The sequence below is a fragment of the Pseudooceanicola sp. DL12 genome, assembly GCF_056270665.1.
The window spans coordinates 1269877-1325781 of sequence record NZ_CM149884.1 but is presented as its reverse complement, the minus strand read 5'-3'; the positions used below and the strand labels follow the sequence as shown (position 1 = coordinate 1325781).

52 protein-coding genes and 1 tRNA gene (2 of these 53 cut by a window edge) are annotated in these 55905 nt (G+C 64.7%); 25 read left to right on the top strand and 28 right to left on the bottom strand.

Going from position 1 to position 55905, the window contains the following annotated elements; genetic code table 11:
• From AC0WR5_RS06160 to AC0WR5_RS06145, 4 genes are all read right to left on the bottom strand, one after another.
• Positions 1–2608, bottom strand: partial view of an ATP-binding protein gene (locus AC0WR5_RS06160; RefSeq protein WP_475867674.1) — the 5' portion only. Its footprint begins 86 nt before the window's first position; 2608 of the gene's 2694 nt are visible here — the first part of the coding sequence; its start codon is at positions 2606–2608; its stop codon lies beyond the left edge, outside the window.
• The gene (locus tag AC0WR5_RS06155) at positions 2608–2979 is read right to left on the bottom strand and encodes a hypothetical protein (RefSeq protein WP_475867673.1); all 372 of its coding nucleotides are present in this window, start codon (positions 2977–2979) and stop codon (positions 2608–2610) included. Before AC0WR5_RS06155 ends, AC0WR5_RS06160 begins: the two co-directional genes overlap by 1 nt.
• Positions 2976–3344 (bottom strand): response regulator transcription factor, encoded by a 369-nt coding sequence (locus AC0WR5_RS06150; protein WP_475867672.1) that lies wholly within the window; start codon positions 3342–3344, stop codon positions 2976–2978. Before AC0WR5_RS06150 ends, AC0WR5_RS06155 begins: the two co-directional genes overlap by 4 nt.
• Positions 3345–3530: 186 nt before the next feature.
• Positions 3531–4859 carry a short-chain fatty acyl-CoA regulator family protein gene (locus tag AC0WR5_RS06145; protein ID WP_475867671.1) on the bottom strand — a complete coding sequence of 443 codons (1329 nt, stop codon included), beginning with the start codon at positions 4857–4859 and terminating at the stop codon, positions 3531–3533.
• A gap of 223 nt (positions 4860–5082) precedes the next feature.
• On the opposite strand from AC0WR5_RS06145, the gene AC0WR5_RS06140 reads away from it, so the two are divergent.
• The 10 genes from AC0WR5_RS06140 to aat all read left to right on the top strand — a co-directional run bounded on the left by AC0WR5_RS06140 (position 5083) and on the right by aat (position 16158).
• Positions 5083–6468, top strand: coding sequence for a substrate-binding protein (locus tag AC0WR5_RS06140; RefSeq protein ID WP_475867670.1), 1386 nt, complete (start codon positions 5083–5085; stop codon positions 6466–6468).
• 131 nt (positions 6469–6599) lie between these two features.
• Positions 6600–7631 (top strand): branched-chain amino acid ABC transporter permease, encoded by a 1032-nt coding sequence (locus AC0WR5_RS06135; protein WP_475867669.1) that lies wholly within the window; start codon positions 6600–6602, stop codon positions 7629–7631.
• A 3-nt stretch (positions 7632–7634) separates the two neighbouring features.
• The gene (locus AC0WR5_RS06130; RefSeq protein ID WP_475867668.1) at positions 7635–8843 is read left to right on the top strand and encodes a branched-chain amino acid ABC transporter permease; all 1209 of its coding nucleotides are present in this window, start codon (positions 7635–7637) and stop codon (positions 8841–8843) included.
• A 12-nt stretch (positions 8844–8855) separates the two neighbouring features.
• Complete coding sequence (locus AC0WR5_RS06125) at positions 8856–9617, top strand: ABC transporter ATP-binding protein (RefSeq protein ID WP_475867667.1); 762 nt, start codon at positions 8856–8858, stop codon at positions 9615–9617.
• A 12-nt stretch (positions 9618–9629) separates the two neighbouring features.
• Positions 9630–10385: an ABC transporter ATP-binding protein gene (locus AC0WR5_RS06120; protein ID WP_475867666.1), complete on the top strand. Its 756-nt coding sequence runs from the start codon at positions 9630–9632 to the stop codon at positions 10383–10385.
• A gap of 116 nt (positions 10386–10501) precedes the next feature.
• Positions 10502–12478, top strand: coding sequence for an acetate--CoA ligase (acs, locus tag AC0WR5_RS06115; RefSeq protein ID WP_475868910.1), 1977 nt, complete (start codon positions 10502–10504; stop codon positions 12476–12478).
• Between the two features lie 198 nt (positions 12479–12676).
• The gene (locus AC0WR5_RS06110) at positions 12677–13357 is read left to right on the top strand and encodes a PRC-barrel domain-containing protein (RefSeq protein WP_475867665.1); all 681 of its coding nucleotides are present in this window, start codon (positions 12677–12679) and stop codon (positions 13355–13357) included.
• Positions 13358–13567: 210 nt separating this feature from the next.
• Positions 13568–14062, top strand: coding sequence for an acetyl-CoA carboxylase biotin carboxyl carrier protein (accB, locus tag AC0WR5_RS06105; protein ID WP_475867664.1), 495 nt, complete (start codon positions 13568–13570; stop codon positions 14060–14062).
• An 8-nt stretch (positions 14063–14070) separates the two neighbouring features.
• Positions 14071–15423, top strand: a complete 1353-nt coding sequence (gene accC, locus AC0WR5_RS06100; RefSeq protein ID WP_475867663.1) for an acetyl-CoA carboxylase biotin carboxylase subunit — start codon at positions 14071–14073, stop codon at positions 15421–15423.
• Positions 15424–15495: 72 nt separating this feature from the next.
• Entirely contained in the window at positions 15496–16158 is a 663-nt protein-coding gene (gene aat, locus AC0WR5_RS06095) for a leucyl/phenylalanyl-tRNA--protein transferase (protein WP_475867662.1), read from the top strand.
• Positions 16159–16182: 24 nt separating this feature from the next.
• Here aat and AC0WR5_RS06090 read toward each other — a convergent pair whose 3' ends face one another.
• From AC0WR5_RS06090 to AC0WR5_RS06070, 5 genes are all read right to left on the bottom strand, one after another.
• Positions 16183–16647, bottom strand: coding sequence for a DUF2155 domain-containing protein (locus AC0WR5_RS06090; protein ID WP_475867661.1), 465 nt, complete (start codon positions 16645–16647; stop codon positions 16183–16185).
• 1 nt (position 16648) lies between these two features.
• Positions 16649–17101, bottom strand: coding sequence for an outer membrane lipid asymmetry maintenance protein MlaD (gene mlaD, locus AC0WR5_RS06085; RefSeq protein ID WP_475867660.1), 453 nt, complete (start codon positions 17099–17101; stop codon positions 16649–16651).
• A 48-nt stretch (positions 17102–17149) separates the two neighbouring features.
• On the bottom strand, positions 17150–17533 hold the full coding sequence (locus tag AC0WR5_RS06080; protein ID WP_475867659.1) for an NADH:ubiquinone oxidoreductase subunit NDUFA12: 384 nt from the start codon (positions 17531–17533) through the stop codon (positions 17150–17152).
• A gap of 212 nt (positions 17534–17745) precedes the next feature.
• Positions 17746–19011, bottom strand: coding sequence for an ATP-dependent Clp protease ATP-binding subunit ClpX (clpX, locus tag AC0WR5_RS06075; RefSeq protein WP_475867658.1), 1266 nt, complete (start codon positions 19009–19011; stop codon positions 17746–17748).
• A 157-nt stretch (positions 19012–19168) separates the two neighbouring features.
• Positions 19169–19801 carry an ATP-dependent Clp protease proteolytic subunit gene (locus AC0WR5_RS06070; RefSeq protein ID WP_475867657.1) on the bottom strand — a complete coding sequence of 211 codons (633 nt, stop codon included), beginning with the start codon at positions 19799–19801 and terminating at the stop codon, positions 19169–19171.
• Between the two features lie 330 nt (positions 19802–20131).
• Here AC0WR5_RS06070 and AC0WR5_RS06065 point away from each other — a divergent pair, with 330 nt between their 5' ends.
• Positions 20132–20830 (top strand): DUF1045 domain-containing protein, encoded by a 699-nt coding sequence (locus tag AC0WR5_RS06065; protein ID WP_475867656.1) that lies wholly within the window; start codon positions 20132–20134, stop codon positions 20828–20830.
• Between the two features lie 113 nt (positions 20831–20943).
• On the opposite strand, the gene AC0WR5_RS06060 is transcribed toward AC0WR5_RS06065, so the two are convergent.
• The 4 genes from AC0WR5_RS06060 to AC0WR5_RS06045 all read right to left on the bottom strand — a co-directional run bounded on the left by AC0WR5_RS06060 (position 20944) and on the right by AC0WR5_RS06045 (position 25690).
• On the bottom strand, positions 20944–21825 hold the full coding sequence (locus tag AC0WR5_RS06060) for an acyl-CoA thioesterase (RefSeq protein WP_475867655.1): 882 nt from the start codon (positions 21823–21825) through the stop codon (positions 20944–20946).
• Positions 21826–21995: 170 nt separating this feature from the next.
• Complete coding sequence (locus tag AC0WR5_RS06055; protein WP_475867654.1) at positions 21996–23186, bottom strand: MFS transporter; 1191 nt, start codon at positions 23184–23186, stop codon at positions 21996–21998.
• Positions 23187–23685: 499 nt separating this feature from the next.
• Positions 23686–23772 (bottom strand) — tRNA-Leu (locus AC0WR5_RS06050).
• Positions 23773–24022: 250 nt separating this feature from the next.
• Positions 24023–25690 carry a peptidoglycan-binding domain-containing protein gene (locus tag AC0WR5_RS06045; RefSeq protein ID WP_475867653.1) on the bottom strand — a complete coding sequence of 556 codons (1668 nt, stop codon included), beginning with the start codon at positions 25688–25690 and terminating at the stop codon, positions 24023–24025.
• Between the two features lie 169 nt (positions 25691–25859).
• On the opposite strand from AC0WR5_RS06045, the gene lipB reads away from it, so the two are divergent.
• Positions 25860–26555: a lipoyl(octanoyl) transferase LipB gene (lipB, locus tag AC0WR5_RS06040; protein WP_475867652.1), complete on the top strand. Its 696-nt coding sequence runs from the start codon at positions 25860–25862 to the stop codon at positions 26553–26555.
• Here lipB and AC0WR5_RS06035 read toward each other — a convergent pair.
• A complete protein-coding gene (locus AC0WR5_RS06035) occupies positions 26477–27130 on the bottom strand; it encodes a TetR/AcrR family transcriptional regulator (RefSeq protein WP_475867651.1) in 654 nt (217 codons plus the stop codon). The genes lipB and AC0WR5_RS06035 overlap by 79 nt on opposite strands.
• A 381-nt stretch (positions 27131–27511) precedes the next feature.
• Between AC0WR5_RS06035 and AC0WR5_RS06030 the strand changes: the two genes are divergently transcribed.
• The 3 genes from AC0WR5_RS06030 to AC0WR5_RS06020 all read left to right on the top strand — a co-directional run bounded on the left by AC0WR5_RS06030 (position 27512) and on the right by AC0WR5_RS06020 (position 30605).
• Positions 27512–27994: a c-type cytochrome gene (locus AC0WR5_RS06030; protein WP_475867650.1), complete on the top strand. Its 483-nt coding sequence runs from the start codon at positions 27512–27514 to the stop codon at positions 27992–27994.
• Between the two features lie 369 nt (positions 27995–28363).
• Positions 28364–30034: a cytochrome c oxidase subunit I gene (gene ctaD, locus AC0WR5_RS06025; protein WP_475867649.1), complete on the top strand. Its 1671-nt coding sequence runs from the start codon at positions 28364–28366 to the stop codon at positions 30032–30034.
• Between the two features lie 91 nt (positions 30035–30125).
• Positions 30126–30605: a DUF2244 domain-containing protein gene (locus tag AC0WR5_RS06020; protein ID WP_475867648.1), complete on the top strand. Its 480-nt coding sequence runs from the start codon at positions 30126–30128 to the stop codon at positions 30603–30605.
• Between the two features lie 51 nt (positions 30606–30656).
• On the opposite strand, the gene AC0WR5_RS06015 is transcribed toward AC0WR5_RS06020, so the two are convergent.
• Positions 30657–30842 carry a DUF3008 family protein gene (locus AC0WR5_RS06015; RefSeq protein ID WP_475867647.1) on the bottom strand — a complete coding sequence of 62 codons (186 nt, stop codon included), beginning with the start codon at positions 30840–30842 and terminating at the stop codon, positions 30657–30659.
• A 371-nt stretch (positions 30843–31213) separates the two neighbouring features.
• On the opposite strand from AC0WR5_RS06015, the gene AC0WR5_RS06010 reads away from it, so the two are divergent.
• Positions 31214–31642, top strand: a complete 429-nt coding sequence (locus AC0WR5_RS06010; protein WP_475867646.1) for a DUF4174 domain-containing protein — start codon at positions 31214–31216, stop codon at positions 31640–31642.
• A 163-nt stretch (positions 31643–31805) separates the two neighbouring features.
• On the opposite strand, the gene AC0WR5_RS06005 is transcribed toward AC0WR5_RS06010, so the two are convergent.
• On the bottom strand, positions 31806–32267 hold the full coding sequence (locus tag AC0WR5_RS06005) for a GatB/YqeY domain-containing protein (RefSeq protein ID WP_475867645.1): 462 nt from the start codon (positions 32265–32267) through the stop codon (positions 31806–31808).
• Positions 32268–32590: 323 nt separating this feature from the next.
• Between AC0WR5_RS06005 and carA the strand changes: the two genes are divergently transcribed.
• Together carA and AC0WR5_RS05995 are read left to right on the top strand one after the other, a co-directional pair.
• The gene (carA, locus tag AC0WR5_RS06000) at positions 32591–33757 is read left to right on the top strand and encodes a glutamine-hydrolyzing carbamoyl-phosphate synthase small subunit (RefSeq protein ID WP_475867644.1); all 1167 of its coding nucleotides are present in this window, start codon (positions 32591–32593) and stop codon (positions 33755–33757) included.
• Positions 33758–34005: 248 nt separating this feature from the next.
• Positions 34006–35898 carry a glycosyltransferase family 2 protein gene (locus AC0WR5_RS05995; protein WP_475867643.1) on the top strand — a complete coding sequence of 631 codons (1893 nt, stop codon included), beginning with the start codon at positions 34006–34008 and terminating at the stop codon, positions 35896–35898.
• Here AC0WR5_RS05995 and AC0WR5_RS05990 read toward each other — a convergent pair.
• Complete coding sequence (locus AC0WR5_RS05990) at positions 35895–36545, bottom strand: GntR family transcriptional regulator (protein WP_475867642.1); 651 nt, start codon at positions 36543–36545, stop codon at positions 35895–35897. The genes AC0WR5_RS05995 and AC0WR5_RS05990 overlap by 4 nt on opposite strands.
• A gap of 113 nt (positions 36546–36658) precedes the next feature.
• On the opposite strand from AC0WR5_RS05990, the gene AC0WR5_RS05985 reads away from it, so the two are divergent.
• The 3 genes from AC0WR5_RS05985 to AC0WR5_RS05975 all read left to right on the top strand — a co-directional run bounded on the left by AC0WR5_RS05985 (position 36659) and on the right by AC0WR5_RS05975 (position 38908).
• Positions 36659–37303: a pyrimidine 5'-nucleotidase gene (locus tag AC0WR5_RS05985; protein ID WP_475867641.1), complete on the top strand. Its 645-nt coding sequence runs from the start codon at positions 36659–36661 to the stop codon at positions 37301–37303.
• An 86-nt stretch (positions 37304–37389) separates the two neighbouring features.
• Positions 37390–37629, top strand: coding sequence for a hypothetical protein (locus AC0WR5_RS05980; RefSeq protein WP_475867640.1), 240 nt, complete (start codon positions 37390–37392; stop codon positions 37627–37629).
• A gap of 79 nt (positions 37630–37708) precedes the next feature.
• Positions 37709–38908 carry a UbiH/UbiF family hydroxylase gene (locus AC0WR5_RS05975; protein WP_475867639.1) on the top strand — a complete coding sequence of 400 codons (1200 nt, stop codon included), beginning with the start codon at positions 37709–37711 and terminating at the stop codon, positions 38906–38908.
• A 6-nt stretch (positions 38909–38914) separates the two neighbouring features.
• Here AC0WR5_RS05975 and AC0WR5_RS05970 read toward each other — a convergent pair whose 3' ends face one another.
• Positions 38915–39385, bottom strand: coding sequence for an Lrp/AsnC family transcriptional regulator (locus AC0WR5_RS05970; RefSeq protein ID WP_475867638.1), 471 nt, complete (start codon positions 39383–39385; stop codon positions 38915–38917).
• Positions 39382–39837, bottom strand: a complete 456-nt coding sequence (locus AC0WR5_RS05965; protein WP_475867637.1) for an Lrp/AsnC family transcriptional regulator — start codon at positions 39835–39837, stop codon at positions 39382–39384. Before AC0WR5_RS05965 ends, AC0WR5_RS05970 begins: the two co-directional genes overlap by 4 nt.
• 125 nt (positions 39838–39962) lie before the next feature.
• Between AC0WR5_RS05965 and ilvC the strand changes: the two genes are divergently transcribed.
• Positions 39963–40985, top strand: coding sequence for a ketol-acid reductoisomerase (gene ilvC / locus AC0WR5_RS05960; protein WP_475867636.1), 1023 nt, complete (start codon positions 39963–39965; stop codon positions 40983–40985).
• A gap of 307 nt (positions 40986–41292) precedes the next feature.
• On the opposite strand, the gene AC0WR5_RS05955 is transcribed toward ilvC, so the two are convergent.
• Complete coding sequence (locus AC0WR5_RS05955; RefSeq protein ID WP_475867635.1) at positions 41293–42120, bottom strand: MipA/OmpV family protein; 828 nt, start codon at positions 42118–42120, stop codon at positions 41293–41295.
• A 322-nt stretch (positions 42121–42442) separates the two neighbouring features.
• Here AC0WR5_RS05955 and AC0WR5_RS05950 point away from each other — a divergent pair, with 322 nt between their 5' ends.
• Positions 42443–43705, top strand: coding sequence for an Hsp70 family protein (locus tag AC0WR5_RS05950; protein ID WP_475867634.1), 1263 nt, complete (start codon positions 42443–42445; stop codon positions 43703–43705).
• Positions 43706–43747: 42 nt separating this feature from the next.
• On the opposite strand, the gene AC0WR5_RS05945 is transcribed toward AC0WR5_RS05950, so the two are convergent.
• The 7 genes from AC0WR5_RS05945 to AC0WR5_RS05915 form a co-directional block, all read right to left on the bottom strand.
• Positions 43748–45355, bottom strand: a complete 1608-nt coding sequence (locus tag AC0WR5_RS05945; protein WP_475867633.1) for an OpgD/OpgG family glucan biosynthesis protein — start codon at positions 45353–45355, stop codon at positions 43748–43750.
• A gap of 159 nt (positions 45356–45514) precedes the next feature.
• Positions 45515–46522 carry a dihydropteroate synthase gene (folP, locus tag AC0WR5_RS05940; protein WP_475867632.1) on the bottom strand — a complete coding sequence of 336 codons (1008 nt, stop codon included), beginning with the start codon at positions 46520–46522 and terminating at the stop codon, positions 45515–45517.
• Positions 46519–47484, bottom strand: a complete 966-nt coding sequence (locus AC0WR5_RS05935) for a dihydroneopterin aldolase (protein ID WP_475867631.1) — start codon at positions 47482–47484, stop codon at positions 46519–46521. The genes folP and AC0WR5_RS05935 overlap by 4 nt, the downstream gene beginning before the upstream one ends.
• A 162-nt stretch (positions 47485–47646) precedes the next feature.
• Positions 47647–48282 carry a cell wall hydrolase gene (locus AC0WR5_RS05930; protein WP_475867630.1) on the bottom strand — a complete coding sequence of 212 codons (636 nt, stop codon included), beginning with the start codon at positions 48280–48282 and terminating at the stop codon, positions 47647–47649.
• 167 nt (positions 48283–48449) lie between these two features.
• A complete protein-coding gene (locus AC0WR5_RS05925; RefSeq protein ID WP_475867629.1) occupies positions 48450–51014 on the bottom strand; it encodes a putative PEP-binding protein in 2565 nt (854 codons plus the stop codon).
• A 254-nt stretch (positions 51015–51268) separates the two neighbouring features.
• Positions 51269–53335 (bottom strand): glycine--tRNA ligase subunit beta, encoded by a 2067-nt coding sequence (glyS, locus tag AC0WR5_RS05920; protein WP_475867628.1) that lies wholly within the window; start codon positions 53333–53335, stop codon positions 51269–51271.
• 1 nt (position 53336) lies between these two features.
• The gene (locus tag AC0WR5_RS05915) at positions 53337–53867 is read right to left on the bottom strand and encodes a DUF6446 family protein (protein WP_475867627.1); all 531 of its coding nucleotides are present in this window, start codon (positions 53865–53867) and stop codon (positions 53337–53339) included.
• Positions 53868–53940: 73 nt separating this feature from the next.
• Here AC0WR5_RS05915 and AC0WR5_RS05910 point away from each other — a divergent pair, with 73 nt between their 5' ends.
• Positions 53941–54573, top strand: coding sequence for a MarC family protein (locus AC0WR5_RS05910; protein ID WP_475867626.1), 633 nt, complete (start codon positions 53941–53943; stop codon positions 54571–54573).
• 5 nt (positions 54574–54578) lie between these two features.
• Here the strand turns inward: AC0WR5_RS05910 and AC0WR5_RS05905 are convergent, their stop codons facing one another.
• A complete protein-coding gene (locus AC0WR5_RS05905) occupies positions 54579–55511 on the bottom strand; it encodes a glycine--tRNA ligase subunit alpha (RefSeq protein ID WP_475867625.1) in 933 nt (310 codons plus the stop codon).
• 184 nt (positions 55512–55695) lie between these two features.
• Between AC0WR5_RS05905 and AC0WR5_RS05900 the strand changes: the two genes are divergently transcribed.
• A protein-coding gene (locus AC0WR5_RS05900; protein WP_475867624.1) for a serine protease crosses the window boundary here: on the top strand, positions 55696–55905 show its start. 1575 nt of this gene lie beyond the right edge of the window; the window shows 210 of its 1785 coding nt (coding positions 1–210); it begins with the start codon at positions 55696–55698; its stop codon lies off the right edge, out of view.

Genomic DNA, 55905 nt, shown 5'->3' with positions numbered 1-55905 from the left:
CGAGACGCACCATGATTTCCCTGCAAATCGCCAGCCCGAGGCCCGCCCCGCCAGCTTTCTGTTCTCCTATCCGAGAGAATTTCTCAAATATCATAGACTGTTGCGAGGTCTCAATACCTTCTCCATTGTCTATGAAATCAACCTGTAGGTGTGCGCCGACCTGACGTGCCACGATCCTGAGTTCGGGGGTATCGGCAACGCAGTATTTTCGGGCATTCGCGATCAGGTTGATGAAGACCTGCGACAGACGATCGGTGTCCGTCTGCACCCAATGCGATTCGCCGATCCGATCCCGCCGGAGACGCAGCCCTTTACCGTCCAACCCCGTCGCGGCGACGGCATGATCGATGATGTCGCCGAGGCGCGCACGTGTGATGTTCAAACTGACCTGCCCGTTCTCCAGAACCGAGAGATCCAGCAGGTCATCGAGCAATCGCGTCAGGCGCACGGCCTCATTGTGGATGATACGGGCATACTTGACCTTTTGCTCTTCCGGCAGCTCCGCAGAATCCCGGAGGATTTCCGAAAAACTCCGGATGGAGGTCATCGGGGTCCGCAATTCGTGACTGATCTGGCTGAGGAATGCGTCTTTCTGCAGGGAGAGCTGGGTCAGTTTCTCGTTTGCCACACGCAGCTGACGGGCGGTTCGGGTCAGTTCCGCCGACTTGGCCTCGAGCTGACTTGAATACTCCATGATCTGCGCCGTTTCATCGGCCACAGCCATGAGATCTTCCACCGACACGGCGGCACGCCCGACGATCTGCCCGACCATCGCATGTGCGGTGGCTGCTCCGACGGAGCCGGAGAGCTCCCGCTCCAGTTTCTGCAGGAACTCTGCCGTTGGTTCCGGCAGATAGCCCTGCACCCCCTGCCGCGCCGCTTCCGCCTGGAACAGGCTCTGAGCCTCCCGGGCGCCCAGCAGGCGCTGCGACATGATCATCAGGTCCTCGCTCTGGGCCGTGCCGCCGGCCCACCCCCGCGGCCCCTCCGAATACTGGAAAATATTGACGAACTGGGCTCCCTGCAGCCGCTCCATCGGCGATGGAAAGGAGAGCAGCGAAACCAGCGTGAACACGATGGAATTGATCAGGATCGACCAGAGAACGCCATGCACCAGCGGATCGAGCCCCTCGATCCCGAAAAGCGCATAGGGGCGCAGCCATCCGATCCCCCAGGGCCCCTTGGCAAAGACACTGGCCGGCAGCACGACGCCATCGCCGAACGAAGGCAGGAACAGGCACCAGAGCCATATCACAAAGCCCGCCACCAGTCCGGCGAGCGCACCATTCCGCGCGGCGCCGCGCCAGAAGATGCCGCCGATCATCGCGGGCAGGAACTGGGCGACACCAGAGAAGGAGACAAGACCGATAGCCGCGAGTGCGGAACCGCCCCCCGTCACGCGGTAATAGAGGTAGCCGAGAAAAAGCACTCCGATGATCGACAGACGCCTGGATGTTATCACCACGTTGCGCACATCACCCGAAACCATGGCGCCCCCTGCGCCTCCCTGCGAGGCAAGCCAGATCGGCATGACCACGTGGTTCGACACCATTGTCGATAGGGCGATCGCCGCCACGATCACCATGGATGTCGCCGAGGAGAAGCCGCCGATGAACGAAAAGACGGCCAAACCGGTGTGCCCTTCGGACAAAGGAAGGGTGAGCACGAACATGTCGGGGTTTGATCCCGCCGGCAGTTGCGCCAGCCCCGCGACGGCGATCGGCATCACGAAAAGGCTCATCGCGATCATGTAGGCGGGAAACGCCCAGGATGCCGTGCGCAGATGCCGTTCATCCTCGTTTTCGACTACCAGGACCTGGAACATGCGGGGCAGCGTCAGCAAGGCCGCTCCGGACAGAAAGATGAGACCGGACCAGCGTCCGTTCGCCATGTGCCAATGACCCAGTCGGGCAGAGGCGTCGATACGGGTCAATGTCTCCGACACCCCGCCACCGATCCCCCAGACCACGAATATTCCCACGGCAAGCAGAGCGCAGAGCTTGACCACAGCCTCCACAGCGATGGCCATGACCACACCGTGGTGGCGTTCGTTGGCATCAAGGTTGCGTGTCCCGAACAGCACCGTGAAAGCCGCCAGCCCCGCTGCGATCCAGAGGGCCGTCGCCCGGTTGCCCTTCGGTTCGGGGATGGTCGGATCAGCCCCGGCGAAAACGGCAAAACTCTGGGTAACAGACTGAAGTTGAAGGGCGATATAGGGTGTCGTGCCTATCACCGCGATCAATGTAACCAGCACAGCGAGCAGGTTCGACTTGCCGTACCGCGAAGAGATCATGTCGGCGACCGAGGTGATCCGCTGGCTTCGCCCGATCCGCACGATCTTGCGAAGCGCCCAGAACCAGCCGATCATCACCAGTGACGGTCCGATGTAGATCGTAAGGTACTCCAGCCCGGATCGCGCCGCATAGCCGACCGCGCCATAGAACGTCCAGGCCGTGCAGTAGATGGACAGTGACAATGTGTAAACCGCAGGGGAGCGCAACCATCCTGACTGGCCTCTCTTCGCGGCCCGCTCTGCTCCGAATGCCACCAGAAAGAGAAAGGCGGCATAAACCAGGCAAACGCCGATCAGGAGATTGAGCGACGCCATCAGGGGTCTGCCGGATCGTCGCGACCCGCGCTGCCATCCTCCGGCGGCACAAGCTGCTGGAGAAGGACCTTTTGCGGCGTCAATGGCGCTTGCGATATCGCAGGCAGGCCGGCATCGAAGCCTTCGACGGCCTGATCCGTCAGTTTTCGCACAATGATCGACGTGGCCACCGTCAGCCCGGCCCAGGTTCCGAAAATGTAGATGATCGCCCGTGACGCCGGCACGCCCCCTTCGGCCTCCTGCGACCACAACATGGGCACCGCGAGCAGGATGAGCCCAAGCAGGGGCAGCAACCTCAGCGCATCGATCAGGCGCCGCTGCCGATAGCCACGGCGTTCAAGGAAGACGGGCCCGGGTGGTCGCGCGCTCATGACCGGATCAGATCGTTGACGGCCTCCAGCACCTCGGCGTTGGAGAAGGGTTTCGTCATGAAGCGGCTGGCCCCGATTTCCTCGGCCATCACCCGATCCCGCGTCTGCCCGCGTGCCGTCAGCATAAGGATCGGCAGATCTCCAGTTTCCGCACCCGCGCGCAGATCGCGAAGAATGTCGTAGCCGGACCGCCCAGGCAGCATCACGTCCAGAATGACGAGGTCCGGCCGGCGCGCCTGCACTGCCTGCACCGCATCAACCCCATTCGAATGGGTCGCCACGTGCCAACCATCCCGGGACAGGATGAAGCTTATGGCCTCGCTTATGTTGGGTTCATCCTCGATCACGAGAACAGATTTGCCCATTGGGTCCTCCCTCCCTGCAGAGCAATCACGGTTCAGTTAGCAGCCTTCTCCCCTGACAGGGAAGTGTCACATATGCCGAAGCTGGAATTTTGCCTTTGCCTGTGTCACTCGCGGGGTGCCGTCGGAAACCTGCGTCGGTGGACTAATCGGCATTCAGGCGCAAATTGCAACCTTTGCGTGTCTTCCTCATGGCGTTTCTGCCATAATTGATGGCTCTCGACGTCCCCTGCACTCCGGTTTCGGACATATCCTGCAGGTCACGCCGATGCGCGGCATGTCTTCCCTGACCACCGCCGGGGCGACCGGCTGAATCAGCATATGCGCCTCGAACATCGGATCCCGGTTCGGCAATTGCGGGCCGGCGGGCTGGGCAATGGCATGGGTGACAAAGAGACCTTCTGTACGGCCAGCGAGGCGAACCACCTGCCGCATGGGCATCATGGGCCGACTGAGTGCCTGAAAGAGCGGCCAAAGCGGACAGGCTGCACCGAAACGGGGCAACGGAAACCGCTCCAGCGGCTTGCGAAAGATCAGCGTGCCAGAGGCATCACAGGCCACCAGCCCGAGCGGCGCCTGCCCCCGCCCCTCCACCATCTCGACCGGCAGGGTCGCGAGGCGCCGCATCATCCGCCCGGTATCAACCCCGAAACGCCCGGCCAGCATTGCCGGATCCAATGGACCATCCTGCGGGATTGCAGCCGCCACCTCCCCTGGCGGCAGGCCTACCGCGTCGCGGGCATAGGCTTCCAATGCACGTCGTGCCATCAGGCGGGCCGAGGCCGAGGTAAGCTGTGCCGCGCCCGCCTCCAGGATGGCATCCACCGCCCCCGGCGCCGCGCCGCCTTCCAGTGATGCAAAATGATAATCCCGTGACGCCAGAAATGTCGCCACCTCGTCCTGAGGCGCCGAAAGGGCCGCCTCCCGCGTGTTCCCCGCATCGAGTTCCGCGATCAGCCGGCGCGCGCCTTCGGCCAGTCGTGCGCTGTCCTCGGCGATGTTGCGGTGAAAGCGATCCCGCCATTCCGGTTCGAGGGCCTTTTCCGCCACCAGGATTTCCGCCGAGGCATGGATCGCCGTCACGGTCGACAGGACCTCGTGCATCGATGCCGCCAGGTGCGGGTCGTGCGTCAGACGGTCCGTCAAGGCCTCGACCGCCTGCTCCAGGGCGCCCAACCTGCGTCTCTGCGCCACGGTCAGACGTGCCCACCCCGGAAAGCGGCCAACGTATTCTTCCACGCGGTCCAGTTCCGCTTCGGTTTCGGGCCGGTCGGCAGCCGCCTGCCGGAGCGAAGCGAGCATGGCGGCTTCGGCACCTTCAGACAGAGCCGAGGGCTCAACCTCAAGGGCAGCGGCAATCGCCAGTAGAAGCTTGCCGCCGATTCTGCGGCGATTGTGCTCGATCAGGTTCAGATAGCTCGCGGAAATACCCGCCTCACGCGCCAGTTCCGCCTGCCGCATGCCGCGCATCATCCGACGTTCCCGGATCCGCGTACCGGTCAATGTACTCCTTGGCATCGCGCCCCCGCGGTTTTCCCTGCCAAATCAATGTTTTTCTGCAGCGCAATAGAATTTGTTTACACCAACAGATACTCCATTGTGTATTTGTTTACAAAAAAATCAAGCAATCAAAAGCATTTGTTGCCTGCTTTTCGACTATGGTGCGATCATTCATTTGCACGACATGTGTAAGCGGAGCGCGGAGGAGGCGTTGCCGCACCCATTTGAAGGGAGGAACTCAATGTCCAATAAACTGACACGCCGCGGAGTGATAAAGACCGGCGTCATGGGAGGAGCCGGGCTGGCCCTGCCGACGATATTCACCTCGGCAGCCAGGGCCTTTACCAACCAGCCGTCGGGCAGCAGCGTGACCCTCGGGTTCAACGTTCCGCAATCCGGCCCCTATGCCGACGAAGGCGCCGATGAACTGCGCGCCTATCAGCTTGCGGTTGAGCACCTGAACGGCGAAGGCGACGGAGGCATGCTCAATACCTTCAGCTCGAAGGCGCTGGAAGGCACCGGCATTCTCGGCATGAAGGTGGGTTTCGTCACCGGCGACACCCAGACCAAGTCCGATGCCGCCCGCGCCTCGGCGAAATCGATGATCGAGAAGGACGGCGCGATCATGATCACCGGCGGCTCGTCCTCCGGCGTCGCCGTGGCCGTGCAGGGCCTCTGCCAAGAGGCCGGGGTGATCTTCATGGCGGGCCTGACCCACTCCAACGACACCACCGGCAAGGACAAGAAGGCGAACGGCTTCCGCCACTTCTTCAACGCCTACATGTCAGGCGCGGCGCTGGCGCCGGTGCTGGCCAAGCAATACGGATCCGATCGCAAGGCCTATCACCTGACGGCCGACTATACATGGGGCTGGACCCAGGAGGAGTCGATCAAGGCCGCAACCGAGGCTCTTGGCTGGACCACGGTGAACACCGTCCGCACGCCGCTCGCCGCAACGGACTTCAGCTCCTACATCACGCCGATCCTGCAGACGGACGCCGACGTGCTGATCCTGAACCACTACGGCGGCAACATGGTGAACTCGCTGACCAACGCCGTTCAGTTCGGCCTGCGCGACAAGGTCGTGAACGGCAAGAACTTCGAAATCGTCGTGCCGCTCTACTCGCGTCTGATGGCCCGAGGCGCCGGCGAGAACGTCAAGGGGATCTACGGCTCCACCAACTGGCACTGGTCGCTGCAGGACGAGGGGTCCAAGGCCTTCGTGAAGAGCTTCGGCACCAAGTACGGCTTCCCGCCGAGCCAGGCCGCCCATACCTGCTACGTACAAACCCTGCTCTATGCGGATGCCGTACAGCGCGCCGGCTCCTTCGATCCCTGCGCCGTGGGTGAGGCCCTTGTCGGTGGCGACAGCTCGCTTCCCGGCATAGACAGTCCGGCGAACAAGGGCTTCCTCTTCGACGGTCTCGGCAACGGCCAGGTGCTTTACCGCGGTGACGACCACCAGTGCTTCAAGGACGTGCTCGTGGTGCGCGGCAAAGAAAACCCGACCTCCGAGTTCGACCTGCTCGAAGTGGTCGAGCAGACCCCGGTTCAGCAGGTCTGGTACGAGCCGGACAACCCGATGTTCGCGGGCGGCAACCTCGGCACCTGCAACCCGGGCGCCTGATCGTCTGAAACCCAAGGGGTCGTGCGGCAGCGCTGCACGGCCCGCCCCTGCCCCGGTCACGCATGGCGCGATCGGATCGCTGGGGGCATGCCCGACGCACCCCTGTAAAACGCACAACCCAGGTGGGGAACATGGACGCAATCATCCTGCAAATCCTCAACGGCCTCGACAAGGGCAGCGCCTATGCGCTCATCGCCCTTGGCCTGACGCTGATCTTCGGCACACTCGGCGTGGTGAACTTCGCCCATGGCGCGCTCTTCATGATCGGCGCCTTCTGCGCAGTCTCGCTCAACCAGCTGCTGCATGTCTCCTTCGAGACGATCGACCCCTCGCGCACCGACTTCCTCGGCAATCCGATGGTGGTCAAGACCCCCTATGTCGAGGCCTGGTTCGGCCCCGAATTCGGGCATTTCCTGATCGATTGGTCTGTGCCATTGGCGATCCTCTTCTCGATCCCCGTGATGCTCATCGTGGGCGTCATCATGGAGCGCGGGCTGATCAAGCATTTCTACCGTCGCCCCCACGCTGACCAGATCCTCGTCACCTTCGGCCTGGCGATCGTTCTGCAGGAGCTGATCAAGCACTACTACGGCGCCAACCAGATCGCGACACCCGCGCCTGACGCTTTCCGTGGCTCCTTCGATTTCGGCGCGCTGCTCGGCATGGATCCGAACGTCATCATCTATCCCTACTGGCGCCTGGTCTACTTTGCCTTCGCCGCGCTGGTCATCGGTGCCGTCTTCGCCTTCCTTCAATTCACCACCTTCGGCATGGTCGTCCGTGCCGGCATGGCCGACCGCGAGACCGTGGGCCTGCTCGGAATCAACATCGACCGCCGCTTCACCATCATGTTCGGCCTGGCCGCCGCCGTCGCCGGGATGGCAGGCGTCATGTACGCGCCGATCAACTCGCCAAACTACCACATGGGCATGGATTTCCTTGTGCTCAGCTTCGTGGTCGTCGTGGTGGGCGGCATGGGCAGTCTCCCCGGCGCGGTGCTGGCCGGCTTCCTGCTCGGCATCCTCGAGAGCTTCGCCTCGATGAACGCGATCAAGTCGATCCTGCCGGGCATCGACCAGATCATCATCTACGTCGCCGCAATCATCATTCTGCTTGCGCGTCCCCGTGGCCTGATGGGTCGCAAGGGCGTGATGGAGGACTAATCCATGCTGGGTATCAACAAGAAAGACCTTATCCTTCTGGGTGTCGTCGCCATTCTCGCCTTCGGCGCGCCCTTCATCCTCAACCCCTTCCCGACCGACAGCGCCATGGCGCAGTTCAACGCCGGCTACCCCGACCTGATGCAGCGCTTCGCGATCTTCGGGATCTTCGCCATCGGCTTCAACATCCTCTTCGGGCTCACCGGCTATCTCTCTTTCGGCCACGCGGCCTTCCTCGGAGTGGGCAGCTACTCGGCGGTCTGGATGTTCAAGCTGCTCAGCATGAACGTGATCCCCGCGATCATCCTCGCCATCATCTTCGCCGGGCTCTTCTCGCTTCTGATCGGATATGTCAGCCTGCGGCGTTCCGGGATCTACTTCTCGATCCTCACCCTCGCCTTCGCACAGATGTCCTTCAACCTAGCCTATTCCGTGCTGACGCCGATCACCAACGGCGAAACCGGGCTGCAACTGTCGCTCGAGGATCCCCGCATCCTCGGCGAGAGCGTCACCGCCTCCGGCGGCATTCCCGCCACCAGCCTCTTCGGCCTCGAGATGCGCGATACCTTCAGCCTCGCGATCGGCCCATGGGATTTCAGCTTCAACGTCGGCTACTACCTCTGCGCCGTCATGCTGATGCTGGCCTTCTACGTCTCGATCCGCATCTTCCGTTCGCCCTTCGGCCTGATGCTCCGCGCCGTGAAATCAAACCAAACCCGCCTGAACTACACCGGCCTGAACACCCGCCCCTACACCCTCGCGGCCTTCGTGATCTCCGGCATGTACGCGGGCCTGGCCGGCGGCCTGCTCGCCTCGATGGACCCGCTCGCCGGCGCGGAGCGGATGCAGTGGACCGCTTCAGGCGAGGTCGTTCTGATGACGATCCTCGGCGGCGCAGGCACCCTGATCGGCCCTGTCCTGGGCGCGGGCTTCATCAAGTACTTCGAGAACATCTTCTCCAAGATCAACGAGCATGTGCTGCATGGCTGGTTCGACGCTTTCCCCGATCCGGTCGAGAACTCGGTTGTCTGGACCCTGGAACATTTCGTCGGCTCGGGCTGGCACCTGACCCTCGGCCTTCTCTTCATGCTGGTTGTGACTTTCCTGCCCGGTGGCCTTGTCGAAGGTGGCCAGCGCATCGGTCGGCTGGTCCGCGGCAAATCCAGGAAGTCTGCCGAGAAGTCCACGCAATCCACCTCCACCCCCGCCGAATGACAGGAGACCACCATGGGAATTCTTGAAGTCAAGAACGTCGGCAAGCGCTTCGGTGGCCTGCAGGCCCTGAGCGAGGTCAATCTCTCGGTTCGCGAAAACACGGTGCACGCCATCATCGGACCGAACGGCGCAGGCAAGTCCACCCTGCTCAACTGCCTGGTGGGCAAGCTGATCCCGGATACCGGATCGGTCATGTTCGACGGGCAGTCGGTGCTGGGCCGCACCCCCTACGAGATCAACCAGCTGGGCATCAGCCGGGTCTTTCAGACGCCAGAGATCTTTACCGATCTGACGGTGATGGAAAACATGATGATCCCCTGCTTCGCCAAGCGGGATGGCGCCTTCAAGCTGAATGGCCTGCAGAGTGTCGCAGGCCAGGGCGAGATCCGCGACTGGGCCGAGAAGATGCTGACCGACATGAACATGATCGAGAAACGCGACATGCATTCCGGCGCCCTGTCCCGTGGCGACAAGCGGCGTCTCGAAATCGGGATGTGCCTGGCGCAGCAGCCTCGGCTGCTCCTGCTCGACGAACCCACCGCGGGCATGGCGCGGGCCGACACCAACAACACGATCGACCTGCTCAAGGAGATCAAGGAGACCCGCGACATCACCATCGCCATCATCGAACACGACATGCACGTTGTCTTCTCGCTGGCGGACCGGATCACCGTTCTGGCCCAGGGCACGCCCCTGGTCGAGGACGCGCCCGAAAACATCAAGGGCAACCCGAAGGTACGCGAAGCCTACCTCGGCGAAACCGCTGCGGCATAAGGGGGATATCAGATGAACGTCAAACCGGACTTTTCAAAGGGCAAGAACTACGCCGAAACGGCTCCGGCCTTTCTCTCGGCCTGGAACATCGAGGCCTATTACGGCGAAAGCTACATCGTCCAGAACATCAGCTTCAACGTCCACGAGGGCGAAATCCTGGCCCTGCTGGGCCGTAACGGCGCCGGCAAGACATCGACGCTCCGGACCCTCGCCCGGATGCGAGAGCCGATGTTGACCAAGGGCGAGATCTGGCTCGACCACCAGCCACTGCACAACATGTCCGATTTCCAGGCCGCGCAGGCCGGCATCGCCCTGGTGCCCGAGGACCGCTCGATCATTCCCGGCCTGACGGTCGAAGAGAACATCCAGCTGGCGCAGATCGCACCGCCGATCGGCTGGTCCCTCGACCGCCTCTACAATCTCTTCCCGCGCCTCGGCGAACGTCGCAAACAGGAGGGCGTGACCCTGTCCGGGGGCGAACAGCAGATGCTCGCCATTGCCCGCGCGCTCGCCCGCGACATCAAGGTGCTGCTGCTCGACGAGCCCTACGAAGGGCTCGCCCCCGTCATCGTGGACGAGATCGAGAAGACCCTCCGCGTCATCAAGGAACAGGGCATCACTACCATTCTGGTTGAACAGAACGCCGTGCGCGCGCTGGAACTTGCCGACCGTGCGGTGATCCTGGACACCGGCTCGGTGGTCTTCGACGGATCTGCCCAGGAGGTGCTGACGAACGAAGAGTTGCGCGCGGAATACCTGGCCATCTGATACCGCTGCTTTCCGCGACACGGGCAAGTGCGGCCAAAGCATCGGTTGCACCTGACCGGTTCCGGGACTTAAGTAAAAGATGAAGATCACGCGATGAGGAGCCCGTGATGTCTGACATGACAATCGATCCGAAAACCGACCAGCCCGCCGCAAGGACCTATCCGCCGAGCGCGGACTTCGTGGCCAATGCCCATGTCGATGCCGCCCGCTACGAGGAAATGTACGCCGCATCGGTCAATGATCCCGAGTCCTTCTGGGGCGAGGAGGCCCGCAAGCGCCTGGACTGGATCGAACCCTTCACCAAGGTCAAGAACACCAGTTTCAAGCTCGGCGAAGTCTCGATCAAATGGTTCGAAGACGGAATTCTGAACGTCTCCCACAATTGCATCGACCGCCACCTGGCCACCCGCGGCGACCAGACGGCGATCATCTTCGAACCCGATGATCCCGACACGCCCGCGCAGCACATCACCTATGCCCAGCTGCATGAAAAGGTCTGCCGTTTCGCCAACGTCCTGCTCGCGCAGGGTGTCATGCGCGGCGACCGGGTGGTGATCTACCTGCCGATGATCCCCGAGGCCGCCTATGCCATGCTGGCCTGCGCCCGCATCGGCGCGATCCATTCGATCGTCTTTGCCGGGTTCTCGCCCGATGCGCTGGCCAACCGGATCAACGACTGCGGCGCAAAGGTGGTGATCACCGCCGATACCGCCCCCCGTGGCGGCCGCCGCACTCCGCTGAAATCCAACACCGACGCCGCCCTGCTGCACTGCTCCGACAAGGTGCGCTGCCTGGTGGTGAAGCACACCGGCGATCAGACGACCTGGATCCAGGACCGTGACGTTGACGTCAAGGCGATGATGGAACAGGTTGCGCCCGATTGCCCGATCCGCCCGATGGGCGCCGAGGATCCGCTGTTCATCCTCTACACCTCCGGCTCGACCGGCAAGCCAAAGGGAGTGGTACACAGCACGGGAGGTTACCTGCTCTATGCGGCGATGACGCAGAAGCTCACCTTCGACTACCACGACGGCGATATTTTCTGGTGCGGCGCGGACGTGGGCTGGGTGACCGGCCATACCTATATCGTCTACGGCCCACTCGCCAATGGCGCCACGACGGTGATGTTCGAAGGTGTCCCCACCTACCCCGATGCCAGCCGCTTCTGGCAGGTGATCGAGAAACACAAGGTGAACCAGTTCTACACCGCCCCCACCGCCATCCGTGCCCTGATGGGCCAGGGACTGTCCTATGTCGAGGGCAACGATCTTTCCTCGCTCAAGGTTCTGGGCACCGTGGGTGAGCCGATCAACCCCGAGGCCTGGAACTGGTACAACGACCACATCGGAAAGGGCAAACTGCCCATCGTCGACACCTGGTGGCAGACCGAGACCGGCGGCCACATGATCACCCCCCTGCCGGGGGCCGTGGCGCTCAAGCCCGGTTCGGCGACCAAGCCCTTCTTCGGCGTGCAGCCGGTGGTGCTAGAGCCGACCTCCGGCGAGGAACTGCACGAAACCGCGACAGAGGGCGTGCTGGCCATCAAGGACAGCTGGCCGGGTCAGATGCGCACCGTCTGGGGGGATCACGAGCGCTTCGAGAAAACCTACTTCTCCGACTACAAGGGCTATTACTTCGCCGGCGACGGCTGCCGTCGCGATGCCGACGGCTATTACTGGATCACCGGGCGGGTCGATGACGTGATCAACGTCTCCGGCCACCGTATGGGCACCGCCGAGGTGGAAAGCGCCCTTGTGGCACATGCCAAGGTCGCCGAAGCGGCCGTGGTCGGCTATCCGCATCAACTCAAGGGCCAGGGCATCTATGCCTACGTGACCCTGATGAACGACGAGGAGCCCTCCGACGCGCTGCGCAAGGAACTCGAGGCCTGGGTGCGCACCGAGATCGGCCCTATTGCCAAGCCGGACCTGATCCAATGGGCCCCCGGCCTGCCAAAGACGCGCTCCGGCAAGATCATGCGCAGGATCCTGCGTAAGATCGCGGAAAACGACTATGGCGCGCTTGGCGACACCTCGACGCTCGCCGACCCTTCCGTTGTCGACGAGTTGATCGAGAACCGCATGAACCGCTGACAGGCGCAGAAAGAAAGACCACGAGAGGCCCCGGCAGGCGACTGCGCGGGGCCTCTTTCCGTCTCGGCTTCCGCCGCGCCACCCAACCATTTCCGACTGACTTTCCCGCAATCCGGGAAAATTGAATGGAACCCCGTGGCCTTGCCCCGTGTTGATTGCCCAGACGACGGTAAAAGCCGACGGAAAAGGAGATACGACATGAAACCGATCAACACTCTGCTCTCTGGTGTGGCCGCAATTGCCCTGCTCGCAACGCCCGCCATGGCACAGTCCACGGATGCCGATCTGTCCGCCGACACGGAAACCACAATCACCGCAGGCGACAACGACGTGACCGCCAACACCGAGGTCGAAGCGGGCACCAACGACGCCGGCGAAGAGATCTCGGAAGCTGCTGACGCCACCGGCGATGCCATCGTTGATGGAGCCAAGGCCACCGCTGATGCGGCCGGCAACGCGGTCGACGCGGCCTCGGAGAAAACCGAGGAGTGGGCCGATGACGCCGGCGAGGCGATGGAACAGACCACCGACGAAGTGGCCTCTGACATGGAAAGCCTCGGCGATGCCGTTGCCCCCTCGACCCTGACCGCCGGCGCACTGGTGGGGACCGAGGTGATGTCCGACCAGGGTGAAACCATCGGCGAAGTCGACAATGTCGTTCTGGTTCAGGGCAAGGAAATGGCCGTTGTCGGAATCGGCGGCTTCCTGGGCCTCGGCGAACATGACGTCGCCCTGCCGCTCGAGGAACTGACCTCGGATGGCGAGCAGCTGCACGCCACCGGCTACACAAAGGCCGAACTGGAATCGATGGCCGAGTTCGATCCCGAGACGGCCACCGAGGTGAACGACGACGAACCCGTCATGCTGGGCAAGTCGTAACATCGCCATTGCGGTTATATGAACCATCACCAATTCGGGCCGCTCCCCTGGGGCGGCCCGAACCTTTTTTCCAAAGGTTTCCGCGCCATGCTCCGCCGGAAACCGGCCTTGGTCATCCACGGCTTTTCACTGGGAACCGCTTTCTCTATAAGGCAGGACAACTAGTGTGAGCGCTGACGATGGCGCTCGGGATATCCGATCGAGGGTGCAATGACCGACAAGACGCATGAAGCAGACGTGGCCTTCATCAAGGCGCTGGCAGAACTGCTGCGCGAAAACGAGCTGACCGAGCTCGAAGTCAAACGCGAATATGGCAAGGACGACGGGCTGAATGTCCGGGTCAGCCGCAAGGGTGAAGTGGTAACGCACTTCGCGGCCCCTGCCCCGGCCCCCGTTGCGGCACCGGCGCCTGCGGCCCCCGTCGCCGCGCCTGCGGCGGCCCCTGCGGCTTCCGATGACCCCGCCGATCATCCCGGCGCCGTCACCTCGCCCATGGTCGGCACCGTCTACCTCCAGCCCGAGCCCACCGCTCCGGCCTTTGTCAAGGTTGGCGACACCGTCTCCGAGGGCGACACGCTTCTGATCGTCGAAGCGATGAAGACGATGAACCATATCCCCGCGCCCAGGTCCGGCACGGTCAAACGGATCCTGGTCGAGGACAAGGCCGCCGTCGAATATGGCTCGCCCCTGATGATCATCGAGTGAGGGTCGACATGTTCGAGAAGATCCTCATCGCCAACCGTGGCGAAATCGCCCTGCGCGTGATCCGCGCGGCACAGGAGATGGGCATCAAATCGGTTGCCGTCCACTCCACCGCCGACAGCGACGCAATGCATGTGCGCATGGCCGACGAGAGCGTCTGCATCGGCCCGCCTTCCGGCACCGAGAGCTACCTCTCGATCCCGGCGATCATTGCCGCGGCCGAGGTGACCGGCGCCCAGGCGATCCACCCCGGCTACGGCTTCCTGTCGGAAAATGCGGCTTTCGTGCAGATCGTCGAAGATCACGGCATCACCTTCATCGGCCCCCGTGCGGAACATATCCGCATCATGGGTGACAAGATCACCGCCAAGGACACGATGAAGAAGCTTGGCGTGCCCTGCGTGCCCGGCTCCGAAGGAGGCGTTCCCACCCTCGACGAGGCAAAGAAGCTCGGCGCGGAAATGGGCTATCCCGTCATCATCAAGGCCACGGCCGGTGGCGGCGGTCGCGGCATGCAGGTCGCCCATAACGCCTCCGAGATGGAGCGCGCCTTCCAGACCGCCCGTTCCGAGGCCAAGGCCGCCTTTGGCAACGATGAAGTCTACATCGAGAAATACCTAACCACGCCGCGCCACATCGAGATCCAGGTCTTCGGCGACGGCAAGGGCAATGCCGTGCACCTCGGCGAACGCGACTGCTCGCTGCAGCGCCGCCACCAGAAGGTGCTGGAGGAGGCCCCCGGCCCCTGCATCACCGCCGAGGAACGCGCCCGTATCGGCAAGGTCTGCGCTGATGCCGTGGCCGAGATCGGCTATTCTGGTGCCGGCACGATCGAATTCCTCTACGAGAACGGCGAGTTCTATTTCATCGAGATGAACACCCGCCTGCAGGTGGAGCATCCGGTGACCGAGGCGATCTTCGGCGTCGACCTAGTGCGGGAGCAGATCCGCGTGGCAGAGGGCATGCCCCTCTCCTTCAGCCAGGACGACCTGCAGATCAACGGTCACGCCATCGAGGTGCGCATCAATGCCGAGACGGTTCCCGGCTTTGCCCCCCGCCCCGGCACCATCACCGCCTACCACGCTCCTGGCGGGCTCGGTGTGCGGATGGATAGTGCCCTCTACGACGGCTACAAGATCCCACCCTACTACGACAGCCTGATCGGCAAGCTGATCGTGCACGGCCGCGACCGTCGCGAGGCGCTCGCACGGCTGCACCGGGCTCTCGGCGAACTGATCGTCGACGGGGTCGAGAACACCGTCCCGCTCTTCGAGATGCTGCTGCGCGAAGATGACATCCAGGCGGGCAACTACAACATCCATTGGCTGGAACACTGGCTGGAACAAACCTTCCCGAAGGCATAATGCCCTCGCAATAGGTGACATTCAGCGGCGGGACCATTGCGGTCCCGCCGTTTTTCGTGATGATGAGACGTCATGAAAGACGGCGACGCCACGATCACTCCAGAGCTGCTGCTTCAGGCCTACATGTCCGGGATCTTCCCCATGGCCGAGAGCCGCGACGACCCCGAGCTCTTCTGGGTCGACCCGAGGCGGCGCGGCATCTTCCCCCTTGACGGTTTCCACATCTCCCGTTCCCTCGCCCGCACACTGAAGCGCGGCGATTATGGGGTGACATTTAACGAGGACTTTACCGGTGTCCTTGAGGGCTGTGCGGACCGGGCGGAAACCTGGATCAGCGAGGAAATCGCAAGCCTCTACGAAGACCTCTTCGACAGGGGCTATGCCCACTCGCTCGAGGTCTGGTCGGCCGAAGGAGCGCTGATCGGCGGTGTCTATGGCGTCACCCTGGGCACGGCGTTTTTCGGAGAGAGCATGTTTTCAAGACGGACAGATGCCTCGAAGATTGCCCTTGCCTGGATGATCGACCGGCTGAACCTGGCGGGCTTCACCCTTTTCGACACGCAGTTCCTTACCACCCACCTGGCCTCTCTGGGCGCCATCGAGATCAGCCGCGCGGATTACCACGCGCGGCTGTCAGAGGCGCTCGCCGGATCGGCAGATCTGGCGCGTGAGGACATCGCCCAGACGCCCGAAGGCATCCTGGAACGCTACAGGGCCCGGCAGCACGCCGCCTGACAGCCCCGCACACAGCCCGCCTACTCAGTCGAAAGTCTCTTCGTCCGCCGGCGCCTCGGGTTCCGTACCCAGGTCCACCTGCGGCACGATGGGCGCAACCGTGCCCTCGGGCACCTCGCAGCCCAGCACCCACAGATCATAACGGATGTGATCCATCGCATTCAGTGCCGGTGAGGAGGCCACCATCCAGCCCTGGAACAACGGCTCGTTGCTGGGCTTGAGCATGTCCTCGACCGTCAGATAGGCAAAGCCGTCGCCCGTGGGGTTGCCAACCGGATAACGACATTCCTTCAACGTGATCTGCAGGCTGCCGTAGCGGATAGTCTGACCGTTTTCCAGGGTCAGGTCCGTCGTCTCGGCGTTCATCTTGTCCAGCGCGCGCAGGGTCGCGCCGGTGCCCTCGCTGACCTCTTCCTGAGCCACCGAAGACGAAGCCACAAGGCCCCCGGCCATCAGGCCGGCGACAGCAATAATACTCAGAAAACGCATGTTACTCTCCAGATCCGCCGCCGCCGACGAACTTCAGCAGCAGAGAGATCAGGCTGACCGAGCTCTGGGTGTCCAGAACCTCGTCACCAGCTTCGTAGTTGAAGGGCGAGCCGCCCGGCATGATTTCCAGGAAACTGCCGCCAAGCAGCCCCTCAGAGGAGATTGCCAGCGCGCTGTCGTCCGGCACCTCGACCCCGTTCTTGACGGTAAAGTCCGTGCGCGCCCGATAGGTGGTAGGGTCCAGCACCACGTCTGTCACGGTGCCCACCTTGACACCTGCCAGGCGTACATCCGTGCCCGCGCTGATCCCCTCGACAGAGCGGAAGGTCGCGTAGAGCGGATAGCCGCTGGAGGATCCGCCGACGCCGGCAACCTGCCCGGCGTAGAACAGAAACGCGGCCGCAACGGCCAGTACGCCGGCGCCCACAATGACTTCGGTGGTGTTTTCGGACATCGATGCCCCCTGTTGCCTCACCTGCTCCGTCCCGGACGGAGCCGGACCTTATTCCGGGCTCCAGGCCTCGTAATCCCGACGCTCGACCGGCTGACCCCGGACAATAGAGCCCGGAGGCGCATATGCCATCGGCGTACCGGTCAGGTTTTCGTGATGCGGCTTTTCCCAGGGTTTGTGAGCGAGCGGGCGTTCCGTGGGCGCTTCTTCGAAAGTGTGGTGCAGCCAGCCGTGCCAGTCGGGGTCGATTCGCGACGCCTCGACCTCACCGTTGAACATGACCCAGCGGCGCTTGCCGTCCTTGGTCTGGTAGAAGACGTTGCCCTGAGTATCCTCGCCCACCTTCACGCCCTTGCGCCGCGTGTAGAGCGACGTGTTGACCGTTGCGTGATCCCACCAGGTTACACCGTGGAAAAGAGAGTTCAGAATGCCCATCAAAGCCTCCGTCTGTGTTGCCTTTTCTATCGCCCATCAGGGGCGAAAGGTCCAGACCCGATGCATCTCGCCGCCCATATCGGCGGCTGTGCCCTCTCCTGTCTGGGCGCCTTCTGGCGTTCTGCCCGCCCATCGCCCGGGCAAGGGCCGGAAATGCAAACGCCGGGCCCTTCAACGAGCCCGGCGTTCATTGTCTCATTCCGAAATACGGCTCACCCTGCGGTCGCCTCTTCCTTCTTGGCTTCGGAGTAGATCATCAGCGGTGCCGCGTCCGACATGACGGCCTCCTCGTTCACGACCACTTCCTCTACCTCGTCCATGCCCGGCAGTTCGAACATCGTGTCGAGCAGGATATCCTCAAGGATCGACCGCAAGCCACGGGCCCCGGTCTTGCGCTCGATGGCGCGCTTGGCGATCGAGGTCAGTGCGTCGTCGGTAAAGGTCAGCTGCACGTCTTCCAGCTCGAACAGGCGCTGATACTGTTTGACCAGGGCGTTCTTTGGCTCGGTCAGGATCGTGACAAGCGCATCGCTGTCCAGGTCCTCCAGCGTGGCCAGAACCGGCAGACGACCGACGAATTCCGGGATCAGCCCGAATTTCAGCAGGTCTTCCGGCTCCAGATCCTGGAAGATCTCGCCGACACCGCGCGAGTCGTTCTCGCGCACATCGGCACCAAAGCCCATGGCCGACCCCTTGCCGCGCTGCGCGATGATCCGGTCAAGGCCGGCAAAGGCACCGCCGCAGATGAACAGGATGTTGGTCGTGTCCACCTGCAGGAACTCCTGCTGCGGATGCTTGCGGCCGCCCTGCGGCGGCACCGAGGCAACGGTGCCTTCCATAAGCTTCAGCAGCGCCTGCTGAACGCCCTCGCCCGACACGTCGCGGGTGATCGAGGGGTTCTCGGACTTGCGGGTGATCTTGTCGACCTCGTCGATATAGACGATGCCGCGCTGCGCCTTCTCGACGTTGTACTCGGACGCCTGCAGCAGCTTGAGAATGATGTTTTCCACGTCCTCGCCCACGTAACCGGCTTCGGTCAGCGTGGTGGCATCGGCCATGGTAAACGGTACATCCAGAATCCGCGCCAGCGTCTGCGCCAGCAGCGTCTTGCCGCAGCCGGTCGGGCCGATCAGCAGGATGTTGGATTTCGCCAGTTCGATATCCCCACCCTTGGCCGAGTGGTTAAGCCGCTTGTAGTGATTGTGCACGGCAACAGAGAGCACACGCTTGGCCGTCGACTGGCCGATCACGTAGTCGTCCAGAACGGCACAGATCTCTTTCGGAGTCGGCACACCATCGGTGGATTTCAGCCCGGTGGACTTGGTCTCCTCCCGGATGATGTCCATGCAGAGTTCCACGCATTCATCGCAGATGAATACGGTAGGACCCGCGATCAGCTTTCGCACTTCATGTTGGCTCTTGCCACAGAAGCTGCAGTAAAGCGTGTTCTTGCTGTCTCCGCCGGAATTCGTCGCCATCTTACGTTCTACCTTTCGCCCCAAGGGGGCCTCTCTGTGCTGGCGGGGGCCCTCCCCCGACAACATGTTCGACAGACTAGGACAGCACCCGCGGCGCCACAACGCCTAAGTTGGTAAACGGTCTTTTCCCGCCGGGCGGGAAAAGACCTGGGCCGATTTAGTCGGCACTGTCACCCGGCTGTACCCGGCTCTCGACGATCTCGTCGATCAGGCCCCAGTCCTTGGCCTGTTCGGCCGTCATGAAGTTATCCCGTTCCAGTGCGTCGACAACCGCTTCATAGCTCTGGCCGGTATGTTTGACATAGATCCGGTTAAGGCGCTCTTTCAGCCGCTTCGTATGCTCGGCATGGATCAGGATGTCAGTTGCCTGCCCCTGGTAGCCGCCGGAGGGCTGGTGCACCATGATCTCGGAGTTGGGCAGCGAGAAGCGCATGCCGGCCTCGCCGCCTGCGAGCAGCAGGGAGCCCATAGACATCGCCTGACCGACGACCAGAGTAGAGACCTTCGGCTTGATGTATTGCATCGTGTCGTAGATCGACAGGCCGGCGGTCACGACACCGCCCGGGCTGTTGATATACATGGAAATTTCCTTCGAGGGATTTTCCGCCTCGAGGTGCAGCAGCTGGGCCACGATCAGGCTCGACATGCCGTCATGCACCGGGCCGGAGAGGAAGATGATCCGCTCCTTCAGCAGGCGCGAGAAGATGTCGTAGGCCCGTTCGCCGCGGCTCGTCTGCTCGACGACCATCGGCACCAGGTTGTTCATGTAAAAGTCTGCCGGATCTCTCATGCGTTCCCCGCCCTTGATGTTCTATCCGATCCCTAGCGATCAGACCCTAACAGAGTCTTAGTGTTGCACCGGATCGGCTGCAAGGGTGGCGGGTCAAATTGGATATCGCAAGCCCCCCTCTCCGCCCCTCCGCCGCCCTCGCGTACGCCTCGCCCGAGGGCCTGCCATCCTGTGCCTGCCCTCCCTCCAGACAGCCTGCAAAACAGACCCTGCGCGCGGAAAAGTGATGGCATTCGACACGCGCACGCACCATTTCACCACGCCCCCGATCCGTCACTTGCCTGTCATCGCCACTGCGGTAATCAGGCCACGACGCAGAAGGAACACATCATGACCGACTTCACCCGTTACGCGATCTACTACATGCCAGAAGCTGGCCCGCTGGCCGATTGGGCCGCCGCCTGGCTCGGCTGGGATGCGCAATCCGGCCGCGAGGTCGCACAGCCGGCGATCGCGGGGCTGCCGAAGAGCGTCGCGGCGCTCACTGCCGCGCCGCGCAAGTACGGGTTTCACGGCACGATCAAACCGCCCTTCCGCCTCCCTGACGGGAGCTTGGCCGAGGACCTGCTCGGGGCGGCCCGCGCCCTCTGCGCCGCACAGGCCCCATTTACCATGGAGGGGCTGCAGCTGCGGCGCCTCGGCAGCTTCCTGGCCCTCACGCCCCTCGGCGATCCCGGCCCGCTCGCGGCCCTTGCCGCGTCGATGGTGCGCGGGCTCGATCCCTTCCGCGCCCCAGCCTCCGAGGCCGAGCTCGTCCGCCGCCGCAAGGCCGGTCTTTCCGCAACCCAGGAGGCTCTGCTGCTGAAATGGGGCTACCCCTATGTGATGGAGGAGTTCCGCTTTCACCTGACCCTCACGGGGCGGCTCTCTCCCGAGGAGGCCCGCGCCACCGAGGCCGTTCTCGCCCCGGTTCTCGCCGCCCTGCCAACCAGCCCCTTCGAGGTGCGCGATCTCTGCCTCGCCGGTGAGGACCGCGACGGACGGTTCCACCTGGTCGCACGGCTGCCCCTCGGCACTTCCGGGCGCTGAGCGGGTCGCCGAACTGCGCGGAATGCCACCGAACCGTCACGCGGTCGGCGTACCCTTTGGCGACAGCTCCCATTGATCACCGAATTCGGCAGCAACCGTCCGGCGCCGCCTGATCAGTCCGCATCGGGGAAGCGGATCATGCCCTCCTGCGCGACAGAGGCCACCATGCGCCCGTCCCGCGTGTAGATCTGGCCAAAGTTCAGACCCCGCGAATTGCCCGTCCAGGGGCTCGTCATCGCATAGAGCAGCCAGTCATCGACGCGGAAATCGCCATGCAGCCACAGCGCGTGATCCAGCGATGCGACCTTGGCGCCCTCCTCGATCCAGGCACGCCCGTGCACCGTCATCGCCGACTGCAGCAACCCCAGGTCCGAGGTATAGGCCAGCGCCGCACGATGCAGCACCGGATCGTCGGCCATCGGCAACTTGGAGCGGATCCAGCGGTACTGCGTGCCGCGACTGGGCGTCAGGTCGAAGGGAGCACAGGGGCCGACGGGGCGCACCTCGATCGGCCGGTTCAGCCGAAGGTAGGCCCGCACCCTGTCGCTCATGTCGCCATCATAGGCCTCGGCCAGCTGCTGTTCGTTCTTCAGCTCCTCCGGCGCGGGCACGCCGGCCGGGAAAGGTTCCTGGTGGCTCAACCCGGTCTCCTGCACCTGAAAGGAGGCCGCCATGTTCAGGATCGGCTTGCCGTTCTGGATCGCCACCACCCGCCGGGTGGCAAAGCTGCGTCCGTCCATGTCCCGCGACACCCGGTAGAGCACCGGCTCGTCCGCCTTGCCCGGGCGCATGAAGTAGACATGCAGGGAATGGTTCGGGCGCTCCTCTCCCACCGTGTGGGTCGCCGCCATCAGGGCCTGTGCAATGACCTGCCCGCCGAAACTGCGCCCGCTGCCGCCCGGAGTCGCTATGCCGCGATAGAAATCTTCCTCGATCCGCTCGACGGTCAGGATCGGTGTCAGGATATCGGCAATCTCGGGCTGGTCGTCATGCATCGCGGTGGCCTCCGGGAATTGGGATGGTCGCTCCTGGCCCGCAAGGGGCACGTCGCATCGAAAATCGCGAAAGCGCCGGGGATTGCAAGCCCCGGCGCCTTCGCTAGTCATCAGATATTGTCTGCGGCAATGCGATCAGACGGGATGGGAACGCTCCCAACCGGTAGCGGTCATCCCGCCACCATCCCCCTGCGGCGGGGCGCATCGTCCAGCCAGGTGATGTACCAGACGATCAGCCCGCAGAACGACAGCCCGGCACCGACGAGGCCCACCGAGGGCCAGCCGAAGCCCGCCGTGAGCGCCATGCCCCCGAGCAGCGGGCCCAGGGCATTGGCCAGGTTGAACGCAGAATGGTTCAGCGCCGCCGAAAGTGTCGGCGCATCCTGCGCCAGATCCATCAGCCGCGTCTGCAGCACGGTGCTGATCCCGCCGGTCATCCCCATGGCCAGCAGAACCGGTGCCATGGCATAGAGGTTCCCCGCGACGGCCCAGAAGGCCACCAGCAGGATAATGTTGCACACCAGCGCCAGCCCGGCGGATCCCATCAGCGACCGATCGGCCAGCCAGCCGAACAGGAAGTTGCCGGCAGTCATCCCCGCCCCGAAGACCATCAGCATGATCGGCACGACGCTTTCGGGCGCACCGTTGTACTCGATGATGATCGAAGCGAGATAGGTGTAGACGGCAAACATGCCGCCGCAGCCGATCGCCCCGATCGCCAGGGTCAGCCAGACCTGCCGGATCTTGAGCGCCGAAAGCTCACGCAGCGGGCTCGCATCGAGGTTCGCCGGCAGACGCGGCGCGAGCGACCGCACCGTCACGGCACAGGTCAGCGCCAGAACCGTCACGAAGACGAAACTCCAGCGCCACCCCACCTGCGCGCCAAAGATATTGGCGAGCGGCACCCCCAGCACGGTGGCCACCGTCAGGCCCGCCATCACCTTGGCCACGGCCTGCCCTCGCTTGCCCCGGGGCACCAGCGAGGCCGCCATGAGCGACGCGACGCCGAAATAGGCACCATGCGGCAGTCCGGCGAGAAAGCGCGTCGCAAAAAAAGCATTCCAGGTTGGCATCAACGCCGATAGGCCATTGGCCACGGCATAGAAGGCCATCAACCCGACAAGCAGGCCGCGGCGCGAGAGACGTGCCGCAAGCACGGCGATGATCGGCGAACCGACGCAGACACCGAGCGCATAGGCGCTGATGGCATGACCGGCCTGGGCCTCGGTCACGCCGAATTCCCGGCTGAAATAGGGCAGGATGCTCATGGTGGCGAATTCGGCCACGCCGATCGCAAAGCCGCCAAGAGCCAGCGCCAGCATGATCAGGCTGCGGCGACGGGCGGTCAATTCTTCCGACATTCAGCTCTCCGTACCGTGGCGGGCATCACCACAGCAAAAGGAAACCGGCCTGCCCTTTTTCGCCTGGCGACATGTCGTCCGCCTTGGCGCCTTGGGGCATCCGGTTCCGGATGGTCATTACTTTCAGATTTCGACGCAGGCCTTCAGCCTGCACCTGATCGTACAATCTGATGCCGGGCCGGCAGATGCAAGTCCGAGTTTCGCGAGAACGGGTATGCGCTCCGTGCAGCGTCCTCCTGTCGCAGGCAGCCGGGCCCGTTGCCGGTTGGCCACCTCGCGGGCCCCTTCCGTCAAGAGGACCTCTTCCCCGACAACAGCCATTGCATCGGGGTCAACAGGTCAAAGGGGCGATGTTCCGCGACGGGCTGCATAGAAGACCGGTGCGCAAGACCGTCAAGCACACCGGAAATCGCAAGGGGTTCGGCACTCGAATGTCACGACATCAAACAGGGGAGTGGAGGATTTTCCAATCTCTCTCCGGCAACTTTCTGCTGGAGAATGGTGCGGTCGAGAAGACTCGAACTTCCACGGGAGTTACCCCACAGCGACCTCAACGCTGCGCGTCTACCAATTCCGCCACGACCGCACTGTCTAGGCTTGGTGAGGCGCTCTCTACCGAAGCCTTTCGGGGATGTGAAGAGAAAAATGCATGCCGTCGAAAAATATCAAAATCCTGCCCTGCCCGGCCTGCCGCAATGGACCACCGGCAGGCGCACGGGCCCTTCCGGACCTTGCCTTGTCGCTGTCACCCCGAAATGCGAAAGGGCCGCCCGTACAGGGCAGCCCCTCCATCCCGAGGCTCCGTGCCGGCGCGATGCCCGCGCCCCGCGCGGCCCTCACTCGGATACGGCAAACACCGGCAGGCTCTGCACCAGTGTCCCGGTGGGGGCTGCCGGTGCGGCGGCGGAATTGCCGCTCAGCATCATCGAGGCCTTGCGCAGCAGCTCCTTGCGCTCCGGCTGACCGGCGGCAAAGACGGGGGCCGCACCACTGTCCAGCGATTCCAGCGCCTTCGCGTACCAGACAACCGAAAGGTCAGGCCGCTTCGCGGCACCGAATCCCTGGCTCAGGTGGTGCCCGACCAGCTCGGCATAGGGCGCCTGTCCCAACGCCACCAGCACCAACGCCGAGCCCAGCGCGGCATCGAGGTCGTCGGTGCGATAGCCGGCCGACATGCAGATCTGCGCCGTCACCGCCAGCTGGCTCGGCGCCATGCCCGAGCTCAGCACCAGGGCACTCACGGCCTCCATGACCTGTTCGCGCGACTGGATCGAGACCGCCGCGACCTGCTCTTTCAGCATGGCCCCAAACCCCGCGCATTGTTGGGCGAATTGGGCCGGCGTCATGTTCGGCACCTTCGCCATCAGCTCCTCGCCCGCTGCCATGGAAGCATTGCGCGCCATGCAGAGCTGCTGTCCAAGCGCCGTCTGCGCGTCCGACATGCTGGCCGCGGTCACATAGCCGCCTCCGGCCGCCTCCAGGCTGACTTTCGTGCAGAAGGAGCTGAGCGATGCCTGCACGGGGGCATCGCCAAAGAAGTTCGGGATGCCAGTGGGCGCAGCTGCGGCCATGGTCCCGCCCGGCGATTGCACCATCGGCTGCGCCGAAGGCACCGGCGCGCCCACCATCTGGGTCTGCGGCATCGAGGGCTGCGGAGCGGACGGCACCGCAACCATCTGCGTGCCCGCCCCGCCCGTCTTCGAGCAGGTGCCGCGCTGACAGGTGAACATGGCCGGCGTCACGTTGAAGGCCTGGAAATCGTTGCGCTCGTATCCATCGGGGGTCGAGGCAAAGACCCGCACCGCACAGCTCTGGGCATTGCACCAGAAGGCCGAGCCGGTGACCGAGGTATCGATGATGTAGTCCGTCTGCCCGTCGCCGTTGATGTCCGACAGCTGAATGAAGCCAGAGCGCTGCACCAGCTGCTCAGCCGAGGGGTCCGAGCTCTTGGCGATCTCGTTGACCGCCGCCGCCACGACGCTGGGCAACCCGTAATGCCCTCCGATCGAAGCCGTCGCTCCGTTGCCGCCGCCGTTCATCTGCTCGTCACGATAGACGATCAGCAATCCCTTGATGCCCTGCGGGTTCGAGGCAATCAGCTGTGTCGTCGCCGGGCCGCCGGATTGCGCACGGTAATACGATGAAATCAGGAAATCCCGTTGATAGGGCGAGATGTGCCCGTCCGGTGTATATCCCATGTGAGCCTGATAGGCGGATACCGCCGCCCGCGAGCGGCTGCCCATCACGCCGTCCGGCGTTCCGGCGCTGAAGCCGAAGTAGTTCAACGCGGTCTGGGTTTCGCGATTTGCCTGGCGCGCTGCGCTGTTGGCGGAACTGCTCGAACTGCTCGGCGCGCGATAGACCCGCTTCGGCTGGGAGTTCATGATGGCGGAGCCGATAATTCCGCCCACGATGCCGCCCACGACACTGTTGTCAGCCATCGCGGCCTGTGGCCCCATTGCCATGCTGACGGCCAGAACAGCCGCAATAGAAAAACGCTTCATTGGAATTCCTCACTCTTCACCACGGCCATCACCAATGACCTCAATCGTTAACAATCATTAACAACCCGTGAAATGCGGATTGAAAAACGATTCTTGGTAATTCCAGTATGAATGAGAGTGTCGGACCGCCGGCGTTGACCTGTCAAGTTTTTAGGTCTAGTGCGCCGGCATGACGGAATGGATCACCACCGAGGGCCTCACGGCCTACCCCGATGCCCTGGCCTTCATGGAGGCTCGCGCCGCCGCCATCGCGGCCGGCGAGGCGGAAGAGCTGATCTGGCTGGTCGAACACCCGCCGCTCTACACCGCCGGCACTTCGGCCAAACCCGCGGATCTCACCGACCCCGGCCGTTTCCCGGTCTACGACACCCGCCGCGGCGGGCAGTACACCTATCACGGTCCCGGTCAGCGGGTCGTCTACGTCATGCTTGATCTCAACCGGCGCGGCCGCGACGTGCGCGCCTTCGTGCATCAGCTGGAAACCTGGGTTATCCGCACCTTGGGCGAATTCGCCATCACCGGCGAGATCCGCGAGGGCCGCGTCGGCGTCTGGGTGCCCCGCCCGGAAAAACCCGCCCTGCCCGATGGCACCCCGCGCGAGGACAAGATCGCCGCCATCGGCATCCGCCTGCGCAAATGGGTCAGCTTCCACGGTCTCTCGATCAACGTCGAACCCGAGCTGGAGCATTTCTCCGGCATCGTGCCCTGCGGCATCACCGGCCATGGCGTCACCTCGCTGGTCGACCTCGGCCTGCCGGTCACCATGGATGACCTCGACGTGGCGCTTCAGTCGACCTTTGCCGATGTCTTTGGCGATGCCCCCGCCGCCCCGGTGACCAGCGCCGAGGCCCGCCCCGTCGCCTGAGCCTCAAAGCCCGCCAGCAGCGTCAGCACCATCGTCATCAGCGCCGCGCGATAGGCCTCGGGCGTCTGCCCGGCCATGTGCCGGACGCCATGGGCCGCGGCCACCATCTGCCGGCCTCCCTCCACCGGCAGCGCCGCGATCCGCAGAACCGCCTCCATGTCCTCCAGCAGGGCCGCCTCGTAGGCTTCGATCGTGCCCTCGGCCCGGACCATCCTGTGACTCAGCAGCTCGCCTGCATGGGCCGAGGAGAACAGTTCGCGCCCCGGCGCCCCCACCGCCTCTTCCAGATAGGCAGTCACCGCATCCGGAATATCCGTCTCCGCAGTCAGCGCCTTGCGCGCCCGCTGCAGGTAGCCGTCGGTCATCTCCACGGCCAGCGCCGCGAACAGCGCGTCCTTCGAGGCAAAGGACAGATAGACCGATCCCTTGGCGATGCCGGCCGCCCGGGCGATCTCCTCGACCGGCGTGCGCCGGATCCCCTTCTTCAGGAACAGCCGCCGCGCGGCCTTCAGGATCCGCGCCTGCCGCCTTGCCCCGGCCTCGTCCGTACCGGGCAGCACCTCCGCCACCGTCACGCGCCCGCCCCCGCCCGGATGTGCCCGGCCGCGTGCTCCGTCGTCCCCTGCACCGCACTCTCCTTCGTCCTGCAATTCCCTGTCATGCCGGCCCCGCACGCCACTACCCCGGCAGGGCCGCACGCCGGCATGATCCCGGGATATACCCGGGCCGGGCCGGCGCGGGCAAGGCGCCGCTCGGAATCGGCGAACAGCCGCCAACCGGGCCCGCGCCGCGCCCCCCGTCGCGAAATGACCCTATCCGCGACTTTGGTCAAAATCAGGTATTCCCCATATCCCTTTTAAATTGAACAGAAAATTCCGCTTCACCCCGGTTTCGTTTTGCAATCTCCGCCGCGAGGGGTACAAATGCTCCGACGCGCCCAGAGACCGGAGAATTCCATGCCACGTTTGATGTCCACCGCCGCAGCAGCGCTTCTTCTCGTAAATTCGGCCCTGACACCGGCCATGGCCGCAGGCGATGCCGCTGCGGGCGAGAAGGATTTCCGCAAGTGCAAGGCCTGCCATTCCATCGCCTCCGAGGACGAGGTCTTCGTCAAGGGAGGGCGCACCGGTCCTGACCTCTACGGGGTGATCGGCCGCCAGGCAGGCACCTACCCCGGGTTCCGCTACGGCAGCGACATCGTGGCCGCCGGCGAACAGGGGCTCGTCTGGACCACCGAGAACATTCAGGATTACATCTCCGATCCGCGCGGCTTCCTGCGCGAGTATCTCGGCGATGACAGCGCCAATGCCAAGATGGCCTTCAAGCTGACCCAGGGCCAGGAAGACATGGCTGCCTACCTCGCCACCTTCTCCGACGCTCCCGCCAGCGACACGCCTGCCGACGGCGAGGCCAGCGAGGCAGAGGGCGACGGCTCCTGAGCATCAAGCCCCGTTCCTTCGGCAAGGGCCTCCGCCATGGCGGAGGCCTTTTTCTTTGCCGCCCTCGGACCGGGTGCATGGTTATCCCCGGCCGTCCGCCCTTCCCTCCACCCGGCACCAGCGGCCACCGCCCCGGGGCTCGGAATCACCGTCGCGACGACCGCTTTTTCCCGCCCGCACCCCGCTCCGGCTCGCACCAAACGACACGAACACTTCACCCCACGTTCAACCTTAGGGGAAATTTTTTTGATCTGGATCAAAACGGACCATTGCCGGAAAGGGGTCCGTCTTCTAGAAAGTTAGATAATTTCGGGCCGCGGAAGGAGACCCCCTGCCAACCGCCCGCTACATGTCAACAGGAGGCAAGACATGGCCGACGCAGCCGTTCAGGGCCACGGGGCAGAGCACAAACCTGGGTTCTTCACCCGCTGGTTCATGTCCACGAACCACAAGGATATCGGGATTCTCTATCTGGTCGTCTCGGCGGTCGCGGGGCTGATCTCGGTGCTCTTCACCGTCTACATGCGGATGGAGCTGATGCATCCGGGCGTGCAGTTCATGTGCATGGAAGGTGCGCGCCTCTTCCCCTCCGCCGCGGAATGCACGCCCAATGGCCACCTGTGGAACGTGATGATCACCTACCACGGCGTGCTGATGATGTTCTTCGTCGTGATCCCCGCGCTCTTCGGCGGTTTCGGCAACTATTTCATGCCGTTGCAGATCGGCGCGCCCGACATGGCCTTCCCGCGGCTGAACAACCTCAGCTTCTGGATGTACGTGGCCGGCGTGGCGCTGGCCGTGGCCTCGCTCTTTGCCCCGGGCGGCAACGATCAGGCGGGTTCGGGGCTCGGGTGGGTGCTCTACCCGCCGCTTTCGACGTCAGAGGCCGGCTATTCCACCGACCTCGCGATCTTCGCCATCCACGTCTCGGGGGCCAGTTCGATCCTGGGCGCGATCAACATCATCACCACCTTCCTGAACATGCGCGCGCCGGGCATGACACTGTTCAAGGTGCCGCTCTTCGCCTGGTCGATCTTCGTCACCGCCTGGCTGATCCTGCTGTCGCTGCCGGTTCTGGCCGGCGCCATCACCATGCTGCTGACCGACCGCAACTTCGGCACCACCTTCTTCAACCCGGCCGGCGGTGGCGACCCTGTCCTCTATCAGCACATCCTGTGGTTCTTCGGTCACCCCGAGGTCTACATGATCATCCTGCCGGGCTTCGGGATCATCAGCCACGTCATCGCCACCTTCTCGCGCAAGCCGATCTTCGGCTACCTGCCCATGGTCATGGCGATCATCGCCATCGGCGTGCTGGGCTTCGTCGTCTGGGCGCACCACATGTACACCGTGGGCCTCTCGCTGACCCAGCAGAGCTACTTCATGCTGGCCACGATGGTCATCGCCGTGCCCACCGGGGTCAAGGTCTTCAGCTGGATCGCCACGATGTGGCAGGGCTCGATCGAGTTCAAGACGCCGATGCTCTGGGCCTTCGGCTTCCTTTTCCTCTTCACCGTGGGTGGCGTCACCGGCCTCGTCCTGTCGCAGGCCCCGGTCGACCGCGCCTATCACGACACCTATTACGTCGTTGCGCACTTCCACTACGTGATGAGCCTCGGGGCCGTCTTCGCCATCTTCGCCGGCGTCTACTTCTACTTCGGCAAGATGACCGGCCGGCAATATCCGGAATGGGCGGGCAAGCTGCATTTCTGGATGATGTTCATCGGTGCCAACCTCACCTTCTTCCCGCAGCACTTCCTGGGTCGTCAGGGCATGCCGCGCCGCTACATCGACTACCCCGAGGGCTTCGCCTTCTGGAACTACTGGTCCTCGCTCGGCGCCTTCCTGTCCTTCGCCTCGTTCATCTTCTTCTTCGGGATCATGGCCTGGTCGCTGTTCCGCGGCGCCAAGGTGACCGAGAACAACTATTGGAACGAATACGCCGACACCCTGGAATGGACCCTGCCCTCGCCGCCGCCCGAACACACCTTCGAGCAACTGCCCAAGCAGGAAGACTGGGACAAGGGCCACGCCCACTGATCCACACCCCGAAGGGGCGCCCGGGCGGCGCCCCTTCCTCTTTCGCCTTTCCGAAAATACTCTCTTCGCAGAGACGGCCCGGAGATCCCCCTTGCCCTACCGCTGGACCGACGAGACCACCCTGGTCCTGCGTCCGCACCGCTCGCTGCCGCGGCAGGGCTTCGCCGTGGTCATCGGGCTCTTCTTCCTGCTGGCGATGATTCCGCTCTTCGGGCTGCTGGGCACCGCGCTCCTCTGGGGCCTCCTGCCCTTCGCGATGATCGGGCTCGGCGGGCTCTGGCTCGGCCTCCAGCGCTCCTATCGCGACGGCGAGATCACCGAGACTCTCACTCTCGCCGGCGACACCTGCACCCTCACCCGCGACGGGCCCCGCCGGCAACATGCCGAATGGCAGGCCAACCCCTACTGGGTCCGCGTGCAGATGCACGAGGCGGGTGGGCCCGTGCCCTTCTACGTCACCCTCACCGGCAACAACCGCGAGGTCGAGATCGGCGCCTTCCTCTCCGAGGACGAGCGCAAGGCGCTCCATGGCGAACTGCTCCGCGCCTTTGCCCGCCACAGCGCCGGCTGACAGGCTACGGCACGGCAAGGGGGCCCGAGGCTCCCTACCGGATGCGCGCCGTCAGTCGTCCACCTCCTCCGGCAGCCCCTCGCGCGGGGTCGAAGCCATCTCCTCGAGCTCCGCCTCGCTCATGCTGTCGTACATCTCCTTCGACGCCCCCTGCAGGTCGCCCACCTTGCTCTCGCCGCGCTTTGCCGACAGGGCCGCGCCTGCCGCCCGCTGCTGTGACTTGGATCGTGCCTTCATGACTGTTCTCCCTTCTCCGGGACCAACGGCGCGCCCACCGCCCAGGTTCCGCTCCGGTGCAGCCCCGGTTCGGCCAAGCCACCCCATCCCGCGATCAGGGCTTCGGTCCCGAACGGCCCCCGAAAAGGACCGAATGCCCCCGCCCAACGTTTGATCGCTCCGAATCACCCCATCCGCACCGACGCGATACCGACGTGATACCGACGTGATACCGACGTGATACCGACAGCGGTTTTCGCCCCGTTTTCCGCCGCCCGCTCCGGCAACCAACTGGCAACCCTAACGGGCCGACCGTTGCGCCGGGCTCAAAGTGATCCGCTCCGTCCCGCGCCGCGTAGCCTTTCCAGAGCCCCAACCCGAAGGAGTACAGAATGCCCAGGACACGCCTCGCCCTCGCCGCCACCCTCGGCCTTCTCGCCCCCGCCACGGCCCTTGCCAGCAGCAGCGACCTCGTGATGCCCATGCCCCCCGGGCGCGCCGATCTCGATGATCTCAGGTGGCAGAAACGCCCGGTGCTGGTCTTTGCCGCTTCGGCCGAAGACCCGGCCTTCCGGCAGCAGATGGATCTCTTTGGCGAGGCGACCGACGGCCTCGCAGACCGCGACGTCATCGTGCTGCAGGACACCTCACCCGCCGCCTCCGGCGCGCTGCGCCGCGCGCTGTCGCCCGAGGGTTTCACCGTTCTCCTGGTGGGCAAGGACGGCGGGATCAAGCTGCGACAGGACGCCCCCCTGACGCCAGAGGTGCTCTTTGCCACCATCGACCGCATGCCGATGCGCCGCTCCGAGGTTTCGCGCTGAGCAAAGCCCAAGCCTCTGTTCAGGCTGCAAAATATATATTCCAGATATCCTTTTGGGGTGCATATCCCAACCTACGCCCGAAATGAGAACAGCCCCGCCGGATCTCTCCAGCGGGGCTGTTTCCCTGTTCATGTCGCGCGCCTTCTGGCTGCGCTGCGGGCCGTCACGCGGCCAGGTGTTTCTTCACCATCGGGCCGACGGAGCCGAAATCCATCTGCCCCGTGTAACGGGACTTCAGGTGGCCCATGATCTTGCCCATATCGCGGATCGAGCTGGCGTTGGTGGACCGGATCGCTTCCTCTATGGCAGCGGTCACTTCCTCGTCGCTCAGCTGACGCGGCAGGAACTCTTCGATCACCTTGATCTCGTTCAGCTCCTGCTCCGCCAGGTCGATCCGTCCGCCCTCTTCATAGGCGCGGGCGCTCTCCTGGCGCTGCTTCGTCATCTTGCCGAGGATCTTCAGGACTTCGTCTTCACCGACGCCGTCCTCGTTTCCCTCGCCACGGGCTGCGATATCCCGGTCTTTGATCGCGGCATTGATCAGCCGCAAGGTGCACAGTCGGTCGCTGGCGCGGTCTCGCATCGCCTGCTTCAGCGCGGCGTTGACCTGTTCCCTTAGTTGCATCTCAGAATCTATCCCGGAGTTCAGTTGCAAGAGGCGACATTACAGAAATGCGACGCTGACGACAAGCGTTTGCCAGTTTGCGACGCTGCGGCGCAGCATGACCACCGCCCGTCCCTCGGCCAACAGCTGCGAAGGGTGCGAGCGATAACACCCTGCAGCGAGCCGCCTTCTTCTGCGTCGCAGCGGTGCCCTGGCTGCCGCCCGCCCCGCTGTCGCAGGCCGCGGCCGGGCCCACCGGCCGCATCCGGCCCGCGGGCCTTGACCCCACAGTCGCACGCTCTTAGGTATGCGCCAATTTGCCATTTCCCAGAGAGTCGAAAACCATGCCCCTTTCCAAAGGACAGAAACCGACCGCCTGCCTTGCACTGGCTGATGGAACGATCTTCTACGGGCGAGGGTTCGGCGCCACTGGCACTACCGAGGCCGAGCTCTGCTTCAACACCGCCATGACCGGCTATCAGGAGATCATGACCGATCCCTCCTATGCCGGACAGATCGTCACCTTCACCTTCCCGCATATCGGCAACGTCGGCGTGAACAGCGAAGACGATGAAACCGCGGATCCCGTCGCCGCCGGGATGGTGGTGAAATGGGATCCGACCGAACCCTCCAACTGGCGTTCCGCCGGCGAGCTCGGCGACTGGCTGGCGGCCCGCGGCCGCATTGCCATCGGCGGTATCGACACACGCCGGCTGACCCGGGCCATCCGTGCCCGCGGCGCCCCCCATGCCGCCCTGGCCCACGATCCCGAAGGCAACTTCGATGTCGAGGCGCTCGTTGCCCGCGCCCGCGGCTTCAAGGGCCTCGTCGGTCTCGATCTCGCCAAGGACGTGACCTGCGCGCAATCCTATCGCTGGGACGAGATGCGGTGGGCCTGGCCCGACGGCTTCCCCAAGCAGGAAGAAGGCAGCGCCCGGCACAAGGTCGTGGCCATCGACTATGGCGCAAAGCGCAACATCCTGCGCTGCCTGGCTTCGGCCGGCTGTGACGTCACCGTCCTGCCCGCCACCGCCACCGCAGCCGACGTGCTGGCGCACAACCCCGATGGTCTCTTCCTGTCGAACGGCCCCGGCGACCCCGCCGCGACCGGCGCCTATGCCGTGCCCATGATCCGTGAAGTGATGGAAAAGACCGAGATGCCAATCTTCGGCATCTGCCTCGGTCACCAGATGCTGGCACTCGCGCTCGGCGCCACCACGGTCAAGATGAACCACGGCCACCATGGGGCCAACCACCCGGTCAAGGATATCGAGACCGGCAAGGTCGAGATCACCTCGATGAACCATGGTTTTGCCGTCGACAGCCAGTCGCTGCCCGCCGGCGTCAAGGAAACCCACGTGTCGCTCTTCGACGGCTCCAACTGCGGGATCCGCATGGAAGATCGCCCGATCTTCTCCGTGCAGCATCACCCCGAGGCGAGCCCGGGCCCGCAGGACAGCTTCTATCTCTTCGAGCGCTTCGCCGCCTCGATGGACAAGATCGAAGCCTGATCGCGGCAGGATGTGGCCGGGCCCGACCGTGCCGCCATTGCGCCCCTTTCGCACCGGTGAACTCACGGCCCTGCCCCCGCGGCAGGGCCGTTTTCGTTCCTGAACCGGTGGATCAAGACCAAGCCACAACAGGTATCAGAGCATGCATTAATTGCCGTTAACCCCCACAGTAAGGTTGCTTAAAGGTTGGTTAACCTTCTCTTGGCACTGCTTGTCTCGACGTTCAGGCGTTCGCAGGACATCGCTACATGGCATCCTATCGCAGCTCTTTCCCCGCCCCGCCCCGCCCCGTGGACGGCTATGGTTTTCAGGAGGTTGCGCAGCGATTCGTCGCAGCCGACATGACGCTGCAGCCGGCAGCCGAGTTTGTGGCCGCGCTGCGCCGCAAGCATGCCGAAGGCGGCCTCGCGGAGCCCATCATGCTCGACCTTCTCGCGGCGCACCTGGGGCTGGACCGTGTCATCCTGGCCGACGCGCCCCCCGATCCCGCTCTCTCAGACCTCCTGGACCCGCAGTTCTGCCTGCGACACAAGGTTCTGCCCTATGCGACCCGCGGCAATCGTCTTGTGCTGGCCACGGCCCGCCCGGAACACCACGCGCGGATACTGGCAGATCTCAGCTTGCTGAGTGACGACCAGCCCAGTATCGCGCGTCGCCCCGTGGTCGCCACCACCGAGGAGATCCAGGCACATGTGGCCACCCGGCATCGCGAAGCGCTGATCCATGCAATGTCTAGCCGGGTGCCGGCTGAGGAAAGCTGCCGCACCTGGTCGCCCACCACCGTCCGCCTGCAGATAACCCTGCTCTCTCTGCTAGCACTTGTTACGACGACGTTCATCTTCCCTGAGGCGGTGTTTACCCTTGCGGTGACCTGGGCGATCTTCACGCTGATCGTCGCCAGCCTGCTGAAGCTCAGCGCCACACTCACCGACATCCTCTCCCCCCGTCCCCCACCGCGGCCCTTCGTGCCCTACAACGATCTGCCCAGCGTTTCCGTCCTGGTCCCGCTCTACAAGGAACGCCGCATCGCCGGAGCGCTGATGGAAAGGCTTGGTGCACTGGACTATCCGCGGGAAAAGCTCGAGGTCCTGCTTGCACTGGAGGAAAACGACCAGATCACCCGCCAGACCCTCGCCGCCTTGACGCTCCCCCCATGGATGCGCGTTGTGCTGGTGCCGGAAGGCGCGCCTCGAACCAAGCCGAGGGCGATGAACTACGCGCTCGATTTCTGCAGCGGAGAGATCATAGGCATCTACGATGCCGAGGACTGGCCCGCGCCGGGCCAGCTGCTTGCAATGGCACGTGAATTCGCGGCCTCCCCGCCCGATGTGGCTTGCCTTCAGGGGGCGCTGGACTATTACAACCCGCGCCAAAACTGGCTCGCCCGTTGCTTCACGGTCGAGTACAATACGTGGTTTCGACTGATCCTGCCCGGACTGACCAAATTGGGCTTCGCTGTGCCCCTCGGAGGCACGACGCTTTTCGTCAAGCGAAGCGTTCTGGAGCGACTTGGTGGCTGGGACGCTCACAACGTCACCGAAGATGCCGATCTCGGCTTTCGGCTGGCACGGCATGGTTACCGCACCACGATCCTCGACAGTACCACCGAGGAAGAGGCGAACTGTCACGTCGTGCCATGGATCAAGCAAAGATCCCGCTGGCTCAAGGGCTATATCGTGACCTACTTCGTACACCTGCGCAGCCCGAGCCAACTGATGGCGCAACTGGGCCCCTGGAAATACATGGGCTTCCATGCGCATTTCATCAGTGCCATTTCACAGTTCATGCTCGCACCACTGCTTTGGTCGTTCCTGCTGATCTTCTTCGGGCTGCCGCACCCGCTCGACGGCATTATATCCCGACCTGCGATCGCCACATGCGCCATCCTCTTCCTGACGGCAGAGATCCTGAATATTGCGCTGGGGGTTATCGGAGCCCTTCGCGGCAAGCACCGCTTCCTGCTGCCTTGGGTCCCGACTATGGCGTTCTACTATCCGATGGGCTGCATCGCGGTCTACAAGGCGCTGTACGAGGTGATCGTGCGCCCCTTCTACTGGGACAAGACTCACCACGGGCATTCCCTGGCACGAGGCGCAGAGGTGACCGCTCCGACGGGAACCCAGACCGCAGACCGCTCCTAGCCGTTGCCTTCCTCGCGCAGGGAATCCAACTTGAGCCGGGTCATGAAGGCCTTCGAGATATGCGTGCGCAGCGTCTCGCCTGCCTTGTCCTCGTCGTGGGACGCGATGGCCCGCACGATCGCGTCATGCTCGGCCAGGGCATCCTCTCCGCGACCTTCTGCCGCAAGCGACGTGGTGGCAAGAAGGGCCATCGAGCGATGCACGATGTCGAGTTGCTGCACCAGGAAGCGGTTGTGCGACGCAAGATGGATCTGGTGGTGGAACCGGCGGTTGGCCCGCGACAGCGCGGAAGGATCGCCAAGATGCTTGCGATCTTCGACAACCATGTCCTGCAACAGCTTCACTTCTTCCGGAGTGGCATGCTTGGCAGCCAGGCGCGCGGCCAGTGCCTCGAGCTCTGCCCGCACAACGTAGAGCTCTGCCAACTGGTTATGATCCAGCGAGGCCACAATCATGGAACGCCCGTCCCGCGTCAGCAGAGCCTGGGTTTCCAGCCTTTGCAACGCCTCCCGGATCGGTGTCCGCGACACGCCGAAACGCTCGGCCAATTCACTCTCGACAAGCCGGTCACCAGGGCGATAGACCCCGACGTCGATTGCCTCGAGGATCAGCGTATAGGCGTCTGGCGGAGTGGGTTTAGTGGCCATGCGTGTGCGTCCTTTCACAATCGGAACACCATATGCGCCCCAACAGGTACGTTGCAAGCAGATCAGCCGTTTGCGCCTTGCGCCTGCTGACGACGCCAGCTAGCGTCCGCGGCATGCCAAAGCCCTCTTTCGATCACGTTGCCACCTGGGTTTTCGACCTCGACAACACTCTCTATCCGCCCTCGGCCCGGCTCTTCGATCAGATCGAAAAGCGCATGACGGCCTGGGTCATGGACGAGCTGAAAGTGTCGGAGGACGAGGCCGACCGCCTGCGCGCTGAATACTGGCGCGACCATGGTACGACCCTGGCCGGCCTGATGCGGTTGCACGGCGTCGACCCGATCCCCTACCTTGAAAAGGTTCATGCCATCGACATGAGCCACTTGGAACGGGATCCGGAACTGGCCGCGCATATCCGTGCGCTGCCGGGGCGCAAGATCATCTTTACCAATGGCTCCGCACCCTATGCCGAGCGGGTCCTGGAAGCCCGTGGACTGACCGGGCTGTTCGACGCCATTTACGGCGTGGAACACGCCGGGTTTCACCCCAAACCGGATCGGCAGGCCTACGAAACTGTCTTTGCCACCGACGGGCTGGATGGCACTCGGGCGGCGATGTTCGAGGATGATCCACGCAACCTCGCCGAGCCCTATCAGATGGGACTGCGCTGCGTGCACGTCGCGGAAGAGCCGGTCGAGGCGGAACACATCCACTTCCACACCAATGACCTTGCGGATTTCCTCAAGAAAATCGGCTGAGTTTACCAAATTTGATCGAAGTGGCTTTGCAATCTGGGGCGGAAACCGCCATGTGATCCCTGTCCACAGATAGAGGATTCGACCGTATGAGCGACACCGCAGCTCCCCAAGCACGTGGCCTGTTTTACCGCATACCTATCATCGGCTGGTTCGCACGCGACCTCGTGCGCGACTTCAAGGGCAACATCGGCTATTTCCTCTTGATCGTCGTGACCCTGCTTATCCTAGCGATGAAGGCATGGGGCCTCGTTGCACTCGGACTGGCAGCGCTCGCCATGGTGCCTGTGATGTTCGTCGTGCTGATCATGATCACGCTGGGCAACTAGCCGCAGTCCCCCGACCGGGCGCTTTTGTCGCTTTCCCCTGCCGAGCCATGGGCCTAGATAAGAGGCAGGAGGTGCCGCCATGGAACAGCGATACGATATTGTCATTTCCGGTGGCGGGGTCGCCGGGCTCAGTGCCGCCTGCATCATGGGCGCCGCCGGCTTTTCCGTGCTCTGCCTGGATCCGACCCCCCCTGTAACCGTTCAGGCCGATGCCGGATCGGACCTGCGCACCACGGCTTTTTTGCAGCCGGCGCAGTCGCTTTTCGAAGAAGCCGCGCTCTGGGAGCGGTTGGCACCCTACGCGGCACCGCTGCAGATCATGCGGATCGTCGACGCCGGCGGACCAGAGCCCGAAGCTCGGGTTGTCCGCGATTTCAACGCATCGGACATTTCCGACAAGCCCTTTGGATGGAACCTGCCCAACTGGCTGCTCCGCCGCGAGATGCTGGCCCAGATCGAAACCCTTGAAAACGTGACCTTCCTTTCCGGGACAGGTACCCGAAACCTGTTCACCCGCGAGAGCGAGGCCTTTGTGGGACTGAGCGACGGCCGGCGGGTCCGGTGCAAGCTGGTCATCGCTGCGGACGGGCGCAACTCTCCGATGCGCGAAGCGGCAGGGATCGCCACACATACGCGGCGGTACGGGCAAAAGGCCCTGGCCCTGGCCGTGACGCACCCCATTCCCCATGACAACGTCTCGACCGAAATCCACCGCTCCGGCGGCCCGTTCACGCTCGTGCCGCTGCCCGATCACGACGGCCGCCCCTCTTCCGCAGTCGTCTGGATGGAAGACGGCCCCCGGGTTCAGGAGCTGGCCGCGATGGATGTCGAGAGGTTCGAGGCCGAGATGATGCGCCGCAGCTGCGGTATCCTCGGTCCGCTGAAGCTGGAAACACGGCGATCGGTTTGGCCGATCATCACCCAGGTGGCCGAACGCATGTCGTCACAGCGCCTTGCCCTCATGGCCGAAGCCGCACACGTCGTGCCGCCGATCGGCGCCCAGGGCCTGAACATGTCGCTTGGCGATCTGCGCTGCCTTAGAGATCTCGCCATAGGCACACCGGAAACGCTCGGAGATGCGGCGATGCTTGAGAAGTATCACAAGGCCCGCCATCGTGAGGTTCAGATCCGGGCAGCCGGGATCGATGCGCTGAACCGTGCCAGCCAGATCTCGGCGCAACCGCTGCGGGACATGCGCGCGGCCGGGCTGAATGCGCTCTATTCCGCGGCCCCGGTGCGAAAGGTGCTGATGCAGATGGGTCTCGGCGCCAAAGGCTGAATTCGCTCAGCCCAGCGGCCCGTCTAGCCTTTCCTCCGAGAGCATGACATTGGCATCGACGTTGCCCACACCGGGCAACGTCATGATCCGCCGGCGCAGCACCCTCTCGAAATCTGTAATGTCGCGCGCCGTCACCCTGAGACGGTAATCATAGACACCGAGGATATGTTCCACCGTCTGCACCTCCGGGATCGCAGAGACGGCACGCTCGAAATCCTCCATGGAAATCCGGCCCTTGGCCGCCATCTTGATGCCCAGAAAGACGGTCACACCAAAGCCGAGCTTCTCGAGGTCGAGGTCGAGGCGGCGCCCCTTGATGATACCAGCCTCTTCCAGACGTCGCACGCGCCGCCAGGTCGCAGGCTGCGACATCCCTAGCCGTCGCCCCAGCGCCCCGGAACTCAGCGAAGCATCCTCGACCAGCGCCCGGAGAATGCGCCGGTCCGTATCATCGAGGTCGATTCTCTGATCCGTCATACCGGAACCGTTTCATCGTATTTGATCCGCGCGATATGCATGAGCGCATCGATATCCGTCACATGAGGCAGCGTCAGGATTCGGGTCCGGTAGAGGTGCTGATAATGCGCCATATCGCGAGCAATGATCCCGAGGCGCACGTCCACCTGCCCAAGAAACGTCTGTATTTCAAGAACTTCGGGAATCTGTCTCGCTTCCGCGGCGAACTCATCAAAGGCACGCGGAATGGATTTGTCCAGCGTGATCCGCAGCGACACCTCGACGGAATAGCCAAGCGCATGCCAGTCGATGACTGCACGCGTTCCGCGGATCACCCCGGCCTCCTCCATCCGTTCGATGCGCCGCCAGCATGTGGCCTGTGTCAGCCCCGCGCGCTCAGCGATTTGGGCCGCAGAGGCGGAAGGGTCCGACTGATACTGGCGCAGTATGCGCCTGTCCGTGTCGTCTAACATGCACTATCCATCTATTTAGCTTTTGAAGAATAGATTCTTATCTATTCGTTGCATTTTTGCAAATATTGAAAAGAACACTGCCGCAAACCGGCGCATCTTCCGGCCAAACAAGGAAGGAGAACGACATGCGCGTTTACTATGACCGCGATTGCGACATCAACCTGATCAAGGACATGAAGGTCGCGATCCTCGGCTACGGCAGCCAAGGCCACGCCCACGCCCTGAACCTGCGCGATTCCGGCGCCAAGAACATCGTCGTCGCCCTGCGCGAAGGCTCGGCATCCGCAAAAAAGGCGGAAGCGGAAGGTCTTGCCGTGATGGGCATCGCCGAGGCAGCCGCCTGGTGCGATCTGATCATGTTCACCATGCCCGATGAGCTGCAGGCCGAAACCTACAAGAAGTACGTCCACGACAACCTGAAGGAAGGTGCCGCCATCGCCTTCGCCCACGGCTTGAACGTGCACTTCGGCCTGATCGAGCCGAAGCCTGGTGTCGACGTCATCATGATGGCCCCCAAGGGCCCCGGCCACACCGTGCGTGGCGAATACACCAAAGGCGGCGGCGTGCCCTGCCTGGTCGCCGTCGACAAGGACGCCTCCGGCAAGGCCCTGGAAATCGGCCTGTCCTATTGCTCCGCCATCGGCGGTGGCCGCTCGGGCATCATCGAGACCAACTTCCGCGAAGAATGCGAAACCGACCTCTTCGGCGAACAGGCCGTGCTCTGCGGTGGCGTGGTCGAACTGATCCGCATGGGCTTTGAAACCCTGGTCGAGGCCGGCTATGCCCCTGAAATGGCTTACTTCGAGTGCCTGCACGAGATGAAGCTGATCGTGGACCTGATCTACGAAGGCGGCATCGCCAACATGAACTACTCGATCTCGAACACCGCCGAATACGGCGAGTATGTCTCGGGCCCGCGCATCCTGCCCTACGACGAAACCAAGGCCCGGATGAAGGCGGTTCTGACCGACATCCAGACCGGCAAGTTCGTGCGTGACTTCATGCAGGAAAACACCGTCGGCCAGCCCTTCTTCAAGGGCACGCGCCGCATCCACGACGAGCACCAGATCGAGGAAGTGGGCGAGAAGCTGCGCGCCATGATGCCCTGGATCTCGGCCGGCAAGATGGTCGACAAGGCCAAGAACTGATCCGGTTTCCCCCGCGCAAGCGGACCGGTTTTCAAGGCAAGGGCCCTGCCATCGGCAGGGCCCTTTTTTCACGATCATATTCGATATTCGGATTCTATCATAAGCACCTGAAAAGGCCGGATTCCAACGTCGGTATTACGTCGGTATCACGTCGGTATCGCGTCGGTGCAAAAACGCCGCTTTCCGGGCCTGCCCGGTCACTGCAGCCCTTGAACCGCGCCCCTCATTTTCTTGTTCGAAATATCCCGGGGGAGCGCCGCAGGCGCGGGGGCAGAGCCCCCCTGCCCCCGCGCTCTCCCGCGACAGGTCAGAAGCTGTAGAGCACCGCCACCATCGAGGTCATCGAGGTATCCTCCTCGACCACGGCGCTGTCGCTCAGCATGTCGGCCAGGCCGCCATAGCGCAGCTGCCCCAGCAGCGACCAGTTGCGGTCCACCCGGTAGCGCGCCGTCATCGTCACGTCATAGCGCTGGAACCCCGAGGAGGCATCGTAGACCGCGACGGAGTTGAGAGCCGCCTGCTCCGGCGTCACACCGAAATAGGCATCCATGTAGGTTTCATCGGCAAAGGTGGTGCTGAGCGAGAATCGCAGCGACAGCCGGTCGCTGACCGCCAGCCGCGTGCCGGCGCCAAAGGTCATCGTGGTCCCCTCGGAACCGCCGAGATAGCGCTCGGCGCTGCCGAAGACGTCGACATAGCCCATCACGTAGGTCGCACGCAGGCCGATCCGGGCCGAGGCATCGATATCGTCAAAGCCGGCCAGGTCCATGTCGGCGGCATCGCGGGCACCGCCATAGCCGACGTACCCGCTGATCGTCAGGCCCTGGTAGCCGGGCCCGCCAGCGCCGCCGCCCGCCGCCCGGCCGGCCGCCCCGCCCGGGCGCCAGTTGAGCGAGATCTGCTCGGGGCCCAGGATGACGATGCCGTAGTTCAGCGAGACGAAGGGCAGAACCCGGGCCTCCATGTCGGCGCTGCCCTGGTATTCCGGCGCATATCGCAGACCGAGGCCAAGGGTATAGGGCGACGGGCCCTCCTGTGCCGCCAGTGGCGCGGCCGAGAGCAGGCAGGTTGCGGTGATCGCCGAACCGGCAATGCCGGCGGCCGCCGAAGAGCGGCGGCGGGTGCTGTTGGTCATGATCTGATTTCCCCAGTTGCGCCGCGGGAGAGGCAGCCCCCGGCGACAAGTTTCCCCCGAAGCGGTACGACGCGTGCGCCCCATTTGCCCGACGGCCGAAAGAGTGGACCGGCCGTCGGCACCGCGCCGTACCTGACTATGCTACGGGTATACGGCAGCCCCCCTACGTCGGATCAGCACTTTTTCATACGTACACGCGCCGCCCATCCTGGCAGCCCCCCTGCCACCTGGCGCGGCCCGTGCCCTGTCCCGCTCGCTTCGTGCTTGCAGAGCCCCGCGGCAGGCGATAGGCAGCGGCCTTTCCAGCGCCAGGGAGACAGCCATGACCGCCGCACCGAGCCACCCGATCCTTGCCGTGGATTTCGGCACTTCCAATTCCGCGGCGGCCATCGCCGAGGGCGGCCGGGTGCGCCGCCTGCCCATCGAGGACGGCGCCGAGACCCTGCCCACGGCCGTATTCTTTCCGGCCGAGGGCGGCGCGATGGAGATCGGCGAAGCCGCCGCCCGCGCCCTGATCGAGGGCGAGGACGGGCGCTACATGCGGGCGCTGAAATCGGTGCTGGGCACGACGCTGTTTCACGAAAAGCGGCTGATCGGCGGCCGGCGCCGCACCCTGGCCGATATCGTGACCGACTTTCTGAAGGCGGTGAAACGGCGCGCCGAGGCCGAGGCCGGCGTGACCATGACCGCCGTGCTCTCCGGGCGGCCGGTGCATTTCCACTCGGGCGATCCCGAGCGCGACGCCCGGGCCGAGGCGGATCTGCGCGGCTGCTACGAAGCGGCGGGCTTTACCGAGATTGCCTTCATGTTCGAGCCGGAGGCCGCGGCGCGTGCGGCGCTCGGCGCCGAGCGTAAGGGCGAGACCGGGCTGATCGTCGACATCGGCGGCGGCACCTCGGACTTCACCGTCTTCCGCGTGGGCGGCAACGGCGGGCTGGAAGTGCTGGCAAGCCACGGCATCCGCCTGGGCGGCACGGATTTCGACCGTGAGGTCTCGCTCGCCCATGCCATGCCCCTGCTGGGCCACGGCGGCCAGCTGAAACGCGAGATGGGCGCCGGCCTGCTGCCGATGCCCGTGGCGATCTATTTCGACCTGGCGACCTGGGCCAAGATCCCCTTCCTCTATACCGCCGAGACCCGCCGCGCGGTGGCCGAGATGCTGCGCAACGCGGTGGAACCGGTGAAGGTGAAGCGGCTGGAGAGCGTGCTGCGCGACGAGCTGGGCCACGAGCTGGCCTTTGCGGTGGAAAAGGGCAAGATCCGCGCCAACGGCCTGACGGGCGGCGCCGCCGCGATCAGCCTGACGATGATCGAGCGGGCGCTCTCGGCCGAGATCACGCCGGAGAGCCTGGCGGCCTCGCTCGCCGAGCAGAAGGCGCAGCTGATCGAGGCAGGCGCCGAGACCATCGCCATGGCCGGGCTGACGCCCTCCGACATCACCGCGGTGGTGATGGTGGGCGGGTCCAGCCTGATGGGCATGGTGCAGGAGGCAGCACGGGCCATCTGCCCCGGGGCGCGAATGGACAGCTCGGAGGCCTTTACCGCCGTCGTCGACGGCCTGGCGCTGGCCGCGGCCGAACTCTGAGCCGGTGATGGGCGGGCGCCGGAGCGGCCCCCGCCCGGCGGCTCAGGCGTGTTCGGCCAGCAGGCTGCGCAGCTGCGAGGGGAAGAGCTGCATCAGCCAGGTCTCGGTCCGTGCCTCGCCGTCGACCTCGACGTACATGCGCAGGTCGATGGGGGTGTCGTCCCCCTCGGGGACACCCGAGAAATCGAGGTCGAACATGGCGCGCCAGTAGTCCTCGCCCACCACCGGATAGGCGGCGAAATTGCCTGTGGTCCCGCGCGAGGCGGTGACCACCGGGCGGATGCCCGGATCGCGGTCCAGATCCTCGAAGCCCATATTGTCGAAATCGCAGACGATCTTGACCACGCCCTCGGGGCGCGGCTGGCCGGGGATGCCGCCGGCCCCGATGCGGGTGGCGATGAAGCGTGCGGCATTGGGGGCCACGGGGGCGTCCTCGAACCAGGTCAGGCGATAGCCGATCTCGTATTCGCGGCCCTGCCCTGCCGGGCCGGTGGGGGTCCACATGGCAACGATGTTGTCGTGGATCTCGTCGTTGGTCGACAGCTCCACCAGGGTGACCGAGCCATCGCCCCAGTCGCCGGTGGGTTCGATCCAGGCCGAGGCGCGTTTCTCGTAGAAGACGCCGTCGTCCTGGTATTCGTCGAAGTCGCGCTCGCGCTGCATCAGGCCGAAGCCCTTGAGCCCCGGCGCATAGAAGGTGTTGGCCATGGTGCGCGGCGGGTTGTTCAGCGGGCGCCAGATCCGCTCGCCGTTGGCGGCATGGATCTCGAGCCCGTCGCTGTCGTGCACCTCGGGGCGCCAGTCGGGGGCGACATGGCCGTTGGGCTTGCCGAACCAGTACATCGAGGTCAGCGGCGCGAGGCCCAGGCGTTCGACGTCGCCGCGCAGGAAGACCAGGGCCTCGACATCCTGCGCCACGCCCTTGTCGGTCATGGTCGAGGCGATCTTGTAGGCCCCGGTGGCCCGCGGGCTCTCCAGCAGGGCATAGGCGGTCAGGTCACCGCCCTCGCCCTGTTCCAGCCAAAAGCGGGTGAAACGGGGGAATTCCTCGGGCCCGTCGGGAATGGCGGTGTCGAGCGCCAGGCCGCGCACCGAAAGGCCGAACTGCCCGGAATACCCGGAGGTCCGCCAGTAGGAGGCGCCGAGGAAGGCCATCCAGTCGTCGCCGCCCGGCTTGTCCTGCACCCGGAAGCCGGCAAAGCCCTCGGTCTGGGTCAGCTCGTTGGCGGGGTTGCCCTCGGGGATGTCGAAGTAATCCTTGGAGAAGGGGACCTCGCGGGCCATGCCGTCCTCGAGAGCATAGATGTGCACCGGCTCGCGGAAATACTTGCCCGGGAAGAAGAACTGCACCGGCGACTTGCCCGCCTCGTTCCAGAGCGCCCGGTCCTTGCGGAAGGTGATCTGGTTGTGGTTGTCGTAGTCGATCTGGTCGAGGATCTCGCCATCAGCCACGCGCATGGGCACATAGGTCTCGGCCGCGAGCGCCCGGGCGGTCTCCTTCAGCTGATCGAAGGAAAACGGCTCGGCCGGGCCGAACCCGTCGGCCGCGGTGGCCTGCTGGGCACGCGCCACTTCGGGCAATAGGAAAAAGGCTCCGGCCCCGAGGGCGGAAGCGAGCATATCGCGGCGGGTCAGGCGCAGGTCCGTCATGTCAGTCCTTCTGGCGTGTCTCGATCCGGATTGAATGTGGGAGAATTTCGCGAAAGAGCAAATTCCGCGATGCGGGATCGGCAAAAGAGCGCTCAGCCGGCGCGATCCGGGGGGGCTCTGCCCCCGCGCCTGCGGCGCAACAGGCCGCCGAAGCCGAGATCAGGCCGTGCCCCCCACGACCGCCTGCCAGAGGCGCAGGGCCTGGACGGTCTCGGGCACGTCATGGACCCGCACCATCTGTACCCCCTGCGCCATCCCGGCCAGGGCCACGGCAACGGAACCGGGCGCACGGTCGACCGGACGTTCCGCGCCGCCGATGGTGCCGATGAAACGCTTGCGCGAGACGCCGAGCAGGATCGGACAGCCGAGGCCGTGAAAGAGCGAGAGGTTCTGCAGCAGGACGAGGTTGTGCTCCTGCGTCTTGGCAAAGCCGATGCCCGGATCGGCCAGGATCCGGGCGCGCGGGATGCCCTGCGCCTCGGCGGCGGCAATACGCGCCTCGAGCTCGTCGTAGACGTCGAGCAGCACGTTGTCGTAATGCGGATCAAGGTGCATGTCGCCGGGATCGCCGCGCATGTGCATGACGCAGACCGGCAGGGCCAGCGCCTGGGCCAGGTCTGCCATGGCGGGATCATGGGTGAAGCCCGAGACATCGTTGATCAGACCGGCACCGGCACGGGCGGCCGCCCGCGCCACCGGCGCCTTGCGGGTATCGATGGAGATGGGCAGCCCGAGGGGGCGGATCGCCTCGATCACCGGGGCGGTGCGGGCGATCTCTTCCTCCGGGTCGATCCAGGCGGCGCCGGGCCGGGTGCTCTCGCCGCCCACGTCGATCATGTCGGCGCCGGCGGCCTTCATCTCCTCGGCATGGGCGAGCGCCGCCGCGGGCGCATCGTGACGGCCGCCGTCGGAGAAACTGTCGGGCGTCGCGTTTAGGATTCCCATGACCGTCGGCCGGCCCATCGGCAGGCCGGCGAGCGCGGGGCGCGGACGGCAGAGCCGGCGGGCGGCCTCCTCGGGGATCTCGGAGGCGGCGATCACGCGGCTGCCGGCACGGGAGAGCTCCTCCGCATGGGCAAACCAGAGCGGGCCACCGCAGAGCGGCAGGGCGCCCTCGGGCCGGGTGGCGCCGGATTGCACGAGCGGGCGGTAGTAGAGACGGGTCATGCGAGGCCTGCAGGCAGGGTCAGGGGCGCGAGGGCGGGGTCGGAGAGGGTCAGGCGCGGGCCGGATGCCCCGGCCGGCAGCAGGGCCGCGCCCAGAACCAGCATGTCGCTCGCTTGCATCAGCGTGGCGAACCACTGGGCCAGGGCGAGGCCGTCGCCCACCACGTCGGGTCGGTCGCCCACGGCGTCCAGGACGATCTTGGACGGGGCCCAGAGGCTGATCTGGCCGTGTTTCATGGCCCAGTCGAGCTCGGTCCGGCTGTTGACCACCACGCAGCGGCGGTCTCGGGCGGCGAGCTGCCAGGCGGCCTGTTCGATGGCAAGCAGGTCGATCCGGCGCTGTGGCAGAGGCGCGCCGGCCTGCGGACGCGGCAGCGGCCCGGGGCCGCAGCACAGGATCGCCGGCCGCGACAGGGCCTGAAGCCGGTCCAGCCAGCCGGAGAGATAGGCAGAGGCCGCCGCCTCGGGTCCGAGGTAGACCACCAGCGGATCGGGGGACTCGCTGCCCCCTGCCCCGGCCTGTGGGCGCGTCTCGGCGGTGCGGACGATCTCGACCCCCAGCGCGAAGGGGCCACGGTCGAGCTTTTCGATGCGCAGGAAGACGCGGGCGGCCATCGGCTCGGCCAGAATGCGCGTGGCGACACGTTCGGCCAGGGTCTCGAGCAGGTTCAGCCGCTCCGCCGCCAGCTCGGCTGCGATGGCCTCGGTGATCGTGTCGTAGGAGAGGATGCGGTCGACGTCGTCCTCGAGCGGAACGGGATCGCGGGCGACCTCGACGACGACGTTGAAGCGCAGCCGCTGGGTGGTGCCGCGCTCCTGCTGGAAGGCGCCGATCTCGACCTCGGTGAGGAAGTCGCGAAGCGCGATCCGGTCGGCGGGCGCATCACCCGAGAGGGCAAGCGAACGCCCCAGCGGGTGGTCGAAGGCCTGGTCGATCAGATCCTGTGTGTCTTGCCCGGTCATGCGGTCCCCTCTCTCCTCCGGCGCCTTGATGTCAGAGGAATGACGAAAAGGCAAAGCACCGTCGGGCACAAAAGCGACAGTTCGCGTGACCGCGCCGGTGCCCATCGGACACGAAAAGGCGCGCGGGGAGCCACGCGCCGTTCATCGGAAACCTGAGAGGGATCAGTTCTGGGTCAGACGCGTGGGTTCGCGGTAGAACTGGTGCACGCCGATCGTCGCGGTCTTGTCGAAGCTGCGCGACCAGCGCGGACGGACGTGGGTGGTGTGATAGTAGGTGGCGCCGTCGGTGAGCTGACGCGGCCCGCCGTTCAGCATGATCGCGGCGACCTTTGCGACGCGGGCATAGGCCAGCGGCTCGCCGATGGTCTCCTTGCGGCCATCGCAGGTGTAGGTGAACTGGCAGGAGAACTTGCGCCCGGTGCCCTGGTGGATCACGCCGCAGACCGTATTGGGAAAGTTTGGGCTGTCGACGCGGTTGAGGATGACCTCGGCCACCGCGAACTGGCCCTTCACGCTCTCGCCGCGGGCCTCGAAGTAGAGCGCCTCGGCCAGGCACTGGAACTGCTCGCCGCCCTTGCCGGCGGGCTGTTCCGCAAGCCAGTCGCGGGAGTAGCTGATCTCGGAGGTGGCTGTGCCTCCGTTCTGGGAGGGCGTCCGGAGATAGGTGGCCAGGCGCCCTGCGGGAACGGACTTGAGGTTGCGCTGTTCAACCTGCATCGCATCCGCGATCGGGTTGTCCGCCAGCGCCGGAGCGGCGGTCGCGGTTAAAAATAAGATCAGCAGCGTTGCGAGTTTCATGCAGTCCATCCATAAGCGGCACCCCATACGGGGCCGACCGGATGGGGCACCTACCCAAAATTGATGGAACCGTCTACCCCGGGGGGGCGTTTTTACAGGCGGTAAGTCGCCCGGAGCGGGGCCAGGAAAGAAATAGATTGTTAATCTGTATTAATAACAGATTGGTTTCAGGACGTTTTGAGAGCCCGGGGCGGAAGGGTCGGACGGATGTGCAATTGTGCCGCAGCAAGCCGTGCGACGGGCACCCGGAAGGGGGAACAGGACACGTAATCGAAGTGCTGATCCCGACAGAAGGCGATTGATTCGGCATTGCCGCCGTGCTCTCCGCAGATCGAAAGCATGAGATCGGGGCGCGCCGCACGCCCGCGTTCTGCCCCGATCGTGAGCAGTTCGCCCACGCCCTCGGTATCGAGCGTGTGGAAAGGATCCTCGCGGTAGACCCCCTGCTTGACATATTCGGACATGAACTTGCCGGCGTCGTCGCGCGACAGGCCATAGGTCATCTGCGTCAGGTCGTTGGTGCCGAAGGAGAGAAAGGCGGCATGGGGCGCGATCTCGCCGGCGCGCAATGCTGCGCGCGGCGTTTCGACCATGACGCCGAGGCGGAAGGTGAAGTCGCGCCCCGTTTCGTTGCGGACGGCGGCGGCCACGGCATCGACGCGGGTCTTCACCAACTCGACCTCGCGCTTGGCCGAGACCAGCGGGATCATGATCTCGGGCACCACGGGATCGCCCTCGCGCGAGGCGGCCACGGTGGCCTCGAAGATCGCGCGGGCCTGCATCTCGTAGATCTCCGGCATGGCGATGCCGAGACGGACGCCGCGCATGCCGAGCATGGGGTTGTATTCGGTCAGCGTCTCGATGCGGCGGGTGACATCCGAGAGCGGCAGCGAGAGCGCCTCGGCGAGTTCGCGCATGCCGGCGCGGTCCGAGGGCAGGAACTCGTGCAGGGGCGGATCGAAGAGCCGGATGCAGACCGGCTTGCCCTGCATGATCCGGAAAAGCTCTATGAAATCGGCCCGTTGCATCGGCAGCAAGCGGTCGAGCGCAACCCGGCGATCCTCGGGCGTATCGGCAAAGATCATCTCTCGCATCACCGTCAAACGGCCGGGATCGAAGAACATGTGCTCGGTCCGGCAGAGGCCGATACCCTCCGCGTCGAAGCGCCGGGCGACCTCGGCATCGGCGGGGGTGTCGGCATTGGCTCGGATGCCGATGTCGCAAAACTCGTAGGCCCAGGCCATCATCGCCTGGAAGGCCTCGTCCTGCGCCGCCTCGATCAGGGGCGCCTCGCCGGCCAGGATATCGCCGGAGGTGCCATCGACGGTGACCAGTTCGCCAGCCTTGAAGACGCGGCCCTGGCGGGTCACGAGGCGCGAGGTCTTCATGTCGAAGGTCAGCCCCTCGACCCCCACCACGCAGGGCAGGCCGAGGCCGCGGCCGATCACGGCGGCGTGGCTGGTGATGCCGCCACGCTCGGTCACCACGGCGACGGCGGCATGCATGCCGCGGATATCCTCGGGGCCGGTTTCGCGGCGCATCAGGATGCAGGGCTCGCCGCGGGCCTTGGAGGCCTGGGCGGCGGCGGCGGAAAAGACGATGCGCCCGGTCGCGGCCCCGGGACTGGCCGCGATGCCGTGGCCGATCGTGTCGCGGGTGGCGTTGGGATCGACCTGCCGGTGCAGCATCTCGTTGAGGGCGCGGGGATCGACGCGGCAGATCGCCTCTTCGCGCGGGATCACGCCGTCATTGGCCAGCGACACGGCGATGCGGATCGCCGCACGGTTCGAGCGCGCCACGCGCAGCGCATCGAGCACGTGGACATTGCCGTTGTCGATGGTGAATTCGGTCTGCATTTCCTCGCGCAGGCGAAACCGCATGAGCTGGGTATATTCCACAAGCTTTTCATAGGCTTCGGGCGCGAGATCCTGAAGCGCGGGGCCGCGTTCATCGCGCGCGAGGTAGAGCGCCTTGCTGCCGCGCTGCAGCGCCTCGCGGCCTTGGCTCTGGGACATGTAGCGCCCGGTGATGCGCGGCCGGCCGGACCGCGAGGAGACGAGCTGGATCACGCCGGAACCGCATTCGCCGGTCTTGCCGAGGCCGAGGGCCATCTCCTGCACCACAAGGCCGAGGCCGGCATCGGCCGGTGCGCCCTTGGCCTGGCGCAGCAGCCGTGCGGTGGTACCGCGCCAGGCCCGCGCCATGGAGCGCAGCACCGCGGCCAGCTGGATCGCCGGATCCTGGGGGAAATCCTCTTCGGTTTCCTCGTGATAGGCACGCAGCGCCTCGGCCAGGGCCTCGGGGCCGTCCATCGGCAGATCCTCGAACATGTCGGGATCGAGGCGCTCGACGTGGATCGCATAGGTGCGCACGAAGCGGGTGTAGATGCGGGTGGCGGCCTCTTCGCCCAGCTTTTCCGACAGCGCGGCATGGACCGCGTCGTTCATGCCGAGATTCAGAACCGCCGAGGGGCCGCCCCAGTCGGGATCCTCGGAGGAGGGCCGGACGCAGAGCAGCGGGTGGGCGCCGAAGGGTTTCAGCAGGGTCACGAGGTCGGGCATGCGCCCCTCGGCAATGTCGTTCACCGCCCGGAAGGAAAGCGCAACGGTGCGCGGCACCGGCAGGCTGAGCCGTACCAGACGTTGCAGGCATTTCGCCCGGCCGCCGTGGGTTTCGGTGGCGATCGGGGCGGTTTCGGTCACGAGCGTGATATTGGGATCGTCTTGCTGCACTGCGGCACCTGTTGAATTGCGGGCAGCATAAAGCGGCACGGCGATGGGGCAAGGGATTTCCGCGCGGCGGGACCCGCGGCAAGACGGCTCTGGCCGTGCAAGGGGCGAGAGGGCGGGAGCCTCCGGCGGGGATATTTACGGCCAGATGACGGGGAACGGACGAGGGGGAGCGGAGCGCCGGAATGGCAAAGGGCAGGGAAATCCCCTGCCCTTGCGGTGCTTGCCGTCAGGCGCCGGGGGGCGCGGGCGGAGCCTCAGCCCTCGATCCGTGTCAGGTCGGCGACCTTGAGCACGGTGGTGCGGATCGTCGAGAGCAGGTTGAGGCGGTTGCGGCGGATGACGTCGTTGTCGGAGTTCACCTGCACCGCCTCGAAGAAGGCGTCGATGGGGGCACGCAGGGCCGCAAGGGCCGCGGCGGCCCCGGCGAAATCCTCGGCCTTGAGGGCCTCGGCGATCTTCGGCTCGGCGGCCTCGAGCGCGGTGAAGAGCGTGCGCTCCTCCTCGGCCTCGGCGAATTTCGGATCGGCGCCGAACTCGTAGGCGACGCCGTCCTTCTCCTCGGCCTGGGTGAGGATGTTGTTGGCGCGCTTGAAGCCCTGGACGAGGTTCACGCCGTCATCGGTGGAGAGCACGTCCTGAAGCGCACGGGCGCGTTTCACCAGCAGGGTGATGTCGTCGTTGCCTTCCATGGCGAGGCAGGCGTCGATCACGTCGTGGCGGATGCCCTCGTCGCGCAGGTGCACCTTCAGCCGGTCGTGGAAGAAGGAGAGCAGGTCGGCGGCAACATCATCGGAGAGGCCGTGGCAGCCGGTGAAGATCGCCAGAAGGTCGAGCTCCACGTCGTTGGTCAGCAGCAGGCGGATCACCCCCAGGGCCGCGCGGCGCAGGGCGAAGGGGTCCTTGGAGCCGGTGGGTTTCTCGTCGATGGCCCAGAAGCCGGTGAGCGTGTCGAGCTTGTCGGCCAGTGCCACGGTGGCGGAGACCGGGGCGGTGGGCACGCTGTCGGTCGGGCCGAGGGGCGAGTAATGTTCCTCGCAGGCGGCGGCGACCTCTGCCGGCAGGGCGGCGGCCTCGGCGTAGTAGCGGCCCATCAGGCCCTGCAGCTCGGGGAATTCATAGACCATTTCCGAGCTGAGGTCGGCCTTGGCGGTGCGGGCGGCCTGTTCGGCGAGATCGGCATCGGCGCCAAGGGCGGGCGCGATCTCGCGGGAAAGGGCCGCGATACGCTCGATCCGCTCGGCCTGGGAGCCGAGTTTCGCATGGAAGGTGACATGGCCGAGCTGTTCGATCCAGGGCGCCATCTTCTGATCCCTGGCGATGCGAAGATCGTTTTCCCAGAAGAACTTGGCGTCCGACAGGCGGGCGGCCAGGACCTTCTGATTGCCGGCGAGGATGGTGGCGCCATCGTCGCGGGTCTCGCGGTTGGCGACGGTGACGAAGCGTTCGATGCGGCCGGTTTTCGGGTTCTTCACCGAGAAGAACTTCTGGTGTTCCTTCATCGAGGTCTGCAGCACCTCGGGCGGCAGGGCGAGGAAATCCTCGCCGATCTCGCCCATCAGCACCACGGGCCATTCGACAAGGCCGGCGACCTCGGAGAGCAGCCCCTGATCCTCGACGACCTCCAGGCCGTTGGCGAAGGCGCGGTTGGTGGCGTCATGCCAGATGTGGTCGGCGCGCTCGGCGGCATCCAGCACCACGAAACGGCGCTTCAGCTGGCTGGCGTAATCTTCGAAGCTGCGCACGGCGAAGGTCTCGGGGGCCATGAAACGGTGGCCACGGGTGGTGGCGCCGGCGGTGATGCCGTCGATGTCGAGCGGCACGACCTGGGCCCCGTCCTCGGCCGAGAGGATGCACAGGATCGAGTGCAGCGGACGCACCCAGCGCAGGGAGCCTGTGCCCCAGCGCATGGATTTCGGCCAGGGGAAGGTCCGGATGACGGTTTCGAGCACCTCGGCCACGATCTCGGGCGCGGGGCGGCCGGGTTTCTCGATCACGGCGAAGAAGACGCGACCCTTCTTGTCGTCGCGCTCCTGCAGCTGGTCGCGGGTGAGACCGGCGCCACGCAGGAAGCCTTCGATGGCCTTTTCGGGTGCGTCGGTGCGCGGGCCCTTGCGTTCCTCGCGGATCGTCGGGCTTTCGCCCAGCAGACCCTCGACGGAGAGCGCGAGGCGGCGGGGCGTGTGGAAGGCCCCGGCGCTGGCATAGGTCAGGCCGGCCTCGACGAGGCCGTCGGTGACGCGTTTCTTGAGATCCTCGGCGGCACGCGCCTGCATGCGGGCCGGGATTTCCTCGGAGAACAGTTCGATCAGCAGATCGGGCATGTCATGAGCCTTCCTGTGCTGGCGGCTGCGGACAGCCGGCGGGGACGGGGCGGCCGTCGAAGACGACCTCGCCGCAATGATTGATCTGGTGCCATGCCACGCCGCGTCCGTCACCCAGGAGGGCGACCACGCGGTCAATGCCATAATGCACATTGGGAACGGAGAGATAGGCGCGGGCCGTGCCGGCCTCGAGCGCGGCGCCGACCTCCTTGGCGTCGTAGCAGTCGAACCAGCCGGGGCCCATATTGGGCGCCGCGTCGGGATAGGGCTGATAGGCGGCGGAGGCCTCGTCCTCGGTCAGCGAGGTGGTGAAACAGGCGCGGAAGCGGATCGGGCTGCTGTCCGCGTCGATGGCCTGAAAATCGGCGTAGTCGATGGGTTCGGGTGCCTCGGCGCCCTTCGGCAACAGCTGGACGTCGGAGGTGCCGTTGCCGGCGACCTTGTCGTAATAGGCGTAGACCTGGAGGTAATAGACCGCGCCACCCATGGCGAGCGCGGCAATCAGGATACAGATGACCGCGACCTTACCCATGAGACACCCCCATGCGGTAGGCAGGCCCCTGCCCCGGTGCTATGGCCGCACGACCGTCAGCAGGGAGAGACCGATGGACACTTTTGACGCACTGAAATTCTTTGGCGCACTCTTTGCGATCATGAACCCGCTGACCAACCTGCCGGTGTTCCTGAGCACCACGGAGGGCGCGACGGCGGCGCAGCGGCGCTCTATCGCGATCAAGGTGGCGCTGTACTGCCTTATCCTGGGCACGATCTTTGCCCTGGCGGGCAATGCGATCCTGAAGGCCTTCGGCATCAGCGTCGACGATTTCCGCGTGGCCGGCGGCCTCGTGGTGCTGATGATCGGGCTTAACATGCTGCACGGCAAGGACAGCACCGCTCACCACGGGACGGATAAGGAAAAGAGCCAGTTCGCCGACCTGAGCGCCGTGGCCTTCTATCCTCTGACCTTTCCGATCCTGGTGGGCCCGGGCACGATCACGACGCTGATCCTCTATCGCCAGGAAGTCGGCAGCATCGAACAGATGGGCACCTACTTCGCGGTCTTCATCGCGGCGGTGGCACTGCTCGGCGTGGTCTTCCTGTTTGCGGGCCAGATCGGCAAGCACCTGAGCGACACGGCCCGCACGATCATGTCCCGCCTGATGGGCATGATCCTTGCGGCGATCGCGATCAGCATGATCGCGGCCGGTCTTCAGGTCATTCTGCCGGGTCTGGCCTAGCAGCATCAGGCCACGTAGCCCCCGGCGTCGGTCTGCACGAAGGCGTCGGCGCATTGCTTGGCCAGCGCCCGCACCCGGCCGATGTAGGCCTGGCGCTCGGTGACCGAGATGACGCCACGCGCGTCGAGCAGGTTGAAGAGGTGGCTGGCCTTGATGCACTGGTCATAGGCAGGCTGTGCCATGACGATGCGGCGGCCCGTCTTGGGGTCGTCGACGGGCTGCGAGAGGATCGCCTCGCACTCGGCCTCGGCATCCTCGAAATGCTTCAGCAGCATCTCGGTATTGGCGACGTCGAAGTTCCAGCGGGAGTATTCCTGCTCGTTCTGCAGGAAGACATCACCGTAGGAGAGCGCGATCGGCGCGGCCGGATCGTTGTAGGGCATGTCCATCACGTGATCGATGCCGAGCACGTACATCGCAAGGCGTTCGAGGCCATAGGTCAGCTCGCCCGAGACCGGGTGGCAATCATGGCCGCCGACCTGCTGGAAGTAGGTGAACTGAGACACTTCCATGCCGTCGCACCAGACTTCCCAGCCGAGGCCCCAGGCGCCCAGCGTCGGGCTCTCCCAGTCGTCCTCGACGAAGCGGATGTCGTGCATCTCCATGTCGATGCCGATTGCGGACAGCGAGCCGAGGTAGAGATCCTGCAGGTTCGGCGGCGAGGGTTTGATCAGCACCTGGTACTGATAGTAGTGCTGCAGCCGGTTGGGGTTTTCGCCGTAGCGGCCATCCGTGGGGCGGCGCGAGGGCTGAACATAGGCCGCGGCCCAGGGTTTGGAGCCCAGCGAACGCAGGGTGGTGGCCGGGTGGAACGTACCGGCACCGACCTCCATGTCGTAGGGCTGCATGACCGCGCAGCCCTGTGCTGCCCAGTAATTCTGCAGCCTCAGGATGATCTCCTGAAAACTCCTTGGTTTCTCGATGCTCTGATCGGACATAGGGGGCCCCTTCGTTGCGGCGAACCGTCAGCCGCTTAACTACGGGGGGGGCCAAGCAGCGTCAATGTGGCGTGAGACCATTATTTGAGTGCATGGACCGGCGAATTTGTTACAAATCGGAGGAAACCGGCCCGCAGACGCCGGTGCGAACCCCGAGAGAGCACGGCAAGAGGCAATTTCTATCATGATCCGTTATTTGGTGACGCTGGTTTTCACTCTGGTGATCGGCGCAGGTGTGGTGCCGTCCGAGGCGCAGGCGCAGGCGGCGCCGGGAACGACATACGTGCAGATCGAGGCGCAACCGACGCTGGACGAGGCCCAGCAATCCATCCGCCGCTACAGCAACTACCTTAGGGATGTTCAGGGCTACGAGTTGACGAGCGGGTATTACGCC

Bases quoted from the DNA above. Each gene is read 5' to 3' on its own strand.
- AC0WR5_RS06015 (WP_475867647.1), bottom strand. From the start codon at position 30,842: ATGAAGGCACGATCCAAGTCACAGCAGCGGGCGGCAGGCGCGGCCCTG.
- AC0WR5_RS06110 (WP_475867665.1), top strand. From the start codon at position 12,677: ATGAAACCGATCAACACTCTGCTCTCTGGTGTGGCCGCAATTGCCCTG.
- AC0WR5_RS06030 (WP_475867650.1), top strand. From the start codon at position 27,512: ATGCCACGTTTGATGTCCACCGCCGCAGCAGCGCTTCTTCTCGTAAAT.
- AC0WR5_RS05905 (WP_475867625.1), bottom strand. From the start codon at position 55,511: ATGTCCGATCAGAGCATCGAGAAACCAAGGAGTTTTCAGGAGATCATC.
- AC0WR5_RS06045 (WP_475867653.1), bottom strand. From the start codon at position 25,690: ATGAAGCGTTTTTCTATTGCGGCTGTTCTGGCCGTCAGCATGGCAATG.
- mlaD (WP_475867660.1), bottom strand. From the start codon at position 17,101: ATGTCCGAAAACACCACCGAAGTCATTGTGGGCGCCGGCGTACTGGCC.
- AC0WR5_RS06060 (WP_475867655.1), bottom strand. From the start codon at position 21,825: ATGCATGACGACCAGCCCGAGATTGCCGATATCCTGACACCGATCCTG.
- ilvC (WP_475867636.1), top strand. From the start codon at position 39,963: ATGCGCGTTTACTATGACCGCGATTGCGACATCAACCTGATCAAGGAC.
- AC0WR5_RS06090 (WP_475867661.1), bottom strand. From the start codon at position 16,647: ATGCGTTTTCTGAGTATTATTGCTGTCGCCGGCCTGATGGCCGGGGGC.
- AC0WR5_RS05980 (WP_475867640.1), top strand. From the start codon at position 37,390: ATGAGCGACACCGCAGCTCCCCAAGCACGTGGCCTGTTTTACCGCATA.
- AC0WR5_RS05990 (WP_475867642.1), bottom strand. From the start codon at position 36,545: ATGGCCACTAAACCCACTCCGCCAGACGCCTATACGCTGATCCTCGAG.
- glyS (WP_475867628.1), bottom strand. From the start codon at position 53,335: ATGCCCGATCTGCTGATCGAACTGTTCTCCGAGGAAATCCCGGCCCGC.
- acs (WP_475868910.1), top strand. From the start codon at position 10,502: ATGACAATCGATCCGAAAACCGACCAGCCCGCCGCAAGGACCTATCCG.
- AC0WR5_RS05935 (WP_475867631.1), bottom strand. From the start codon at position 47,484: ATGACCGGGCAAGACACACAGGATCTGATCGACCAGGCCTTCGACCAC.
- AC0WR5_RS05995 (WP_475867643.1), top strand. From the start codon at position 34,006: ATGGCATCCTATCGCAGCTCTTTCCCCGCCCCGCCCCGCCCCGTGGAC.
- folP (WP_475867632.1), bottom strand. From the start codon at position 46,522: ATGACCCGTCTCTACTACCGCCCGCTCGTGCAATCCGGCGCCACCCGG.
- AC0WR5_RS06150 (WP_475867672.1), bottom strand. From the start codon at position 3,344: ATGGGCAAATCTGTTCTCGTGATCGAGGATGAACCCAACATAAGCGAG.
- AC0WR5_RS05910 (WP_475867626.1), top strand. From the start codon at position 53,941: ATGGACACTTTTGACGCACTGAAATTCTTTGGCGCACTCTTTGCGATC.
- ctaD (WP_475867649.1), top strand. From the start codon at position 28,364: ATGGCCGACGCAGCCGTTCAGGGCCACGGGGCAGAGCACAAACCTGGG.
- aat (WP_475867662.1), top strand. From the start codon at position 15,496: ATGAAAGACGGCGACGCCACGATCACTCCAGAGCTGCTGCTTCAGGCC.
- AC0WR5_RS06155 (WP_475867673.1), bottom strand. From the start codon at position 2,979: ATGAGCGCGCGACCACCCGGGCCCGTCTTCCTTGAACGCCGTGGCTAT.
- AC0WR5_RS05915 (WP_475867627.1), bottom strand. From the start codon at position 53,867: ATGGGTAAGGTCGCGGTCATCTGTATCCTGATTGCCGCGCTCGCCATG.
- AC0WR5_RS05965 (WP_475867637.1), bottom strand. From the start codon at position 39,837: ATGTTAGACGACACGGACAGGCGCATACTGCGCCAGTATCAGTCGGAC.
- AC0WR5_RS06070 (WP_475867657.1), bottom strand. From the start codon at position 19,801: ATGAGAGATCCGGCAGACTTTTACATGAACAACCTGGTGCCGATGGTC.
- AC0WR5_RS05950 (WP_475867634.1), top strand. From the start codon at position 42,443: ATGACCGCCGCACCGAGCCACCCGATCCTTGCCGTGGATTTCGGCACT.
- AC0WR5_RS06135 (WP_475867669.1), top strand. From the start codon at position 6,600: ATGGACGCAATCATCCTGCAAATCCTCAACGGCCTCGACAAGGGCAGC.
- AC0WR5_RS05975 (WP_475867639.1), top strand. From the start codon at position 37,709: ATGGAACAGCGATACGATATTGTCATTTCCGGTGGCGGGGTCGCCGGG.
- AC0WR5_RS06055 (WP_475867654.1), bottom strand. From the start codon at position 23,186: ATGTCGGAAGAATTGACCGCCCGTCGCCGCAGCCTGATCATGCTGGCG.
- lipB (WP_475867652.1), top strand. From the start codon at position 25,860: ATGACGGAATGGATCACCACCGAGGGCCTCACGGCCTACCCCGATGCC.
- accC (WP_475867663.1), top strand. From the start codon at position 14,071: ATGTTCGAGAAGATCCTCATCGCCAACCGTGGCGAAATCGCCCTGCGC.
- AC0WR5_RS06080 (WP_475867659.1), bottom strand. From the start codon at position 17,533: ATGGGCATTCTGAACTCTCTTTTCCACGGTGTAACCTGGTGGGATCAC.
- AC0WR5_RS06140 (WP_475867670.1), top strand. From the start codon at position 5,083: ATGTCCAATAAACTGACACGCCGCGGAGTGATAAAGACCGGCGTCATG.
- AC0WR5_RS06145 (WP_475867671.1), bottom strand. From the start codon at position 4,859: ATGCCAAGGAGTACATTGACCGGTACGCGGATCCGGGAACGTCGGATG.
- AC0WR5_RS05930 (WP_475867630.1), bottom strand. From the start codon at position 48,282: ATGAAACTCGCAACGCTGCTGATCTTATTTTTAACCGCGACCGCCGCT.
- AC0WR5_RS06125 (WP_475867667.1), top strand. From the start codon at position 8,856: ATGGGAATTCTTGAAGTCAAGAACGTCGGCAAGCGCTTCGGTGGCCTG.
- accB (WP_475867664.1), top strand. From the start codon at position 13,568: ATGACCGACAAGACGCATGAAGCAGACGTGGCCTTCATCAAGGCGCTG.
- AC0WR5_RS05985 (WP_475867641.1), top strand. From the start codon at position 36,659: ATGCCAAAGCCCTCTTTCGATCACGTTGCCACCTGGGTTTTCGACCTC.
- clpX (WP_475867658.1), bottom strand. From the start codon at position 19,011: ATGGCGACGAATTCCGGCGGAGACAGCAAGAACACGCTTTACTGCAGC.
- AC0WR5_RS05970 (WP_475867638.1), bottom strand. From the start codon at position 39,385: ATGACGGATCAGAGAATCGACCTCGATGATACGGACCGGCGCATTCTC.
- AC0WR5_RS05945 (WP_475867633.1), bottom strand. From the start codon at position 45,355: ATGACGGACCTGCGCCTGACCCGCCGCGATATGCTCGCTTCCGCCCTC.
- AC0WR5_RS06065 (WP_475867656.1), top strand. From the start codon at position 20,132: ATGACCGACTTCACCCGTTACGCGATCTACTACATGCCAGAAGCTGGC.
- AC0WR5_RS06010 (WP_475867646.1), top strand. From the start codon at position 31,214: ATGCCCAGGACACGCCTCGCCCTCGCCGCCACCCTCGGCCTTCTCGCC.
- AC0WR5_RS05955 (WP_475867635.1), bottom strand. From the start codon at position 42,120: ATGACCAACAGCACCCGCCGCCGCTCTTCGGCGGCCGCCGGCATTGCC.
- carA (WP_475867644.1), top strand. From the start codon at position 32,591: ATGCCCCTTTCCAAAGGACAGAAACCGACCGCCTGCCTTGCACTGGCT.
- AC0WR5_RS06005 (WP_475867645.1), bottom strand. From the start codon at position 32,267: ATGCAACTAAGGGAACAGGTCAACGCCGCGCTGAAGCAGGCGATGCGA.
- AC0WR5_RS06120 (WP_475867666.1), top strand. From the start codon at position 9,630: ATGAACGTCAAACCGGACTTTTCAAAGGGCAAGAACTACGCCGAAACG.
- AC0WR5_RS06130 (WP_475867668.1), top strand. From the start codon at position 7,635: ATGCTGGGTATCAACAAGAAAGACCTTATCCTTCTGGGTGTCGTCGCC.